Annotated in this window: 53 protein-coding genes and 5 tRNA genes (1 of these 58 running past the window's edge); 20 read left to right on the top strand and 38 right to left on the bottom strand. The window is 52.1% G+C overall.

Annotated features, from left to right (window positions below; genetic code table 11):
* The 6 genes from IT527_RS09665 to IT527_RS09640 all read left to right on the top strand — a co-directional run.
* Positions 1 to 845: the 3' portion of a hypothetical protein gene (locus tag IT527_RS09665; RefSeq protein WP_292968430.1), read on the top strand. It extends 526 nt beyond the left edge of the window; only the last 845 of its 1,371 coding nucleotides appear in the window; its start codon lies off the left edge, out of view; it ends in the stop codon at positions 843 to 845.
* Positions 842 to 1,951 (top strand): hypothetical protein, encoded by a 1,110-nt coding sequence (locus tag IT527_RS09660; protein ID WP_292968428.1) that lies wholly within the window; start codon positions 842 to 844, stop codon positions 1,949 to 1,951. The genes IT527_RS09665 and IT527_RS09660 overlap by 4 nt, the downstream gene beginning before the upstream one ends.
* A gap of 69 nt (positions 1,952 to 2,020) precedes the next feature.
* Positions 2,021 to 2,173, top strand: a complete 153-nt coding sequence (locus IT527_RS09655) for a hypothetical protein (protein ID WP_292968425.1) — start codon at positions 2,021 to 2,023, stop codon at positions 2,171 to 2,173.
* 39 nt (positions 2,174 to 2,212) lie between these two features.
* Positions 2,213 to 3,043: a hypothetical protein gene (locus IT527_RS09650; protein ID WP_292968423.1), complete on the top strand. Its 831-nt coding sequence runs from the start codon at positions 2,213 to 2,215 to the stop codon at positions 3,041 to 3,043.
* Entirely contained in the window at positions 3,040 to 4,005 is a 966-nt protein-coding gene (locus IT527_RS09645; RefSeq protein WP_292968421.1) for a hypothetical protein, read from the top strand. The genes IT527_RS09650 and IT527_RS09645 overlap by 4 nt, the downstream gene beginning before the upstream one ends.
* A 71-nt stretch (positions 4,006 to 4,076) precedes the next feature.
* Positions 4,077 to 4,307 carry a DUF2188 domain-containing protein gene (locus tag IT527_RS09640; protein WP_363278186.1) on the top strand — a complete coding sequence of 77 codons (231 nt, stop codon included), beginning with the start codon at positions 4,077 to 4,079 and terminating at the stop codon, positions 4,305 to 4,307.
* 294 nt (positions 4,308 to 4,601) lie between these two features.
* On the opposite strand, the gene IT527_RS09635 is transcribed toward IT527_RS09640, so the two are convergent.
* From IT527_RS09635 to IT527_RS09610, 6 genes are all read right to left on the bottom strand, one after another.
* A tRNA-Phe gene (locus IT527_RS09635) sits at positions 4,602 to 4,677 on the bottom strand.
* A 65-nt stretch (positions 4,678 to 4,742) separates the two neighbouring features.
* Positions 4,743 to 4,819: transfer RNA gene (locus IT527_RS09630), tRNA-Arg, on the bottom strand.
* Positions 4,820 to 5,039: 220 nt separating this feature from the next.
* Positions 5,040 to 5,591, bottom strand: coding sequence for a response regulator transcription factor (locus tag IT527_RS09625; protein ID WP_292968416.1), 552 nt, complete (start codon positions 5,589 to 5,591; stop codon positions 5,040 to 5,042).
* A gap of 10 nt (positions 5,592 to 5,601) precedes the next feature.
* Positions 5,602 to 6,897 (bottom strand): ATP-binding protein, encoded by a 1,296-nt coding sequence (locus tag IT527_RS09620; protein WP_292968414.1) that lies wholly within the window; start codon positions 6,895 to 6,897, stop codon positions 5,602 to 5,604.
* Between the two features lie 507 nt (positions 6,898 to 7,404).
* Complete coding sequence (locus IT527_RS09615) at positions 7,405 to 8,409, bottom strand: cytochrome-c peroxidase (RefSeq protein WP_292968412.1); 1,005 nt, start codon at positions 8,407 to 8,409, stop codon at positions 7,405 to 7,407.
* Positions 8,410 to 8,511: 102 nt separating this feature from the next.
* Positions 8,512 to 9,075: an RNA pyrophosphohydrolase gene (locus tag IT527_RS09610; RefSeq protein WP_292968410.1), complete on the bottom strand. Its 564-nt coding sequence runs from the start codon at positions 9,073 to 9,075 to the stop codon at positions 8,512 to 8,514.
* A gap of 231 nt (positions 9,076 to 9,306) precedes the next feature.
* Here IT527_RS09610 and IT527_RS09605 point away from each other — a divergent pair, with 231 nt between their 5' ends.
* Both IT527_RS09605 and IT527_RS09600 read left to right on the top strand, forming a co-directional pair.
* Complete coding sequence (locus IT527_RS09605; RefSeq protein ID WP_292968408.1) at positions 9,307 to 11,013, top strand: proline--tRNA ligase; 1,707 nt, start codon at positions 9,307 to 9,309, stop codon at positions 11,011 to 11,013.
* The gene (locus tag IT527_RS09600; RefSeq protein ID WP_292968406.1) at positions 11,001 to 11,597 is read left to right on the top strand and encodes a lytic transglycosylase domain-containing protein; all 597 of its coding nucleotides are present in this window, start codon (positions 11,001 to 11,003) and stop codon (positions 11,595 to 11,597) included. The genes IT527_RS09605 and IT527_RS09600 overlap by 13 nt, the downstream gene beginning before the upstream one ends.
* Positions 11,598 to 11,659: 62 nt before the next feature.
* Here IT527_RS09600 and IT527_RS09595 read toward each other — a convergent pair whose 3' ends face one another.
* The 10 genes from IT527_RS09595 to IT527_RS09550 all read right to left on the bottom strand — a co-directional run bounded on the left by IT527_RS09595 (position 11,660) and on the right by IT527_RS09550 (position 25,656).
* On the bottom strand, positions 11,660 to 12,256 hold the full coding sequence (locus IT527_RS09595; protein ID WP_292968404.1) for a TlpA disulfide reductase family protein: 597 nt from the start codon (positions 12,254 to 12,256) through the stop codon (positions 11,660 to 11,662).
* 6 nt (positions 12,257 to 12,262) lie between these two features.
* Complete coding sequence (locus tag IT527_RS09590; protein WP_292968401.1) at positions 12,263 to 13,795, bottom strand: 2-isopropylmalate synthase; 1,533 nt, start codon at positions 13,793 to 13,795, stop codon at positions 12,263 to 12,265.
* A gap of 236 nt (positions 13,796 to 14,031) precedes the next feature.
* On the bottom strand, positions 14,032 to 14,811 hold the full coding sequence (gene pssA, locus IT527_RS09585; protein ID WP_292968399.1) for a CDP-diacylglycerol--serine O-phosphatidyltransferase: 780 nt from the start codon (positions 14,809 to 14,811) through the stop codon (positions 14,032 to 14,034).
* 29 nt (positions 14,812 to 14,840) lie between these two features.
* The gene (locus IT527_RS09580; protein ID WP_292968397.1) at positions 14,841 to 15,491 is read right to left on the bottom strand and encodes a phosphatidylserine decarboxylase; all 651 of its coding nucleotides are present in this window, start codon (positions 15,489 to 15,491) and stop codon (positions 14,841 to 14,843) included.
* A 4-nt stretch (positions 15,492 to 15,495) separates the two neighbouring features.
* On the bottom strand, positions 15,496 to 16,512 hold the full coding sequence (gene ilvC, locus IT527_RS09575) for a ketol-acid reductoisomerase (RefSeq protein WP_292968395.1): 1,017 nt from the start codon (positions 16,510 to 16,512) through the stop codon (positions 15,496 to 15,498).
* Positions 16,513 to 16,602: 90 nt separating this feature from the next.
* Positions 16,603 to 17,094: an acetolactate synthase small subunit gene (gene ilvN, locus IT527_RS09570; protein WP_292968392.1), complete on the bottom strand. Its 492-nt coding sequence runs from the start codon at positions 17,092 to 17,094 to the stop codon at positions 16,603 to 16,605.
* Positions 17,095 to 17,098: 4 nt separating this feature from the next.
* Entirely contained in the window at positions 17,099 to 18,802 is a 1,704-nt protein-coding gene (locus tag IT527_RS09565) for an acetolactate synthase 3 catalytic subunit (RefSeq protein ID WP_292968390.1), read from the bottom strand.
* Positions 18,803 to 19,125: 323 nt separating this feature from the next.
* The gene (tldD, locus tag IT527_RS09560) at positions 19,126 to 20,577 is read right to left on the bottom strand and encodes a metalloprotease TldD (protein ID WP_292968388.1); all 1,452 of its coding nucleotides are present in this window, start codon (positions 20,575 to 20,577) and stop codon (positions 19,126 to 19,128) included.
* Positions 20,578 to 20,688: 111 nt separating this feature from the next.
* Positions 20,689 to 21,552 (bottom strand): carbon-nitrogen hydrolase family protein, encoded by an 864-nt coding sequence (locus IT527_RS09555; protein WP_292968385.1) that lies wholly within the window; start codon positions 21,550 to 21,552, stop codon positions 20,689 to 20,691.
* A gap of 186 nt (positions 21,553 to 21,738) precedes the next feature.
* Positions 21,739 to 25,656 carry a YhdP family protein gene (locus IT527_RS09550; protein WP_292968382.1) on the bottom strand — a complete coding sequence of 1,306 codons (3,918 nt, stop codon included), beginning with the start codon at positions 25,654 to 25,656 and terminating at the stop codon, positions 21,739 to 21,741.
* A gap of 263 nt (positions 25,657 to 25,919) precedes the next feature.
* On the opposite strand from IT527_RS09550, the gene glnE reads away from it, so the two are divergent.
* Both glnE and IT527_RS09540 read left to right on the top strand, forming a co-directional pair.
* The gene (gene glnE / locus IT527_RS09545; RefSeq protein WP_292968379.1) at positions 25,920 to 28,709 is read left to right on the top strand and encodes a bifunctional [glutamate--ammonia ligase]-adenylyl-L-tyrosine phosphorylase/[glutamate--ammonia-ligase] adenylyltransferase; all 2,790 of its coding nucleotides are present in this window, start codon (positions 25,920 to 25,922) and stop codon (positions 28,707 to 28,709) included.
* Positions 28,710 to 28,814: 105 nt separating this feature from the next.
* Complete coding sequence (locus IT527_RS09540) at positions 28,815 to 31,190, top strand: fatty acid cis/trans isomerase (RefSeq protein ID WP_292968376.1); 2,376 nt, start codon at positions 28,815 to 28,817, stop codon at positions 31,188 to 31,190.
* A gap of 289 nt (positions 31,191 to 31,479) precedes the next feature.
* Here IT527_RS09540 and IT527_RS09535 read toward each other — a convergent pair.
* The 3 genes from IT527_RS09535 to IT527_RS09525 form a co-directional block, all read right to left on the bottom strand.
* Positions 31,480 to 31,555: transfer RNA gene (locus IT527_RS09535), tRNA-His, on the bottom strand.
* A gap of 47 nt (positions 31,556 to 31,602) precedes the next feature.
* Positions 31,603 to 31,679: transfer RNA gene (locus IT527_RS09530), tRNA-Arg, on the bottom strand.
* Between the two features lie 44 nt (positions 31,680 to 31,723).
* A tRNA-Pro gene (locus IT527_RS09525) sits at positions 31,724 to 31,800 on the bottom strand.
* Positions 31,801 to 31,964: 164 nt separating this feature from the next.
* Between IT527_RS09525 and IT527_RS09520 the strand changes: the two genes are divergently transcribed.
* Complete coding sequence (locus tag IT527_RS09520; RefSeq protein WP_292968374.1) at positions 31,965 to 33,206, top strand: exonuclease SbcCD subunit D C-terminal domain-containing protein; 1,242 nt, start codon at positions 31,965 to 31,967, stop codon at positions 33,204 to 33,206.
* A 118-nt stretch (positions 33,207 to 33,324) separates the two neighbouring features.
* Here IT527_RS09520 and crcB read toward each other — a convergent pair whose 3' ends face one another.
* Entirely contained in the window at positions 33,325 to 33,705 is a 381-nt protein-coding gene (gene crcB, locus IT527_RS09515) for a fluoride efflux transporter CrcB (protein WP_292968371.1), read from the bottom strand.
* 230 nt (positions 33,706 to 33,935) lie between these two features.
* Here crcB and IT527_RS09510 point away from each other — a divergent pair, with 230 nt between their 5' ends.
* A complete protein-coding gene (locus tag IT527_RS09510) occupies positions 33,936 to 34,277 on the top strand; it encodes an excalibur calcium-binding domain-containing protein (RefSeq protein ID WP_292968369.1) in 342 nt (113 codons plus the stop codon).
* Between the two features lie 144 nt (positions 34,278 to 34,421).
* Here the strand turns inward: IT527_RS09510 and amrS are convergent, their stop codons facing one another.
* From amrS to IT527_RS09490, 4 genes are all read right to left on the bottom strand, one after another.
* Positions 34,422 to 35,519, bottom strand: coding sequence for an AmmeMemoRadiSam system radical SAM enzyme (gene amrS, locus IT527_RS09505; RefSeq protein ID WP_292968367.1), 1,098 nt, complete (start codon positions 35,517 to 35,519; stop codon positions 34,422 to 34,424).
* Positions 35,512 to 36,111, bottom strand: a complete 600-nt coding sequence (amrA, locus tag IT527_RS09500; RefSeq protein ID WP_292968365.1) for an AmmeMemoRadiSam system protein A — start codon at positions 36,109 to 36,111, stop codon at positions 35,512 to 35,514. The genes amrS and amrA overlap by 8 nt, the downstream gene beginning before the upstream one ends.
* On the bottom strand, positions 36,095 to 36,910 hold the full coding sequence (gene amrB, locus IT527_RS09495; protein WP_292968363.1) for an AmmeMemoRadiSam system protein B: 816 nt from the start codon (positions 36,908 to 36,910) through the stop codon (positions 36,095 to 36,097). Before amrB ends, amrA begins: the two co-directional genes overlap by 17 nt.
* Positions 36,911 to 37,161: 251 nt before the next feature.
* Positions 37,162 to 37,314, bottom strand: coding sequence for a hypothetical protein (locus tag IT527_RS09490; RefSeq protein ID WP_292968361.1), 153 nt, complete (start codon positions 37,312 to 37,314; stop codon positions 37,162 to 37,164).
* 232 nt (positions 37,315 to 37,546) lie between these two features.
* On the opposite strand from IT527_RS09490, the gene IT527_RS09485 reads away from it, so the two are divergent.
* The gene (locus IT527_RS09485) at positions 37,547 to 40,810 is read left to right on the top strand and encodes an AAA family ATPase (protein WP_292968358.1); all 3,264 of its coding nucleotides are present in this window, start codon (positions 37,547 to 37,549) and stop codon (positions 40,808 to 40,810) included.
* 41 nt (positions 40,811 to 40,851) lie between these two features.
* Here IT527_RS09485 and IT527_RS09480 read toward each other — a convergent pair whose 3' ends face one another.
* The gene (locus tag IT527_RS09480) at positions 40,852 to 42,165 is read right to left on the bottom strand and encodes an outer membrane protein transport protein (protein ID WP_292968355.1); all 1,314 of its coding nucleotides are present in this window, start codon (positions 42,163 to 42,165) and stop codon (positions 40,852 to 40,854) included.
* A 251-nt stretch (positions 42,166 to 42,416) separates the two neighbouring features.
* Between IT527_RS09480 and IT527_RS09475 the strand changes: the two genes are divergently transcribed.
* Together IT527_RS09475 and IT527_RS09470 are read left to right on the top strand one after the other, a co-directional pair.
* Positions 42,417 to 42,602 (top strand): hypothetical protein, encoded by a 186-nt coding sequence (locus tag IT527_RS09475; protein WP_292968352.1) that lies wholly within the window; start codon positions 42,417 to 42,419, stop codon positions 42,600 to 42,602.
* On the top strand, positions 42,592 to 42,831 hold the full coding sequence (locus tag IT527_RS09470) for a hypothetical protein (protein ID WP_292968350.1): 240 nt from the start codon (positions 42,592 to 42,594) through the stop codon (positions 42,829 to 42,831). Before IT527_RS09475 ends, IT527_RS09470 begins: the two co-directional genes overlap by 11 nt.
* Before the next feature lie 13 nt (positions 42,832 to 42,844).
* Here IT527_RS09470 and IT527_RS09465 read toward each other — a convergent pair whose 3' ends face one another.
* The 9 genes from IT527_RS09465 to IT527_RS09425 all read right to left on the bottom strand — a co-directional run bounded on the left by IT527_RS09465 (position 42,845) and on the right by IT527_RS09425 (position 49,126).
* Complete coding sequence (locus IT527_RS09465) at positions 42,845 to 43,591, bottom strand: uracil-DNA glycosylase (protein WP_292968348.1); 747 nt, start codon at positions 43,589 to 43,591, stop codon at positions 42,845 to 42,847.
* Positions 43,592 to 43,648: 57 nt separating this feature from the next.
* The gene (gene rimI, locus IT527_RS09460) at positions 43,649 to 44,173 is read right to left on the bottom strand and encodes a ribosomal protein S18-alanine N-acetyltransferase (protein WP_292968346.1); all 525 of its coding nucleotides are present in this window, start codon (positions 44,171 to 44,173) and stop codon (positions 43,649 to 43,651) included.
* A gap of 2 nt (positions 44,174 to 44,175) precedes the next feature.
* Positions 44,176 to 44,853, bottom strand: a complete 678-nt coding sequence (tsaB, locus tag IT527_RS09455; protein WP_292968344.1) for a tRNA (adenosine(37)-N6)-threonylcarbamoyltransferase complex dimerization subunit type 1 TsaB — start codon at positions 44,851 to 44,853, stop codon at positions 44,176 to 44,178.
* The gene (gene thpR / locus IT527_RS09450; protein ID WP_292968342.1) at positions 44,853 to 45,398 is read right to left on the bottom strand and encodes an RNA 2',3'-cyclic phosphodiesterase; all 546 of its coding nucleotides are present in this window, start codon (positions 45,396 to 45,398) and stop codon (positions 44,853 to 44,855) included. Before thpR ends, tsaB begins: the two co-directional genes overlap by 1 nt.
* A 5-nt stretch (positions 45,399 to 45,403) precedes the next feature.
* On the bottom strand, positions 45,404 to 45,895 hold the full coding sequence (gene ispF, locus IT527_RS09445; protein ID WP_292968339.1) for a 2-C-methyl-D-erythritol 2,4-cyclodiphosphate synthase: 492 nt from the start codon (positions 45,893 to 45,895) through the stop codon (positions 45,404 to 45,406).
* A 42-nt stretch (positions 45,896 to 45,937) separates the two neighbouring features.
* Positions 45,938 to 47,506, bottom strand: a complete 1,569-nt coding sequence (locus IT527_RS09440; protein WP_292968337.1) for an FAD-binding oxidoreductase — start codon at positions 47,504 to 47,506, stop codon at positions 45,938 to 45,940.
* 11 nt (positions 47,507 to 47,517) lie between these two features.
* The gene (locus IT527_RS09435) at positions 47,518 to 48,228 is read right to left on the bottom strand and encodes a hypothetical protein (protein WP_292968335.1); all 711 of its coding nucleotides are present in this window, start codon (positions 48,226 to 48,228) and stop codon (positions 47,518 to 47,520) included.
* A gap of 10 nt (positions 48,229 to 48,238) precedes the next feature.
* Positions 48,239 to 48,595 carry a cytochrome c gene (locus IT527_RS09430; RefSeq protein ID WP_292968333.1) on the bottom strand — a complete coding sequence of 119 codons (357 nt, stop codon included), beginning with the start codon at positions 48,593 to 48,595 and terminating at the stop codon, positions 48,239 to 48,241.
* A 183-nt stretch (positions 48,596 to 48,778) separates the two neighbouring features.
* On the bottom strand, positions 48,779 to 49,126 hold the full coding sequence (locus IT527_RS09425) for a DUF488 domain-containing protein (RefSeq protein WP_292968331.1): 348 nt from the start codon (positions 49,124 to 49,126) through the stop codon (positions 48,779 to 48,781).
* Between the two features lie 54 nt (positions 49,127 to 49,180).
* Here IT527_RS09425 and IT527_RS09420 point away from each other — a divergent pair, with 54 nt between their 5' ends.
* From IT527_RS09420 to IT527_RS09405, 4 genes are all read left to right on the top strand, one after another.
* A complete protein-coding gene (locus tag IT527_RS09420; protein WP_292968329.1) occupies positions 49,181 to 49,864 on the top strand; it encodes an ABC transporter ATP-binding protein in 684 nt (227 codons plus the stop codon).
* The gene (locus IT527_RS09415; RefSeq protein WP_292968327.1) at positions 49,861 to 52,410 is read left to right on the top strand and encodes an ABC transporter permease; all 2,550 of its coding nucleotides are present in this window, start codon (positions 49,861 to 49,863) and stop codon (positions 52,408 to 52,410) included. The genes IT527_RS09420 and IT527_RS09415 overlap by 4 nt, the downstream gene beginning before the upstream one ends.
* A complete protein-coding gene (locus IT527_RS09410) occupies positions 52,410 to 53,489 on the top strand; it encodes a carotenoid 1,2-hydratase (protein WP_292968325.1) in 1,080 nt (359 codons plus the stop codon). Before IT527_RS09415 ends, IT527_RS09410 begins: the two co-directional genes overlap by 1 nt.
* 224 nt (positions 53,490 to 53,713) lie before the next feature.
* On the top strand, positions 53,714 to 53,956 hold the full coding sequence (locus IT527_RS09405) for a sulfurtransferase TusA family protein (protein ID WP_292968441.1): 243 nt from the start codon (positions 53,714 to 53,716) through the stop codon (positions 53,954 to 53,956).
* A 152-nt stretch (positions 53,957 to 54,108) separates the two neighbouring features.
* Here IT527_RS09405 and IT527_RS09400 read toward each other — a convergent pair whose 3' ends face one another.
* The 4 genes from IT527_RS09400 to IT527_RS09385 form a co-directional block, all read right to left on the bottom strand.
* A complete protein-coding gene (locus tag IT527_RS09400; protein WP_292968322.1) occupies positions 54,109 to 55,449 on the bottom strand; it encodes an ATP-binding protein in 1,341 nt (446 codons plus the stop codon).
* Positions 55,446 to 56,132, bottom strand: coding sequence for a response regulator transcription factor (locus IT527_RS09395; protein WP_292968320.1), 687 nt, complete (start codon positions 56,130 to 56,132; stop codon positions 55,446 to 55,448). Before IT527_RS09395 ends, IT527_RS09400 begins: the two co-directional genes overlap by 4 nt.
* Positions 56,133 to 56,212: 80 nt before the next feature.
* Positions 56,213 to 56,503 carry a PepSY domain-containing protein gene (locus IT527_RS09390; protein ID WP_292968318.1) on the bottom strand — a complete coding sequence of 97 codons (291 nt, stop codon included), beginning with the start codon at positions 56,501 to 56,503 and terminating at the stop codon, positions 56,213 to 56,215.
* Positions 56,504 to 56,587: 84 nt separating this feature from the next.
* The gene (locus tag IT527_RS09385) at positions 56,588 to 56,929 is read right to left on the bottom strand and encodes a hypothetical protein (protein ID WP_292968316.1); all 342 of its coding nucleotides are present in this window, start codon (positions 56,927 to 56,929) and stop codon (positions 56,588 to 56,590) included.
* A 529-nt stretch (positions 56,930 to 57,458) separates the two neighbouring features.
* On the opposite strand from IT527_RS09385, the gene IT527_RS09380 reads away from it, so the two are divergent.
* Positions 57,459 to 57,671: methane monooxygenase/ammonia monooxygenase subunit C (locus tag IT527_RS09380; RefSeq protein WP_292968314.1), on the top strand; the 213-nt coding region annotated here is incomplete at its 3' end.

The raw sequence follows: 57,671 nt of genomic DNA, 5'->3' as shown, positions 1-57,671 counted from the left end.
GATGGGGCGGCATCTTACGCAGCGGCCCGGCCTGGCACTTGCCGATTTCGACCGATGTGCAAGTCCAGTCACGCTGGTTGCAGGGCGTCAATCCCGACATCCTGCTCACCTATCCGGCCAACCTGGATGCTTTGCTGACGCACATGCGCCATGAGGCCGTCACCCTGCCGCGCCTGCGCGAGGTGCGCACCATCAGCGGCGCGGTCACCCCGGCACTGCGCGAACAGTGCCAGCAAGTCTTGGGCATGCCACTGACCGATCTCTACAGCGCCCAAGAGATCGGCGTTATCGCCCTGCAATGTCCGGACAGCGGCCTGTTGCACGTGCAATCCGAACATTTACTGGTCGAGATGCTCAATAAGATGGGGCAACCCTGCCGGGAAGGCGAAATCGGCCAAGTGGTGGTGACCGATCTGCACAACTTCGCCATGCCGTTGATTCGCTATGCGCTACATGACTGGGCCGAGGTCGGCCCCGCCTGTTCCTGCGGCCGGGGGTTGCCTACCCTGCGCCGGGTCATGGGACGCACCCGCAACATGGCCATGAACCCCGAGGGCAAGCTGTTCTGGCCGGTATTAGACACCAAGCGAATGCTGAACGCCATCCCGCAAATACGCCAGTACCAGTTCGAGCAGACCGCTGCGGACGCCATCACGGCACGATTGGTGTGCGCACCCGCGCCAAGCTCCGAACAACTGCAGAAATTGCAGGCAACACTGGATCAGATGTTGGGCCATGCCTACCGCTGGGCTTGGGAGCTTCGTGAGATCCCCTTGCCCTTGTTGGCCAGCGGCAAGTTCGAGGAATTCACTTCCTCGATCCCAGACAGTGGGGAAAAAGCATGACGAACAAGAAACATCAGCGGCTGGCCGACCGGCTGCGCACCGCTTTGCAAAGACTCGACGATGGTGCGATTCTGCGCTGCTTCGATCTGACCTTGTGGTTCGGCTCGCGCTATGCCTCGGCCTACGAATTGCAGGGGCCCATCTACCTCGTGCTCGACAACAGCCTGATCCAGGCCTTCAAGCATCGGCAGACGAACACCAAACGGGCCGTCGATGCGCTCGCCTTCAAGATCTTCTGCGCCTTCGTGCGCGACTGGAGCGACCGCGAAAGCCATCTGGCGCTCTCACCGATGGCCATCTTTGAACATACCGGGCGGCGCCCGCCCGCGTCGGTCGTCGAGATCGAACATGCCCTCGCGGAGTTGCAGCAGTTGTTGGGTTCCACCGGGTTGCGTATCGCATCACTGGGCTTCGAGACGCCTGCCCACCTATTCGAATGCCTGCAGGCCATCGTTGCCGACGAGGTCTTCTTGACGCAATTTGTCGACGAGATTGACACGGCAAACTGGCGCATTGATCTGCGCGCACCGATGGGCGTCAAAATCCCCATGAGCGAAGCCTGGCGAGCATTACCAGAGAAATTACCCCTGCACTACTTTGATCCGTGGTACGTGCGCTTCGTGCTCTCGGCGCGCATCGAGCAGCACATCATCGAACAATGCCAGGGCCACGGCCCGGCACCCATCGGCAGCGGCAAGCTCTCGGAGACCCTGGCCGATCTCAATACCTTTGGCCGCAACGGCCTGCTCAAGGGCCTGGGCGACATCGATCTGCTACAGATCTGCGATATCAGTCGACAGTACCAGCATAAACTTGGCTACGTTCTGGCAGGCCAGACCCTGGATCGGGATCTGGCAGAAACCTTGAACCAGCGGCACGCCTATCACGTTCATGCCGGAGTCGAAGGGGGTGATCCGCAACGAGAGGAGCGCATCAAGGAAATGGTTGGGCTGATGTTCAGCAAGCCGTTTGCGGGCGAGGAAGCGCGGGGTCGGCGAATTCGGGAACAGTTGGCCGAATTTGCAGGGCAGCTTGCACAGAGTTGCAAGCAAGCCAGTGCGTCGAACGCGAAGACAGCCTCCACAGGCGAACCTCAAGGGCACTGAGTTTCGCCAACGGGTAGCGTATCGAGCGCAAGGCCATCCTGCATCAAGCGCTCGATGGCGAGCGCGTACATGCGATCAAACGCGGGCCGCCGGGACGCGATCGTGGCCGATGGTGCTGCGCTGGCGGGTTTGGCGCTGTGTGCAAGCGACATCCACCGTTCCTTCTGGCTCTACGTCCACCACCCGGCGCTGTTCGAACGCGCCTATGACTTCAGCTTTTAGGAGCAGCATGGGCAGCAGACGCAGCAATACGATCTTGGCTTGAAGCGCCAACCAAACGGCTCGGATGCCAATCTGACCGCGTTGCGTCACGCCATCTCGGCCTTCTACAAGCGCGAACCGCAATGCGGAGACGGCAGCGTGGCGCACTTAGTCGAGCGCAGCCCGGAGGTGTTCCTGCTGTCAGTCCATGTCAAGGGCATGGCGACGCTGTGCCTGGAGTTCGAGGGCGCGACCCTGAAGCGCCGGGTCGGCAACCCCAACATTCGCATGGTGCTGGAGTACGCCAAGTCCACCGGTGTGGTGCGCACGCTGGTGCGCGGCGGCGCAAAGTACCAACAGATGTTGGTCGAGGCCTTCGCGGAGCATGTGCTGGGCGTGAAAGCAAGCGCTCACAAGATCAAGTCGCCGACTCCGGATCTGTCGATGCTGCGCACCGGGTTCGATGTGCCGGAGGTCTTTGAGGACGGTTTTTCGATGGTGCAGTTGAAGGCACTCACCCTGCTCAGCCCCGACACGGCGTTGAAGATCGAATGCACGGCGATGCAATCCAGCCAGCAACGCTCGGTGCACGATCTGCTGAAGGAGAAGCTGCCTGGCCCGCTGGAGGGTAAGTGGGCGGTGACAGCGGCACAGGTCAATCTCTATTACCCGCCCGAACCGGGCAGGACTCGCCCCAAGGTGGTCACCATCGAAGTGACCAGCAAAGGACGGCTGAACCTGCACAAGTTCGACGCCAAGATGCAGGCGCAGCTGGAAGGCTACCTGGTTGCGGTGGCATCTTGCAGAAGGGCCAGACCCTCAGTGCCCAAGAGTTGCCGCCGGAGACCGACCCAGTCAGTTCCTCATCCACCTTCGAGGACTGACCAATGACTACGCATGATGCCTGGGCCCTGGTTTGCCGCCTGTTCGCAGGCGGCACGCCGGTGCTGCGGGCCACGTTCTCGCCACACGAGGTATCAGCTTTATCTGTGCTCGGCAAAGCCGTCAGGCCAACAGTGGTGGATCAGTCTTTTGTACTCTGCCCCCACTGTCAGCAGCATCGGGCACAGGTCTGGGGCGATGGACGGGGCGGTCGGATCTGCCGGTGCCCGGAGTGTGGCCAGGTGCCTGTCGAGGCAAGCGACGGTGCGGCGTTGGCCCTGGACGAAGAGTGGCTGCGGCAGAAAATGCGCCTCGCGCTCGACATCGAGAGCCGCGACGACATCGATGACTTGGGCGACGGTGCTTGGCGGCTCGGTAATGCCCGCCGCTCTCCGGTCGTGCTGGCCCGAGATCTGACGAGAGTGCTGCATGAGCCGACCTTGCTGGATCGTATTCGGGTAGCGGGAAGCAACATCCGGGTCATCACTCCCAGGCCGCGCACGACGCGTGGATCGCCCTTCGGCTCCAGCGTGGAATGGCTGGCACTGGAGGAACGTTTCACGTTCTATGGCGGCGCAATCACCTTCATCCCCTCGGTGCCGTTTGCAGTGCCAGCAGTGGCCGATCCGGCCGCGCCAGTGAACGGGCCGTTCTCGGCCGACTTCAAGTGGGCAACGCTGCAGGATGTGCAGTCCACACCAATCCGATTCACCCAAGGTCAGGCCAAGGTGTTCGAAGCGCTCTGGTCGTTCAAGGGGGCCGAGGTGGACGGCGAAAGGATCATGCAGCGCGCTGGCCAGAAGAGCGACAAGCCGATTGACCTGTTCAAGATCAAGTCGAAGGACAAGGGCAAGCCGGAGCACGAGGCTCGACTGGCTGCCTACGGGGCACTCGTCGTCACACAGCAACGCGCTGGACTATATGCGATGCCGTGTTCGGCAACTGGAAAGGGGGCGAACGTCATGACATGAATTCAGCACCGAAGCGCCTGGCTCGCGCCGACTTCAAGAGCCTGACTTTTTCATTTTTAGGAGAGATTGAAATGAGCGGAAAGAACCAATGGGTCGTACCCATCAACGGCGGTGATCAGTGGGGTGTGCGGGGAGAAGGCAACGACCGTCTCACCTCCATCCATGACACGCAGCAACAGGCGATTGACCGTGCGCGGGACATCGCCATCAACCAGCAGAGCGAGATGCTCATCCAAGGGCGGAACGGCCAGATCCGTGAGCGCAACAGCTACGATGACGATCCGTTCCCGCCCAAGGGTTGACGTGGAGGCTGGCCTCGCGGGTTTGCCGTTCTGCTTTGCTCGTGCAAACCCGCGAGCCAACCATTCCCGTCGGCGCACGCATAAGTGATTGACGAAAAACGCCGTCCGCGTGTGCCACGGCGAAGAAGTTAGCGCCGATTTCGAGAGAAGAGAGGGCGGAACGGAGGGCAACCGGGGATGTTCCTGCCAGGCCATAGGACCTCGGTCGCACACGCAGAATGTGCGGGAACCCCGCGTGTCATGCGGGAAGCACAAATGAAAACGCCCAACTGAGAACAGTTGGGCGCTGAATTTTGGTGGCCAAGGGCGGAATCGAACCACCGACACAAGGATTTTCAGTCCTCTGCTCTACCGACTGAGCTACTTGGCCTCGAGATAACTGGAATTACTTTTTATAAATATCGCCGGCTACGTGGGCAGCAATACCTTTTTTATTGGCGCGCCCGGCAGGATTCGAACCCACGACCCCTTGGTTCGTAGCCAAGTACTCTATCCAACTGAGCTACGGGCGCATTTTTTACGCGAGAGATCGTTTGTCTCCCTGCTCTTTATTTTGCAACTCTTTACGGCTTCCGGCACACCCGGAAAGCTGTGCATGATGTTACATTCAGGTGTTTTTGTCAAGAATCCGGCGGCTTCCAGCCGCTTTCTCTGCGACAGCAAAATGGCCGTAAACCACCTGGCTACAGTCGCAACCCATTCTGTCTTTTGTAAAACTGCCGGCTGTAACCACTACAGCTGTACCGGTTTCTTTGAAAGTTTGCGCTGCAATGTCCTGCGATGCATATTCAGAGCCTTGGCTGTAACGGAGATGTTGTTATCGTTTTCCATGAGGATACGGTGAATGTATTCCCATTCCAGTCGTTCTACTGATAGAGGGTACGGGCTGATCGGTGTTTCTATATCTCCACTGGTTCGCTCGAATGCGGCCATAATGTCGTCTGCATCTACCGGCTTGGCCAGGTAATGAGTGGCCCCCAGTTTGATAGCTTCAACCGCCGTCGCGATACTGGCGTATCCGGTCAATACAATGATACGGGTACCAGGATCCAGTTCCCTGATTTTCTCGACCAGCAGCAGACCGGATTCATTCCCCAGCTTGAGATCAATGATGGCATATTCCGGTACCAGTAATTCCGCCTGTTCGATCGCCGTTTTGATATTGTGCGTGCAGGTGGTGTCAAACCCGCGCTTTACCATCGCCCTTGCCAGTACACCACAGAAAACCTCATCATCATCAACGATCAGCAGACTGGGACGATCGATGGAATCATTCATAAGCATTCTCCTTTTGTTATGAAGTACTGGTTGTCCCGTGCAAGACCGGCAGGGTAACATGCGTGCATGCTCCGCCTTCCGGCCGGTTGAATAAACGCACGCTTCCGCCGAAACGTTCGATATTGGTGTTGGCAAGAAACAGCCCGATGCCAAACCCCTGCCCCGGCCCTTTACTGGTAAAAAACGGTTCACCTGCATGTTCAACTGCTTCTGCGTCCAATCCCGGCCCGTCATCAAGAATTTCGAGGTGCAGCTGTGTTTCATCCCAGCAACTGGTAATGGTAACCTGCCGGGTTGATGCATCCGCTGCGTTATTCAGCAGATTCAAAACAGACTGGCTCAGTAAACGGGTATTCATGATAATTGGCGCGGGGCGCACACCATTACACTGATAGGTAAACCGGATTGAAGGACGTATCAGCTGCCATTTATCAATGACTTGCTGCAGAAAATTATCAACCGGCTGGCCACTCCCCTCTTCTACCCGGGACTGCCCGGCATCAGCCAGCAAATGGGTCAATGTCTGTTTACACAGGATAATCTGATCCCGCAGGATACGGATATTGTTCTGAAATTCACTATTTCCGGGAGATTCCTGCTGCAGCTCACCGGTGATAATAGCCATGGTCGATAATGGGGTTCCCAGTTCATGCGCTGCTCCGGCTGCGAGCGTACCCAGTGCAATGATCTGCTCATTCTGCAATGCCTGTTCACGCGATTTGGATAATTCCTTGTCACGATCACGGATGGAAGCATTCATTTTGACGACGAACAGGGTGATCAGTAAGGTGCTCAGCACAAATGTCAGCCACATCCCCGAGACATGCAGGTTAAATTCAAACATGTGACGGCTGTGATCGTCGAGGTGATCATGCGGGAGCGGTATGAACTTGAACAGCAGCGAGGTGTAACAGGAAATGGTGATCGCCGCCATGATCCAGGTGTAGTGCCAGGGCAGTACCGTGGCAGCAATCGTGAGTGGCAGCAAATAAAGCGAGATAAACGGGTTGGTTGAACCGCCACTGAAATACAGCAATGCAGTCAGCCCGGCAACATCTATCAGCAGCTGCGCAAAGAATTCCGGATAGGTCACCGGCCAGGAATAACGTAAACGGATCCAGGTCAGTAAATTCAGAACCGCAAGTACGGTAATTGTCAGAATAATTGCCGTCCATGGCAATTCAAGCTCGATGATGCTGTAAACAACCCAGAAAATAATAATCTGGGAAATGATGGCAATAATCCTGAGCAGAAACAGGCGCTGCAGATTTTTACCGGAAGGAGATTGATTCAGGATGCTGAAAATACCCATTAATCCGCTCTTTTATCCTAAAAACCTCAGTTGAACAGGCAGGAGTGTGCCTTCTTCCTGATGCAGGGCAAGGCGCAACAACGCGAAATGGTCGTTCCCTTCCAAGGAGTTGCAACGCAGCCATGCGCACGGAAAAAGGCACACTCCTGCTCGTAGCAAACTCACCAGAGAGGTGAATACGAAAATGGGAATAAAGTTGAAAATTGTCATGATGTTAAGACAACAAACAAGCGATCAACCGGGGTTTTTAGGTTTATTTTATGCTGTGCTGTAATCCCCGGAATCAGTCACAGCAAATCCATCACTACGATACAGGCACATACGCCATCCCATAATCATGTGCGAGCGCAGTCACAGCAGCGCTTCCCGGAAATCAGGCAGGTGATCTGTACAGAATTTTGGATACCGGAACGAAACAGCCTGGCTGCTTATCTGTCACGAAGGCAGCCAGGCGTACATGCAAGTTACTGCTTAATACTACTCAAGACGGGAATACCTTTCTCAGTATTACTCAAATGGCTGAGGGCGCGGGGTATCGTTGTTGGAAGGTGGCAAAACAGGCAGCTTGAAGTCAGGCTGGTTGCCGGTCAGGGTTTTCAGGAAGGCGACGATCCTGGAAATTTCATCCTTATTGAACTCGCGATTCAACTGTATCCTTCCCATTGTTTCCACAGCCTGCTCCAGTGTTGCTGCCCCACCATCATGGAAGTAGGGGTAGGTCAATTCGATATTTCTCAACACTGGTACTTTGAATACGTTGCGGTCTGCTTCATTACCGGTCACGCCCATCCGGCCCGTAGCCGGATTTTTAGTTTCATAAGGCTTATAGACACCGAATTTCTGGTAAGAATTCCCACCGACAGCCGGCCCGTTATGGCACTGGACACAGCCGCTGCTTTTGAACAGATCATAGCCTTCCAGCTCATTCTGATTTAGTGCATTTTTATCCCCATCCAGCCAGCGATCAAATTTTGAGCCTGGTGTAACCAGGGTTTCCTCAAACTGGGCAATTGCGGTTGTAATGCGATCAATCGTTACCTCATCCGAACCAAATGCCTTTTTGAAATGCGCACGATACTGTGGAATGGAAGCAATCACTTTTTCTGCCATTTCATGGGTGAAGGCCATTTCTTTCGGATTGGCAATCGGACCGGCAGCCTGAGCTTTCAGGTCCTTAGCTCTGCCATCCCAGAATTGCGCCAGATTCATACCGGAATTCAGTACGGTTGGTGCATTGATCGGGCCCTGCTGCCATTTATGACCAATCGAGGTTTTGATATTATCGGTACCTCCCATACTCAGGTTATGGCAGGAGTTGCAGGAAATAAACCCTGATTTGGAAAGCCGGGGATCAAAAAACAGCATTTTTCCCAGCTCTGCCACCTCGGCATTTTCCGGAGTTACCGCTTTAATCGGTTGTATCGGTTCATTGGCAGCCATCGCACCGGCAGATGCAAACATTGCTCCCAGACTTAGTGACAGCAGCGAAACAGTCAATGTACGCTTGATCATTGCACTCTCCTTTTAATTTGAATAATTGTAACGGCTAATATGGCGCAGCCGCCTACGCCTGATAAGAAAGCAGAACAACTTGCAGCCGAACAGGAATGGTGCTCAGCTTTGTCCGGAGCCCGATCGTTTTTCTTCCGGTACTTCAACCGGCTCCGATAACTCTTTGTAAGCCTGATCACTACCCAGTCCGGCCTCGTAATCCAGCAATCGGGAAAGCTCTGTCAATGCCTGGCGATAAACCTGCCGTTTAAATTCAACTACAGACTCCAGCTCAACCCAGTACTGGTTCCAGCGCCAGGCATCAAATTCAGGATGGGCGCAGGTTTTGAGTGATACATCACAATCTCTTCCCAACATGCGCAGCAGAAACCAGATCTGTTTCTGCCCCCGGTAATTTTTACGCCAGTCACGACGGGTCCAGCAGGCTGGTACATCGTAACGCAGCCATTCTCTGGTCCTCCCCAGAATTTCCACATGTGCCGATTGCAGCCCTGTTTCCTCAGCCAGCTCCCGGTACATGGCCTGGGTGGGCGTTTCCCCCGATTTGATCCCGCCTTGTGGAAACTGCCATGAATTTTGTCTGGCACGCTTCCCCCAAAAAACCTGGTTCTTTGAATTCAGGAGGATAATACCGACGTTTGCTCTGTATCCATTACGGTCGATCATCCGATTCACCTGTCAATTTAACTTAATCTATATTGAATTGCCGACAATTTTTCCATATTTTGGTAACGATTTACAGCCACAAAAATTTACAGCAATCAAGATCGTCAGGTTTCCTGCCATTCGCCTCTCTGACCTTTCCGCACAGCGGTCAGATCCCGCCAAAGCACGCCGGATAAAGGTGGTTTCAAGGTAAAATTACCTAATCACCTACTATGATAATGGAATCCCATCATGCGCGTTTCTCAATTCTTCCTTTCTACACTCAAAGAAGCCCCGGCTGAAGCGGAGTTAATCAGTCATCGCCTCATGCTGCGCGCCGGGCTGATCAAGCGCCTGGGCAGCGGATTGTATACCTGGATGCCGCTTGGTCTGAGAATTCTACACAAGATCGAACATATCATCCGCGAGGAAATGAACAACAGTGGCGCTTTAGAACTTTTGATGCCAGCCGTTCATCCGGCCGAACTCTGGCAGGAAACAGGCCGATGGGACGTATTTGGTCCGCAGATGCTGAAAATCCAGGATCGCCACAAGCATGATTTTTGCTTTGGTCCGACACATGAAGAAGTGATTGTTGATATTGCACGCCGTGAAATCAAAAGCTACCGGCAGCTGCCCATCAATTTCTACCAGATTCAAACCAAGTTTCGTGATGAAATCCGTCCACGATTTGGCGTGATGCGTGCGCGGGAATTCATCATGAAAGATGCGTATTCCTTTCATGCCAATGTGGATTGTCTGGAGCAGACCTACCGCCTCATGCAGGAGACATACAGCCGGATTTTTACCCGCATCGGGTTGAAATTCCGTGCAGTCGCTGCTGATACCGGGGCAATAGGCGGCAGCGGATCGCATGAATTTCATGTTCTGGCTGATTCCGGTGAAGATGCCATTGCCTTCTGCCCCGATTCTGACTACGCCGCCAATATTGAACTGGCTGAAGCCGTGGCACATGGTATTCCACGCGAAGAACCGGCAGGAATCATGGAAAAGATTGCCACACCTGATCGTAAATCCTGCCAGGATGTGGCTGAATTCCTGGGTATCCCGGTTGAGCAGACGCTTAAAACACTGGCCGTAACTGCTGGTGAAAAATTCTACCTGTTGCTGTTGCGTGGTGATCATCAACTCAATGAGACTAAAGTCAGAAAAATTCCATCCCTCAGCAATTTTGAATTTGCCGAGGAAAGCAGAATCACTGCTGAAATGGGTTGTCCGCCAGGGTACCTCGGGCCTGTGGGTATAAAAGCAGAAATCATCGCTGATCGGGCCGTGCTGGAAATGAGCAATTTTGCCTGTGGTGCAAATGAAGCAGGCTTTCATCTGCACCAGGTCAATTTCGAGCGTGACCTGCCATTGCCGGATCAGGTTTTTGATATCCGCAACGTGGCAGCAGGTGACCCTTCACCTGACGGGAAAGGCATACTTGAAATTTGCCGGGGCATTGAAGTGGGCCATGTTTTTCAGTTACGCACCAAGTATTCAGAAAAAATGAAGGCAACCTGTCTGGATGAATCCGGGCAAACCCGAATTCTGGAAATGGGCTGTTATGGTATTGGTGTTTCACGCATTGTTGCCGCCGCTATTGAGCAAAACTACGATGAGCGAGGCATTCTGTTTCCACAGGCAATCGCTCCGTTTCAGCTGTCAATCATCCCGGTCGGCTACCATAAGAGCGAACAGGTCCGGACTGAAACCGAGAAACTTTATCAGGCCTGTCGTGCAGCGAATATCGAAGTATTACTGGATGATCGCGAAGAAAGGCCGGGTGTAATGTTTGCTGATCAGGAACTGGTCGGGATTCCACATCGTATTGTAATTGGCGAACGGAATCTGCGAGACGGAGTGGTGGAATACCAGGGGCGTATGGATAAAACGCCCCGTATGCTCTCATTACAGGAAATTATTCCCGTCATCAAGGAAATATGTGGCGACTGATATATTCATTATTATTTTTAATCATTCCAGGCACAGTTACAGCTGGCGCACAGGTTTATGAGCCACTATCGGCCAGCACCCGCACTGTGCTGCAACGTTCTGTCAGCGACCGGGCCGTACCCATGCTTGTCACCCTTCCGGGACCTGAAGCCAGAGACTGGCTGGACAGTATGGCAGAACGTCTGGAAAAACGGATCCCGAATATGGAAGAGCGCAGGGCGTTCCTGATTACTGTTCACTACGAAGCCACCCGCGCCGGGCTTGACCCTGAACTGGTACTGAGCATCATTCAGGTGGAAAGCAACTTTAGAAAATATGCTGTTTCTTCTGCGGGCGCGCGCGGGTTTATGCAGGTGATGCCGTTCTGGGTGGATATGATCGGCAATCCGGAACACAATCTGTTTCATCTGCGTGTCAATTTGCGTTATGGCTGTACGATTCTGCGCCACTACCTTGATCTGGAGCAAGGTGATTATTTCAGAGCACTGGGCAGATACAACGGCAGCCTGGGGAAAGCCGAGTATCCCAACCTGATATTCAATGCCTGGCGACGCAACTGGGTTTACCAGGTTGCTGCAAAGTAACTGTAAGATTTACGGGTGATACTGACTGGTAATCCAGGCTGATAACACTGACTGATATTATTTCAGCGGGCCTTTCCAATAAAATTCTCAATTTCGGTACGCGTAATCAGACCGATTTTTCTGGCAGCCGGCCTACCTTGAGGGTCATATAGGTACGTACTTGGCAGCAGTGAGATCTCATCGCCGAGCTGAGCAACCGAGGCTCTGTCACCCAGTACAACCGGATAAGGAATTGTCATCTTATCCACAAACTTCAGAACATCCCGTGCATCATCGTATTCCATGGCAATACCGATGATAACAATATCGTTTCTTTCCCTGGACAGTTCAGACAGGTCCGGAATTTCCCTCAAACAGGGCGGGCACCATGTCGCCCAGAAATTGATCAGTACCCACTTTCCTTTATAGCCGGATAAAGTGTGAGTTTTACCTGTGCTATCTTCGAAACTGAAATCGTAGGCTTCAGCCCCCTGAGCAAACAGGCATAAAACAGCAAATACCAGAGAAAAAACAACACACTTCTGCTGAATTATGCCAATGATTGTGCGGGTACCTCTAACAGCGGGTTCTGCAGATAAATCATGGTGTTGTGTTGCATGATATTCACTGCTGCATTTATCTGCCACACTCTGCACGGCCGGATTCTTAAAAGTACCCATTTATTCTTAAACCTGTGGATGCGTCCGTTCCAGGCTGGAGTGCAGTTTATTGCAGGCACTCAGATAAGCCTTGGCCGAAGCTGTAATGATATCCGTATCGGCCCCATGCCCATTGACGATACGCCCGGCTTTCTGCAGGCGGACTGTCACTTCACCCTGGGCATCTGTCCCGCTGGTGATATTGTTAACAGAGTACAGCTGCAGTTCTGCCCTGCTGTCCAATATTTTCTCGATAGCACGAAATGCTGCATCCACCGGGCCACTCCCCTCTGATTCAGCCTGCTGTTCGCTGTTGCCTATAGCAATCACCACCCGGGCAAATGGCATTTCTCCTGTTTCGCTGCGTGCAGCCAGTGATAACAGGCGATAATATTCCTCGGGAACCTGAGCCTCATCTGAAACAAGCGCATGCAGATCTTCATCAAAGATCTCGTGCTTTTTATCCGCGAGATCCTTGAAGCGCATAAACATGGCATTCAGTTTCTCTTCTGATTCCAATTCGATTCCCAGATCTTTCAAGCGACTGCGAAACGCATTCCGGCCGGAATGTTTACCCAGCAGCAGCTTATTTGCCCCCCAGCCCACATCTTCAGCACGCATAATTTCATAGGTTTCACGATGCTTAAGTACGCCATCCTGATGAATACCTGATTCATGTGCAAACGCATTGGCACCGACAATCGCCTTGTTAGGCTGTACCGGAAACCCGGTAATCCCCGACACCAGCTTGCTGGAGGGTACGATCTGCGTGGTATCAATACGTGTATCACACGGGAAATAATCCTGCCGGGTACGTACTGCCATTACAATTTCTTCCAGTGCAGCATTACCGGCGCGTTCGCCCAAACCATTAATCGTACATTCCACCTGACGCGCACCATTCATAACGGCAGACAGTGAGTTGGCCACTGCCAGACCAAGATCATTATGACAATGAACTGAGAAAACGGCTTTGTCAGAGTTGGGAATACGTTCACGCAGTGTGCGGATCAGCGCACCAAACTGGTCCGGCATGGTGTATCCCACTGTATCCGGAATATTCAGCGTCCGCGCACCTGCATCGATCACAGCTTCCAGTACCTGGCAAAGAAAATCAATCTCTGACCGGCCGGCATCTTCAGGAGAAAATTCAACGTTATCTGTATATTGCTGCGCCCACTTCACTGCCTTTACCGCCTGCTCAATCACCTGCTCAGGTGACATGCGCAACTTATTTTTCATATGAATCGGGGAAGTGGCGATAAAGGTATGGATACGCACATTCTGATTCACCTGCAAAGCCTCGCCGGCACGATTGATATCGGCCTCGATGGCACGGGCAAGTCCACATACCGTGCTGTTGCTCACCACCTCTGCCACTGCCCTGACTGCTTCAAAATCTCCCTTTGATGCCGCCGGGAAACCAGCCTCGATCACATCCACTCCCATGCGCTCCAGCTGCCTGGCAATACGCACTTTTTCCTCCATAGTCATGGAGGCACCAGGGCTTTGCTCCCCGTCACGCAACGTTGTATCAAAAATAACCAGACGCTCTTTCATTGTTCCACTCCACTATTATTTTGACTGAATCAGGACGGTCGGCTGTTATGTCAGCCTTTATACTTCAAGACAGATTGAGAAATAATTGAAATATTAGCGCGCAAGGCGCAGCAGTCGAACAGTCAAAAACAACAGGGCTGCCGAGTAGAAAGAATGGAAGGAGAAGACAGTTTCAGTAAATTGCATCATGCCGGCAAATATAAAGTGTTTACCTTCATTGCGCAACCGGCAGATATTCAAGATTCTTTACGGATTTCACTGCGTTTTCTATTCTTGTAGAACCGCCAGATTTTCATACCGTACCCGGATAAGGCATAGGATAAAAAAATTCCGAACAATACCAGCGGGGGGTGGCTTGGAATCAGTACAAAAATAAACAAAAGCAGTAACACAACCACAAAAAAAGAAGCTTTCTTTTGCAGGTTGATTTCCTTGCCGCTGTAATACGGAATATTGGTTACCATAGTCAATCCGGCAAATAACGTCATTAACCAGGCCAGCCAGGCTATATTGGCAGCGGCCACCTGAAAATCCAGCGCTACCCAGATCACCCCGGCAATCAAAGCAGCCGCAGCCGGGCTGGGTAACCCCTGAAAAAATCGCTTATCAATCACTTCAACAGTGACATTGAAACGAGCCAGTCGCAATGCAGCACAAGCACAATAAATGAATGCGGCAATCCAGCCCAGTTTTCCCAGATCTTTCAGCGCCCATTCATATACGATCAGCGCGGGCGCTGTCCCGAATGAAACCATATCGGACAAACTGTCGTACTCTGCACCAAATTCACTTTGCGTATGTGTCAGACGGGCTACCCGGCCATCCAGGCCATCAAATACCATAGCCACAAAAACAGCAATAGTGGAATGCTCGTAATGGCCGTTCATAGCCTGCACAATCGCATAAAAACCGGAGAACAACGCTGCGGTGGTAAAAAGATTGGGTAGCAGATATATCCCCCGTCTTTTCCATCGCAGCTTTACAACCGATATTCGTTCTGAATCAGATTCCCGCATAAATGAAAATGGATTCCAGTCTAAAAATGTCAGTGAAATTCCGCCAGTACTGTTTCGGTAGCACGAACCTTATCTCCAATTCTGACATTAACCTTTGTTCCCAGCGGAAGATAGACATCCACCCGTGAACCAAAACGAATGAAGCCGAAACGCTGCCCACGGGCAAGGTGCTCTCCGGACCGGGCATGACAGACAATCCGTTTTGCAACCAGGCCTGCTATTTGCACACAAATCACATCCTGTCCGCCATCAGCCCTGATCCACAAGGCATTTCGTTCATTCTCCAGCGAAGCTTTGGGCAGGCTTGCATTAAGAAAACTCCCGGGAAAGTACCATTTATTACGTATTTCACCATCCACCGGGCTTCGGTTTGAGTGTACGTTAAAGATATTCATGAAAACACTGATTTTCAGTGCTTCACGTGAAAGAAACGGGTCCCGGACCTGATCTACGGCAACAATTCGCCCATCAGCCGGAGCAAGTACAGCCCCGGCAAGATCGGGAATCACCCGTGAAGGATCACGAAAAAACTGCAGAATAAACAGTGCAATCAACCAGAATGGCAGTGCCCATTGCCAGTCTGCCAGATACTGCACCAGTAATGCCGTAACAAACGCGCCAGTAATAAAGGGCCAACCTTCACGCGCAATAACCGGATGCGGATAGTAGGAAGTCGACATACGCTCAGTTCTTCGCCTGATCGACCAGCTTGTTCTTTTTGATCCATGGCATCATGTCACGTAACTTGGCGCCCACTGTTTCAATCGGGTGCTCTGAGGCAATACGGCGGCTTGATTTGAGTACGGGCGCACCTGCGCGATTTTCCAGAATAAACTCACGCGCATACTCGCCTGTCTGAATTTCACGCAAGATTTTACGCATTTCATTACGGGTAGCATCCGTGATAATGCGAGGCCCTCTGGATACGTCACCATATTCCGCATTGTTGGATACGGAATAACGCATATTGGCAATACCACCTTCATAAATCAGATCCACAATCAGCTTGACCTCGTGCAGGCACTCAAAATAAGCCATTTCCGGAGCGTAGCCGGCTTCAACCAATGTTTCAAAACCAGCCTGGATCAGTGATGTTAAACCGCCACATAATACAACCTGCTCTCCAAACAGATCTGTTTCTGTCTCTTCCTTGAAAGTAGTTTCAATTACACCTCCGCGCGTGCCGCCATTTGCAGCTGCATAGGACAGTGCCAGGTCACGCGCTTTACCGGACTTATCCTGATGAACGGCAATCAGAGAGGGAACACCGCCACCCTGGGTATACGTAGAACGTACCAAATGACCTGGTCCCTTGGGAGCAATCATAATTACATCCAGATCTTCGCGCGGAATAACCTGGCCATAATGAATGTTAAAACCATGTGCAAAGGCCAGTGTGGCATTTTTTTTCAGAGCAGGCTCAATTTCCGTCTGGTAAACCGACGCTATTTGTTCATCAGGCAGCAGCAGCATAACGATGTCGGCATCTTTGACAGCAGTACTCACTTCCTTTACGGTCAGGCCGGCTTTTTTCGCTTTATCCCAGGAAGCACCATCCTTGCGCAGGCCGATGGTAACCTTGACTCCCGAATCATTCAGGTTGTTAGCGTGTGCATGTCCTTGCGAACCATAGCCAATAATGGCAACTTTCTTCTTTTTGATGAGGGACAGGTCCGCATCCTTATCGTAATAAACTTTCATTATTTTCCTTCCAGAGTATTGAATGCAGCCACATCTGGCGATGTGGCCCATCGATGAAATCAGAATCCGCCGTCAGATTCCGGTAAAAATTTACAACTTTAAAATCCGCTCTCCGCGGCTGAGACCCGAAACCCCCGTTCTGGCTATTTCCAGAATCAGGTTATGATCTATTGCCTGCAAAAATCCATCCAGTTTTGACCGGGTTCCGGTAAGCTCGATAGTGTAGATTTTATCGGTAACATCAATGATATTGCCTCGAAATATATCAGTAAGCCGCTTCAATTCTTCGCGATCTTCACCCACTGCTCTTACCTTTACCAGCATAAGCTCACGTTCAACGTAACCCTCATCAACCAAATCAACCAGTTTGACAACTTCAATCAGCTTGTTGAGCTGTTTGGTAATCTGTTCAACGATTTCATCCGGCCCGTTAGTAACCAGCGTCATACGGGATAGTGTCGGATCTTCTGTCGGAGCAACGGACAGGGACTCAATATTGTAACCACGAGCAGAAAACAGGCCCGCCACTCGCGACAAAGCACCTGCCTCGTTTTCCATTAACAAAGAAATTATGTGTCGCATACCGTTATACCAGGATCATCTCGGATAAACCCTTACCACCAGGCACCATTGGAAAAACATTTTCGGTTTGGTCCGTAATGAAATCCATAAATACCAGCTGTTTATCCAGTTTAAAAGCTTCTCTTAAAGCGCCATCAATATCTTCCGGCTTATCAATCCGCATCCCGACATGTCCATAGCTTTCGGCCAGTTTGACAAAATCAGGCAGCGCATCCATGTAGGATTCAGCGTAACGGTTGCCATGAAAAAATTCCTGCCATTGCCGTACCATCCCCATGTAGCGGTTATTCAAATTAATAATCTTGATGGGCAAATGATACTGCCTGCAGGTGGACAGCTCCTGGATACACATCTGGATACTCGCTTCTCCGGTAATGCAGGCAACCGTGCTGCCTGGATTGGCTATCTGCACCCCCATGGCAGATGGCAGACCAAACCCCATCGTACCCAGGCCACCAGAATTGATCCAGCGGCGCGGCTTATCAAATTTATAAAACTGTGCCGCCCACATTTGGTGCTGACCGACATCGGATGTGATAAATGCATCCCCGCCAGTTATTTCATATAGTTTCTCCACTACCAGCTGCGGTTTGATAACGCTGGCTGCACGATCGTATCTCAGACAATCCCGCGCTCGCCATAACTCAATCTGTTCCCACCATTTACACATGGCATGCGCATCAGCTGCTTCTCTTCCAGCCTTCAACTGAGCAATCAGTTCCTTTAATACGGCAGACACACTGCCAACAATCGGCACATCCACTTTGACACGTTTGGAAATCGACGATGGATCTATATCAATATGGATAATCTTCCGTTCTTCGCTGTAAAAATGTTTAGGGTTGCCAATGACACGATCATCAAAACGGGCACCCACTGCGATCAGCACATCGCAGTACTGCATCGCCATATTAGCTTCATAGGTGCCATGCATACCTAACATACCGACAAACTGCCGATCTGTTGCCGGATAGCCTCCCAGCCCCATAAGCGTACTGGTACAGGGAAAATCCAGCATCCGCACAAACTCTGTCAATTCCGGCGCAGCATTATCCAGAATCACCCCGCCACCAGAATAAACCATGGGCCGCTTGGCTTCCAGGATCATCTGGGCAGCTTTCTTGATCTGCTGAAAATCGCCGCTGGTTACTGGCGAATAGGAACGCAAAGAAACACTGTTAGGGTAGTGAAATTCCGTTTTTTGCTGAGTCACATCTTTAGGAATATCCACCAGCACAGGCCCCGGGCGACCAGTTGATGCAATATAAAAAGCCTTTTTGATGGTTGTCGCCAGCTCCGATATATCTTTTACCAGAAAATTATGTTTAACGCAGGGGCGTGTAATTCCTACTGTATCCACTTCCTGGAAAGCATCCTGTCCGATGGCAGCAGTAGGTACCTGCCCGCTGATGATTACCATGGGAATTGAATCCATGTAGGCGGTAGCAATGCCTGTTATCGCATTGGTTACCCCCGGGCCGGATGTTACCAGTGCCACGCCAACTTTATTGCTGGAGCGCGCGTAACCATCTGCCGCATGGAGAGCAGCCTGTTCATGACGAACCAGAATATGCTTGACTTTATCCTGTTTGAACAATTCGTCGTACAGAAACAATACGGCACCACCGGGATAACCAAAGATGTGGGTTACGCCTTCTTCCTGCAGACAGCGTATCGTAATTTCAGCACCTGTCAGTTCAGTACTCATGCCAGGGAATCCTCAGATGCAAAATAATCTTTCTTCATCTTGTCGTTAGAATCAGTATTTGCCTTGTATTGATTGTCAATTACAAAGCCGGAAAATAGAAAACACCCCGCACCCGGAACTTCCAGCTTCCTGAAAGAAAAAATGAGCAGCCATCATTCGATTAACCGAAGAGGGAACCCATCTTATATCTTCTTTATCAGCCGCGAAAAATACAGGGCACGAGCTGGCCAACACCCGCTATATGTTACTAGGATTACAGATTTACTTCCCGTAAATATCTCAGCACACCCAGAGTGGTTCTGACCAGGCCCGGTATACGGGGACTACCCGTTCGTTCCTCCAACCGTCAAACCATCAATCCGCAAAGTCGGCTGCCCAACCCCTACCGGTACACTCTGCCCTTCCTTGCCACAGGTACCGACACCGGGATCCAGCGCCAGATCGTTACCAATCATGGAAACACGAGTCAGTACGTCCGGCCCGTTACCAATCAGGGTAGCCCCTTTTACCGGATAGGTGATTTTACCATTTTCAATCATATAGGCTTCCGCAGCAGAGAATACGAATTTGCCACTGGTGATATCAACCTGCCCGCCACCAAAATTGACCGCGTACAAACCCTGTTTGACGGAAGCGATGATTTCCTCCGGATCTCTGTCACCATTTAACATACAGGTATTGGTCATGCGCGGCATGGGGATATGTGCAAATGATTCACGCCTGCCGTTACCGGTAACCGGCTGGTTCATCAGCCTGGCATTCAGACTGTCCTGCAGATAGCCTCTGAGTATGCCATCCTCAATCAGCATAGTGCATTGCGTCGGGTTACCTTCATCATCCATATTCAGTGATCCGCGGCGATCACGTATCGTACCGTCGTCAACCACTGTCACGCCTGGCGCCGCCACCCGTTCACCGATCCGGCCGGAAAAAGCCGAGCTTCCTTTCCGGTTGAAATCGGCTTCAAGGCCATGCCCAATTGCCTCGTGCAGCAAAATACCCGGCCAGCCACTACCCAGCACAACTGTCATACTTCCCGCAGGTGCCGGTTTTGCAGCCAGATTCGCCAGTGCCTGGCGAACTGCTTTCTGAGCATAATCCTGCAATACAGCATCAGTGAAATAGGCGTAACCGAAACGCCCGCCCCCGCCAGAGACTCCCTGCTCCCGCAGGCCATTTTCTTCAACAATCACTTGGAGCGATACCCGTACCAGTGGCCGTACATCGGAGGCAAGCAGCCCGTCACTGCGCACCACCATCACAACCTCGTACTCCCCTGACAGCGAAGCCATAACCTGAATAACCCGTTTATCCAGTGCACGTGCAAACCCCTCCAGCCGTTCGAGCATGCTGATCTTGTCAGCATCCCCGCAAAGTGCAACGGGATCCAGAGAGGGATAATATAAAGCCTGTCTGGCAGTATTTCCCGATAACTTCGTGATATGTGCCTGTGCTCCACCGCCTTGAGCAGCAATCGCACGCGTTGCACGGGCAGCAGAAATCAGCGCCTGATTACTGATATCGTCCGAGTAGGCAAAAGCGGTTTTTTCACCACTGACTGCACGCACCCCAACTCCCTGATCGATATTAAAGCTGCCTGATTTAACGATACCTTCTTCCAGCACCCAGCCCTCCGACCGGCTGTACTGAAAATAAATATCCGCATAATCAATCTGATGAGAGTGAATATGCCCGAACACATCCTGCAGCCTGTCCGTGTTCAGCTCATAAGGGGCCAGTAAATACTGATCGGCAATCGCAAATGAATCCATCATTCCGGAGATACACTTAATAAAAAATCAATAAACAGGCCGCTGCTGAGTTGAACAACAGCGGCCTGTCTGCAGAAAAATCAAAATAGCATCAAAATTAGATGCAGGGTTCACTTAACAGGCGAGCAGGCAACGATGTTCCAGAGCCGGCAAACTCGCCCGTACACTTAGCTGATAACTGCGGTCAATTTCAGCAACGACCACACCGGATCCGCGTGGCAGACGATCGATAACAACACCCCACGGGTCAACAATCATACTGTCGCCATTGGTCTCCCGTCCGTTCACATGAAACCCTCCCTGTGCAGGCGCAACCAGATAAGCCTGATTCTCAATAGCACGCGCCCGAATCAGCGTCTCCCAATGTGCTTTACCGGTAATCGCAGTGAATGCAGCGGGTGCCAGAATGATATCAACTTTACCCATCATACGGTAAAGCTCCGGGAAACGCAGATCGTAACAGATCGAAAGTCCCATCCGCCCGAAAGGCGAATCAAGTGCAACCACCCGGTTACCTGCATCGATGGTCTTTTCTTCCGCAAAATTCTCGTTACCCATCGATAACCCAAACAGGTGGATCTTATCGTAGCGTGCCACCTGCTGGCCGTGCTCATCGTAAACCAGGCAGCTGTTATAAACCTTGTTTGATACCGGCGAAACCAGCGGTACTGATCCGCCCACCAGCCAGATACCGAATCGCCTGGCTGTTTCACTCAAGAAATTCTGAACTTCCCCTTCACCGGGATTTTCACGTACCGCCAGCTTGTCCGTATCCTTCATTCCCATAATACAGAAATATTCCGGCAGCACCACCAGCCTGGCCTGCCTGGCAGCCGCCTCCTCAATCAGACGAAAAGCCTCTTCAAGATTGGCTGAAACACTCGGACCAGAAGCCATCTGAACAGCTGCCACCTTTATTTTGGCATGCTCACCTGCCCCGGAACGGGTTGCCTGATCAGTACGAACCTCAGCTGACATGATTTTTACCCTCCCCGTATCTATTGTCCGCCAACAAAAATACTGCTCTTAATCCTATCTTCAAACCGCTCATATTGGGCTTCCTCTTCCCCAGGTTATATTCCAAAGTGGAGAAACTGCACTTCACCACCATTATTTTGTATTCTGACCCGATTCCAGAACGGATTCAGGATCCTCTGAAAAACGCTAGTGAGGCAGGCCTTGCGGCCGCCCGGCCCCGCCACTCTCCTCATTCAGCCTGGCGACTACCGGATCACTCCAGCTCCCGGTGATCTCATATTCATTGAGCAACACCCGGTCAAAAGGATCCCGCAAGGTTCTGCTGGCAATCATGGCGGCAATTCCGGCAATCGGTGTTGCCAATCCCAACGAAGGAAACACTTTCAGATTCAAGGCCTGTGTTTCATTCACCAGATCCAGTTTCCCGCTTAAAGCAAGCTCTGCCGCACTCCCTGATATGTACAGATTATCAACCGAAGCAATACCATTCCGGATGTTGATAAGGCCACTCAACTCATCAAATCCAAAACCCTTACCGAATACATCATAAAAATCCAGCATCAGTCTGCGAGGCAGGGATTTCAGATCAAAAATCCCCAGTAATCTGGCAATGCCGGGTTTCAATTCTGTAAACTGCCCGTGCTGCGCATCCAGCTGCAGGCTGCCGGACAATGTCGGAAGATCAGGTGATGATGGTTTCCCCGCCCAATTCAGATCACCTTCCAGCACCCCTTCGCCGCGAGCAATACGCCCCGGATAACCGTGACGCTTAAGTAACTTTCCAATATTGCCGGATTGCAGCCGGATATGACTGTACATCCGATAAGGTGGTACATGATTTTCCCACAACCCATTTGCCAGCAACCTGCTGTCCGGATGCCGGATATCCAGATTTTCCACCAGCCAGCCATCCTTTCTTTGTACAGCGCTGAGTTTGAGCTGGCCCAGCCGCCCCTCTTTTGCAAACAGTTCATCAGCTTCAATATCCAGAGCCGGCCAATCCCCGGGAGATTCCTGCGTTTGTGATATAAAAGTATTTATCGGAGCATTTTCGGGAATTTTTAACCGGTTTAAACGTGCCACAACTTTCTGCGGTTCTGCCGTGTGCCAGATTATTTTGCCATCGGCTTCCTGACCGGAAACATGTACCCGCCAGGTTTCACCCGCCCTTTCACCTGACAGTGCAACATCATTAAAAATACTGGACAGAAACTCAGCCTGGTCAATTTTCAGGTCAAATTGCAGCGATCTCGTCAAAATATTATCCAGTCCACGAGCATCATGATCGAGCGAAACATCCATCCCGGCATGCCATTTGAACAATGTCCGCAACTGATCCCACTGCAGGCGAGGAATGGAGCCTTCGATCCGGGTTATCTTATCCTGCGGCAATGTACCATGCCCGCCAAAGCGGATAATTCCGCGTACAGGATGATAAAAATGTGTCTTCTCGTGAATACGCTGAAACTCCGCCGTCAGGGAATCGCCATAATGAAAGCGCAAAAAATCATCGTGCGGCGAGGTAAAAATCTTCTCCAGCCGCATGGGAACTGCCCGGGCTGCCGGTTTGGAAAACGGTGCCGGAAACGTCAACTCCACACCCTCCAGTGAAGATTCGATCACGATGCCAACCTTATTCCGCTCAACATCAACCGCAACCTGCCAGTCCGAAGCGCCATGTGCAAACTGCGTCCACAGTTGCGACAACTGAATTGATTTAACCGGCGAATCTTCTGACCGGAAACGCTCAAAATCTGCCCGACCCCTGGCAGAAATTCGTATCCCTCCCTCGGGTAATGGCGAGGAAAAAATATCAACCGGACCTCCCAGCAGCCGGGCATGCATATCTTCCAGCACGACACCTGATTCGCTGAAAATCAGCGAGCCATTGACCTTGTCAAAATCAGGCACATAACGATCAAAGTCAATCCGGTTATCTTTAAACTGGTAGCGCCCCTGCAGCCTGGTAACAGAAAATTTTTCCCGGGCTGCTGACAACACCACATCTGCCTGCAACTGCCCTTTTCCGGAAAACCCGGTTCGCTTCAGCAGTTCATTCACATGCTGATCGACGGCCATCCTGCTTAACAGGGCAGCCATCTCCGCGCTTTCTCCTTCCGCCACACCCCGTATTCTGATTTCCGGGCGATCAGCATGCCAGTCATCCGTCTGCAGGGTAAATTTCTGCAAACCAATACCAGCGACACTGGCAGCAGAAAATGACAAATTAACCTCCCCTTCCTGTTTTGAAACCCGTCCGGTTACCCCGGATATTTCCGGCCAGTCACCCGGTATTCTGATCTCGGCATTATGGATGGCAGCCTCTGCATTTATAGAGAAATCATGATTTTTGCCGGTAAATTCACCATGCAGCGGTCCCCTGATATGAAATTTCGCATCACTTACCTGACCTGATACAGCCGCTCCGCTCAGCCTGCTTTTCCAGGCATTACCGGCCACCCAGGTGATATTTCTCTCCAGCAGCTGCAGATCGCCTTGTGACACACTTCCCGCCAGATCAACCTGTGCGGGCACATCCTTGCCAAAGATATAACTCCCCTGCAAAGAACCACTGCCGGCGTCATTTTTGAAAGCAATATTACTAAACTTGATTCGGGTCGCCTCATGATCAGCGGCAGTTTTCCAGTCCAGCCGCCCGGTTAGCGTATCAAAACGGAGTTTTTCTTCCTGTTGTCGAGGTTTGCTGATTGCTGCATTCTTTGAAGACAGGAACAGTGATCCTCCTGTTTCGCTTGCATCAATTACCCCGCTGAGCCCACTGAATGCAGGGTAGTCATCCAATGACCGTACCGCAATATCACTGAAACCGGCATTGATCCGGAAAGGTGATTTTTGTGTCCAGTCACCTTGCCACTTGAGGTTGACGTGCTTCACCGTTCCGCGTGCAGACAACCCTGACAACAGCTTATGCAAGCCGTCTTTTACCGGCAAACTGGCCGCCAGCCGGGTCAGCACGCTCATATCCAACCCTTCCGCCTGCAGACTGTATTCAGACAGGGTCGGATCTTTACGGTCCAGTACGTGTAAAGAAATATTTGTCAGCGCAGTCAGCGGCAAGCCGTTAAAACCGATTTTCAAATCCCGGGAAAACCACTGCTGATCTATTCCCTTTACCTTCCCTTTCACCACCTCCTTTACCTCATCGCCCCTCTGCCATCCTCCCCGGCCGGACAGCCAGCTGAGCTCCATCGCCGGCAAATGCCGGGCAAACTGAATAGTTGCATTTTGCAAACTGATATCCGACACCCACCTTGTAAAGCTGCCAGCATGAATATCTGTCCAGGCCCGCATGCTGCCTTTACCTTTTTTCAGAGACAGCTCTGCCGGCAATATCATCCATTTTTGCCAGCTTTCCAGGTCAAAATCCCGTAACTCAACAAACAGTCGTCCCTGCCAGCCTGATAACGCACGGATAGCATCAGTAACAAAATCACCCCGTATCTCTGCCCGTGAAAACAAAGGACTGGATGATCCGGCCTGTAACCCGAACTGATGGCGCTTTCCCCAGCGTGTATTCTGCAAATACAGGCTGACCGACTCAAAATAATGCACCGGCCGCTGGTGCAACTCATCCTGCCAGTAAACAGTGGCCTGTTTGACGATCAAACGCCGCTGACGCAGCAGCCAGTCTAAAAACCCGCTCTCCTGCCGGTTTTCACTCAGGGCGACCCCCGCAATATGCCAGATCCCTTCCGTATCCCGGCGCGTTACCAGCGCAGGCCGATCAATTACAATTTCATGAAAATTGAGCTCACCGCGCAGCAGTGACCGCCACGAAACTGTGCCCTCTATTTCCGGGAATACCAGTACCGGATTACCCAGCCGATCTGACACACTCACTCCCTGCATCGACAGATGCGGGCGCAGTCCATCCCAGTCAGCCTTAATCGCATCAATCTGTACCGGCTGCCCGGCAACATCAGTAACAGCGGCAGCAATATCAGAACGATACCTTCCAATATCAGGCAAAATCCAGTAACGCATTGCAAGCAACAGCAGGCCGGCCAGCATTAACCCCAGCAGCAGCCCTCTGCCTGCCCGGCTCAACCCAATGGCACAAAGACGCAAAAAAGAATGCGGCATAACTTCAAAATAACCTGGCCAATACAAATCCACCCATGACAAATCTGCTCATGACAAACCTGCCCGCGAAACTGCCGCCAGGTATAGTCCATACACCACCTGGAATTCTGCTTTCGTATACGAAAAGACAGCTTCCGCATCTTCCGGCAGGATATGATTACCGCAATAACTGCTCACCATGGTAATAATGTAACCGATTCCTATTTTATTCAGCCCCTTGCATCACACGGTAACGTAACCGGGTACAACGCCATTTATCCTGCATGCCCACATCCATCCACACACACCAGGCCACTTCCATTGTCAACAGTATCCTGCCTTACAGCCGGTACCTGAAACGCACACTGGAAAGCGAGCCCGATCTCCGGCAAAGCCTGCTGGATCAATTACAAAATCCTTTTTCATGGGAGGAGATGTCAGATTTTCTGCAATCGCCCCCTGTTCCGCTTCTGGAGGAAGCGGATCTGCACCGGATACTGCGCCAGCTGCGTAAATGCGTCATCCTCCGGCTGGCTGCACGTGATCTGGCCGGACTGGCTGATCTGAACGAGGTCATGACAACCATGACTGCACTGGCAGATGTAACGATCCGCTTCTCACTGGAATTTCTCCATATGGCAATGACGCAACCCGACCATTTTGGTAAACCGGCAGGAGAAAAAACCGGCACAGAGCAGCAGCTGCTGATCGTGGCAATGGGAAAGCTGGGAGGAGGCGAACTCAATGTATCCTCTGATGTGGATCTGATTTTTATTTATCCCGAAGATGGTGAAACAGATGGCAGAAAATCCATCAGCAATCATGAATTTTTTGTCAGGCTGGGGCGGAAGCTGATTGCAAGCCTGAATGATTATACCGTGGACGGCTATGTATTTCGTGTCGATATGCGGCTGCGCCCGCACGGTGAAAACAGCCCGCTTGCCATCAGCCTGCCCATGCTTGAAGACTATTTCATTACCCAGGGGCGCGAATGGGAGCGGCATGCCTGGATCAAAAGCCGCGTTATTACCGGTTCATCGGTGGCCGAAGCAGCGCTGATGGAGCTGATCGTGCGCCCTTTTGTATTCCGCAAATACCTGGATTTTGAAGCCTATGAAGCCATGCGCAGTCTGCATGCGCAGTTACGGAAGGAAGTCGATCGGCGCGAGCTGCACGACAATATCAAACTTGGCCCTGGCGGTATTCGTGAAATTGAATTCATTACTCAGGTATTCCAGCTGATCCGGGGCGGACGTGATGCCGATTTATGCATACGCCCCACGCTTGGTGTGCTGTGGCGGCTGCGGCAGAAACAGCCACTTCCCGAGCAGACCGTCGCAGAACTGACCGATGCCTACTGCTTTCTGCGTAAACTTGAACACCGCCTGCAGTATCTCGACGATCAGCAAACCCAGAATTTGCCGCAACAGCCTGATGACCAGGTACTGATTGCAAAAAGCATGGGGTTTAATGATTATGCGGATTTCCTTGATCATCTCGATCTGCACCGCCAGAATGTCACCCGTCATTTCGAGCAGATTTTTGCTGCTCGCCGCAAGGTTGTCCAGCACGACATATTTACCCGGGTCAACCCGGAACAGCCTGAAGATAACGAAACAACCGAAGCCTTCAGCAGAGAGCTGCAAACACTTGGTTACATCAACCCCGATAAAATTACCGCACGTATCCGGCAGTTTTACAACAGCACTTTTTTCCGGCAGCTCTCCCAGCCCAACCAGGAACGTATATTTGAGCTGATACCCGCACTGATGGAGGTAATTACCCGCTTTTCTTCCGTAGAAATCACGCTGGAACGCATGTTGCAGTTACTTGAAAAAATCGGCAGATATTCAGCCTACCTCGCCCTGCTGCAGGAACACCCGCAAACACTGCCGCGCGTGGCAAAACTGGTCAGCGCCAGCCAGTGGGCAAGCGATTATCTTGGCCGGCACCCGATTCTCATGGACGAATTACTCGCGCCATCCGGGCTGCACACCCTGCCGGACTGGCCGGCACTCAAAACAGAACTCGTTCATCAGCTGCATCATGTCAACATCCCCAAAGCACAGATGGTGGAATGGCAAATGGATGTATTGCGCCATTTTCAGCATGCACAGACATTTCGCCTGCTCGCCATTGACCTGGAGGGGGATCTGCTGCTGGAAAAACTCAGCGATCATTTAACCGAGCTGGCTGATCTCATCCTCGACAATGTGCTGCAACTCGCCTGGCAGGGCCTGAAAAAGAAGCACCTGGAGTCCCCGGTTTTTGCCATTATCGGCTACGGCAAACTGGGAGGGAAAGAACTGGGCTATGTCTCCGATCTCGATATTGTATTTCTCTACCAGGATAACCACCCCGATGCCGCAGAAATCTATACCAAGCTGGCGCAAAGCATCAATCTGTGGCTGACCAGCCAGACATCCGCCGGCATATTGTATGAAACCGATCTGCGATTACGTCCGAATGGCACCAGCGGATTACTGGTGAACGCTATCGAAGCATTTAGCCAGTATCAGCATGAGCAGGCCTGGGTGTGGGAACATCAGGCACTGACGCGGGCGCGTTTTGTCGTTGGCGATCATAATGTGGGCGAAATGTTTGAACGGATGCGTAAAAACATACTTTGCCAGCCACGTGATCCGGCAAAACTAAAACAGGAAATTCTGGTGATGCGCAGAAAAATGCTGGAAGCACACCCGAACCCCACACCGCTATTCGATATCAAGCACGACCACGGCGGCATCATTGATGTGGAATTCATCGTGCAATATCTGGTGCTGGGTTATGCCCACCGCTATCCGCAGCTGACCGGCAATATCGGCAATATCGCCCTGCTCAAACTTGCAGGTGAGCTGGGACTGACATCCGCCGACAAAGCCAGCGCAGCATTAGTAGCTTATCGCGAACTCCGGCGAACGCAGCACCAGCTCAGGCTAAGCGGTAATCCGGAAGCCGGCAGCACAACCCTGCCCAGAGATACCTCCCAGAAATTTGCACGTGTGGCAAGTGATCATTTAAGTGATGCCAGACAGGCGGTATTTCAGCTGTGGGAAGATGTTTTTGGCAGATGAAGAGAACACTGATGCTGAAAACACGAGTTTATTCTGCTGCTATTCTGTTTCTATAAGGCCCCCCGGGATAAAATCCTCACCATTCGTTCCCTTCCGGAGTTATTTGTGCGCACCTATTGCCTGTTGCCGTGTTTACTGAGCCTTATCCTGATATTGTCCGCATGCGGAGATAACGAGCATTCATTTCCCGGTAAACAGCCGGTTCCCGCTCCGGCCGATTTACCGGCACCCGCCAGACACCAGGTTTCTTTCATCAAAGAAATCCAGCCAATTATCGAAACCAAGTGCCTTTCCTGCCACAGCTGCTTTGATGCACCATGCCAGCTCAAACTAGAAAATGCCGAGGGACTGGAGCGTGGCGCCTCTCACCAGCAGGTTTACAGCAATATCCGCACCAAAGCGATGAAGCCCACCCGTCTGGGTATAGATGAGCTTACTGTTGAAGGCTGGCGAGAACGCGGCTTTTATTCTGTTTTGCAGGCTAAAAAAGAACAGACTCAATCCCTGCTGAAAAACATGATCATGCTGGGAAAGCAATTTCCACCCCGGCCCGGCAGCAAATTGCCGGATTCGATCAAAACCGGTTTTAGTCGTGACAATCAATGTATTTCAGAAGATGAATTTCCCGATTATGCACATGATCACCCCCTGGAAGGTATGCCGCTTGGCACCAGCGGCCTGACTGACCGAGAGTATTCCCTCCTGGCCGGGTGGCTGGATCAGGGTGCAGCAATACCAGATGAACCCGTTACACTGACGCAGGCTGAAGAACAGGCAATCCGGACATGGGAAGCGTTATTTAACCGGGAAGACAAACGCGGCGGGCTGGTGGCACGCTGGCTGTATGAACACCTGTTTCTGGCCTACCTGTATTTTCCGGAATCCGGGAATGAACCCCGTTTTTTCGAGCTGTTGCGTTCATCCGCCCCGCCAGGTGAAGCGGTCATCCCCATTGCCACAGTCAGCCCGAATGACGACCCGGGCGGGCCATTCTTCTACCGTCTGCGCCCGGTAGCAGGCACGATCACACACAAGCGGCGCATTCTCTATCCGCTCGACCGGAAAAAGCTGCAGCGCATTGATGAACTGTTTTTCAGCGACGCCTGGTCTGTGGGCGATTTACCAGGTTATGGCTATACCGAGCGCTCCAATCCATTTGTCACTTTTGCCGCTATCCCGGCACGTGCACGCTACCAGTTCATGCTGGATGAGGCAGAATATTTTGTACGCACTTTTATCCACGGGCCAGTTTGTCGCGGCCAGATTGCAACCGATGTGATACGCGATCATTTCTGGACAGTATTTCAGTCACCGGAATCCGATCTTTTCGTTACAGACAGTGCCTACCAGCAACAGGCTATCCCCTTGCTGGGCATGCCAGGGCAGGATGATCGCCTGCTGGATGCCGGTGAAAACTGGCTGCATTATCTCAAACGTCATAATGACTATCTGACATTGCGCCAGCAGCATTATGTTTCACAGCAACCGCAGGGAGCATCGCTGGAAGACATCTGGAATGGCGCCGGCCAGAATAAAAACGCACTGCTGACTGTTTTCCGCCATCACAACAGTGCCTCTGTCGTAAGCGGGCTGACTGGTGCGGTTCCGCAAACCCTGTGGTTAATGGATTACCCGTTACTGGAGCAAACTTACTACCAGCTGGTCGTTAATTTTGATGTTTTTGGCAACGTCGCCCATCAGATCCTGACACGGCTTTACTTTGATCTGATCCGTAATGGTTCGGAACAGAATTTTGTACGTCTGCTTCCTGCCGGGCAGCGTAAAACCGTATTGAACGACTGGTATCAGGATCTGGGTAAACTGAAGTTTGGTATCGTTTACGAGGATATTGACGATCGATCTCCCTCAGCGGAGCGTTTCGTCACGGAAAACCCGAAACTGGAACTGGCATCACACATGCTTGAACGTTTCCAGTCCATCAACACCATGGCGCATGACCCGCTGAATCGTTGTGAACAGGAAAACTGCAGCCGCACCGGCCAGCCGCACTGGATACAACAGGCTGATCAGGCACTATCCCGTATTGCAGCACAGCCGGCTTCCAGTTTTTCAGGTATTACACAACTGTCAGAAGTCACATTTATCCGTGTCAGGCATGGACATAACGAGCGTACTGTTTATACCCTGCTGAGAGATCGCGCTCACAGCAATGTCGCCTTCATGCTGGGTGAAGAACTGCGTTACCAGCCTGAAAAAGACCGTGTTACCGTTTATCCCGGCATTACCGGCAGCTATCCCAATTTTATGTTCGATGTTCCTGCTGCAGAAATCGGAAAATTTGTATCACAACTGGGGAAAGCGAAAAAAACCAGAGATTTCGAACAGATCGTGGAAACCTGGGGAATACGGCGCACGCACCCGCAATTCTGGGAAATACTGCACGACATCACCGCCTGGCAAAAACAGCAACAGCCATTACAGGCGGGAATTTTTGACGTTAACCGCTACGAAAATTTTTAGAAATCCTCTGGAAAACTGTCTGTGTTGCCATCACTACGTTAGAAACAGACTCAAAATGCGCATTGACTCTCTGTAAACTGCGCTTTTTCACCTGTTTTTGTCCGTTCTTTCTTTGTGCTGAAATGGCCCCGCTAACGTTTTTCAGAGCATTTTTCAGAAAATCCTCAGAAAATCATGGCTGGAATCAGAAAAACCCGTTAAGCAGTTCTTCAGGCCAGTCAGTAAATGATTCGGGCTGCCTGGCGGACAGGAACAGGGAGGATCAGGAAAAATATGGATGATTAATTGGTGGGGTGGCTGATGGGACTCGAACCCACGACAACCGGAATCACAATCCGGGACTCTACCAACTGAGCTACAGCCACCATGGATCTGAAAAAACCAACATAACCAGGGAAATTCCGGTCTGTTTTGGCGTGCCCGACAGGAATCGAACCTGTAACCCCCAGCTTAGAAGGCTGGTGCTCTATCCGGTTGAGCTACGGGCACTACGACTCAAACCGGGCTCTGGCCCGTATCAGCGACACGTAAATTGGTCGGGGTGGAGAGATTTGAACTCCCGACATCCTGGTCCCAAACCAGGCGCGCTACCAGACTACGCTACACCCCGGAAAAGTCGGTCACTATACCGATTAACCTGATCAGCGTCAATCAGACCCTGCATTTATGCGGAATAAAACAGAGCATCACTTCGAATACGGAAAATGTATTAACCTCATATTGTTTTCACAGACAAAACCAATTCCGACAATCTGTTCCACACCCTGATGCCCTATGAAAATTCTTCACACTTCTGACTGGCATATCGGCAAGACCTTGTATGGCCGCAAACGGTATGATGAATTTGAAGCCTTTTTCACGTGGCTGGTGGAAACGATCGAGCAGGAGCAGGTTGATGTATTGCTGATTGCGGGTGATATTTTTGATACCAGCACCCCGGGCAACCGGTCACAGCAGCTTTATTACCGTTTTCTGCACCGCATTGCCGCCTCTGCCTGCCGGCATGTCGTCATCATCGCGGGGAATCATGACTTTCCTTCCTTTCTCAGCGCTCCCCGGGAATTACTCAGCGCACTGGATGTGCACGTCACAGGCAGTCTGTCCGGCAACCCGGCAGATGAAATACTGGTTCTCCATGATCCGGAGGGGAATGCGGAACTGATCGTCTGCGCCGTTCCACATTTGCGGGATCGGGATATCCGCACGGCAGAGGCAGGAGAAAGTATGGAAGACAAATCGCGCAAACTGGTCGGGGGAATACGTGACCACTATGCCGAGGTAATCAGCCTGGCCAGGCTGCAGCGTGACACACTTTCACCTTCTGTCCCGATTATCGCGATGGGGCATGTGTTCGTTGCCGGCGGACAGACTGTTGAAGGTGATGGCGTACGGGAACTGTATGTCGGATCACTGGCGCATGTTCCGGCCTCGATTTTCCCATCCGACATTGATTACCTGGCACTGGGCCACCTGCATGTGCCGCAGCAGGTGAATAACTCACCCGTCATGCGCTACAGCGGCTCTCCCCTGCCAATCGGTTTCGGTGAAGCCAATCAGGAGAAGAGTGTTTGTCTGATTGAATTCAACCGGCAGATTTCTGCAACCTGCCCTGCTGTCAGCCTGATCAATATCCCGGTTTTCCAGCCGCTCGAACGCATCAGGGGAAACTGGCAGGTAATCTCAGACAGGATCTCCATGCTTTCTGCAGCGAACTCCTGCGCCTGGCTGGAAATTATTTATGAAGGCGACGAAATGATCACCGATCTGCAGGAACGTCTGCAACTGGCCGTTGAGGGGTCACAACTGGAAATTTTGCGCATCAGAAATAACCGGATCATGAACCAGATACTCGATCAGATCGATAATGGCGGAACGCTGGAGGAACTCAGTGTCCACGAGGTATTCGAGCACTGTCTGTCAGCCGCTGCCATCCCGGAAGAACAACGTGCCGAATTGTGGCAGGCGTATCAGGAAATTCTTGTTTCACTGGCGGAAGAAGACATCAGAATCGACTGATGGTGATAGAAAACCTGCTGCCAACCCAAAGCAATAACGTCGCATCTTCCCGATTCAATACAGATTGACCGGCAGCACACTTCCCTTCGCACCCTGGCTGTTCAGTCCCATGCGAGCCTCAGAACCGGTCAGAAATCATACTGAATCCCAGCCACAGTGCCAGCAAACCAGCAACCACGCTGGCCAGTACATACCCTGCGGCAATCGGTATTTCCCCCTGGCGCAGCAGATAAAAAGTTTCCAGACTAAAGGCTGAGAAGGTGGTAAACCCGCCAGCAATTCCGGTAAACAGGAACAGGCGGGTTTCTGCCGAAAAAAAACCGTGTTTGACAACCAGCGCCCCCAGCATTCCAACGATCAGGCAGCCGGTCAGATTAATCGTAAAGGTGGCAAGCGGAAATCGCCACCCTGCCGCATGATGAAGTACCCAGCCGGACAGCAGATAGCGAGCGACCGAACCTGCGGCCCCCCCGGAAGCAATTAGAAGCAGCTGTTTCATACTGTATTTTCCTGAACCTTAAAACCGGCACAGTTTATACCCTGAAACCCGGACCGGGATGATACAGCAGGTGCTATCCGGCTAAAAATACCGGTTTTCTCTGGGATCTCTCATTCAATCCAATCAGAAAGCAGCCGTTTAGCTTAAACAGAGAATTTTCTGGACAATTTCTATCAGATGCAAAACCAGCCATTTCTCTGCAGCAGTATTTTTACATTAAAGGAAAATAAATGAAGTATCTGGTTCTTATTGCCGTCATTGTAGCCGCTGGCTGGTACGGAAACCACAAGTACAAACTGCATCAAAACTATCAAACGACTGCACCAGAAATTACCATGCCCAAGATCATTTCAACGATATACCAGGAAGTGTCATCGCCGGATTCATTCCATTGTGATGGCCGGACTTACTGTTCTCAGATGACTTCATGTACAGAAGCCACTTTCTTTCTCAAGAATTGCCCGGGTGCAAAAATGGATGGCGACGGAGATGGTATACCGTGTGAAAGTCAATGGTGCGGCTCTGAACAAAGCGGCAGCGAAAACAGCCGATTTACCCGCCGCCGGCACTGATACAGCCTGGCATATCCCACAGAGATCCTGGAATCCGGTATGCAGGGAAATTTTATATCCGGCTGGTATCTGCGCCGTTAACCACCTGCTGTTAACCATCTTTTAACAGCCACATAATACAAAGTACCCCGAAATTTCCTGCAATCAGGCCATAGCGCTGATTTTGACCGGAATTCGCTGACGGCCAAACTGGCCGGTAAAGGGCTCAAAACAGCCGGCAATCCGGGTATGGCAGTGCTCACAATGGCCATCTGCTGTCAAATGGTATTGCTCGATTTCATACCAGTCACGCACGATGACAGCGCTCCCGCACCCCGGGCAGAACGTGGTATCACCTTCGGCATAATGCACATTACCGGTATAAACGTAGTTCAACCCGGCACCCAGTGCGATCTCTCGTGCCCGAACCAGGATTTCTGACGGGGTGGGAGGAATATCTGTCAGTTTGTAATCCGGATGAAAAGCGCTAAAGTGCAGCGGGACGTCCGGCCCCAGTTCTTGCATGATCCAGTTGCTCATCGCGGTAATTTCTTCGCTGGAATCGTTCAATCCCGGAATCAGTAATGTGGTCAGCTCAAGCCAGACATTGGTTTCATGCTTCAGATAACACAATGTATCCAGTACCGGCTGCAAGTGTGCACCCGTTTGCTTAACGTAAAATTCATCCGTGAATGCTTTCAGATCAACATTTGCCGCATCCATCCCGGCGAACAGATCCCGCCGCGGCTCAGCGCGGATATAGCCTGCTGTAACTGCAACTGTTTTGATTCCCCGGGCGTGGCAGGCATCCGCCACATCCATTGCATACTCGGCAAAAATTACCGGGTCGTTGTAAGTAAATGCCACGCTTTTGCAGTGATACATTTCCGCGCTGCGGGCGATGGCTTCCGGGCTGGCCTGATCCTGCAGCCTGTCGAAACTGCGCGATTTTGAAATATCCCAGTTCTGGCAAAATTTACAGGCCAGATTACAGCCGGCAGTACCAAACGACAGCACACTGCTGCCGGGATAAAACTGGTTCAGCGGTTTTTTCTCAATGGGATCAATGCAAAAACCGGATGAGCGTCCGTAAGTCGTCAGCACCATTGCCCCACCTGCCCGACCGCGCACAAAGCAGGCGCCGCGCTGTCCATCATGCAATTTACAGTCGCGCGGACACAAATCGCACTGAATACGTCCATCGTCGAGTCGATGCCAGTATCTGGCCGGAAATTGTTCAGCAGCACTGATTGGTTCATCCATTGGTCCCCTCCCCCTTCGTATCATCCATCTCATGCCATTTACTGACGGTATAACGTGACAGCCTGATACCTTCATCCCAGAAATCCTCCGGCAAATAGGCTTTGGCTTTCAGCTTGGCCAGAAATTGCCCCGGTTCAGGCAGCATTTCCCAGACTTGCGGCAGGAACGTGCTGCGGTGCTGTCCGTATTCCAGCACGACACCGTCGATTCCCGGGCGTAATTGCGTCAGCACATCTGTTTCACTGGTAAAACTGACCGGCTGCTGCCGGGACAGCAGAGAAACTTCCACATGAACAGAATCCAGTTCATCTGCACTCAGCGGAGAAAAGCGCGGATCGCGCAACGCAGCAGCCACCGCATTGTTACGCACATTTTCAATCAGTGGATTACTTGCTTCCAGGGAGCCGATGCAACCGCGCAGCTGGCCGTATCGTGTCAATGTAACGAAAGTTGCTCCCGGCTGCTGCAACCAGTCCATACCGGCATCCGTTTTTACCGGGTCACAGGGCACATGCAGCGCCCGACAAATCGCATCCCGCGCAATCTTCAGCAACACCTTGCCCTGCTCATCCTGATCAGTTGACCGGATCATCGCCAGCACTCCCCTCAGTAAAGGCAATCGCTGCATAGCCCACTACCTGATCGCGTGGCCCCGCCGTATCTCCGGAATTTCGCAAATCCAGCAGAAGCGGTGTTAAATGATGCTTTTGCGCTGCAATAATCAGACCATTGACAGATACACTGCCACACGCCCGGTTATGTGCAATTGGCTGGTGCATATGCAATATCGCCTGCACGGTTTCATGGTCAGTCCGTTGTGCGACGGAATAAGGCAAATAATGTGAAAGATCTGAACTGACCACGATCAGCGTTTCTTCTCCACCCCACAGCTGTTCCAGCACCTGCGCCACGGCCTCTGCTGTCGCCGTCCCCACCGCCAGGGGCAATAACGTGAAATCGTCCAGTACACTTTGTAAAAATGGCAGTTGTACTTCCAGAGCATGTTCCAGGGTGTGCGCTTCCGTACTGACAGCCACTTGCGGAAAATTCGCAATCGCAGCCACGAGCTGCTGATCCACTTTCACCTCACCCAGCGGAGTCTCAAACACATCCATCCCGGGCAGGGCCAGCCCACGCACCGCCACACGATGTGCCGGTCCCAGCAACACCACCCGCCTGATTACATGGGCAAAAGGAACCAGACCGGCATAAGCGGACGCGGCAACCGCACCCGAGTATATATAGCCTGCATGTGGCACGATCAATGCCTTGGGCCTGACATGACATGACGTTGCCGATGCAAGCAAATGACTCACATTCTGTTTCAGCTGATAGCCGTCAGCAGGATAAAACAACCCCGCCACTGCAGGTGAACGGACAGCTGTCATCATGTTTTACCCCCCTCCATTCTTTTCAATAAAATCAGCAGTACTGACCCGCGCCAGAAAGGCCCTAAAGCACAGGGATCTGAAGCGCCCGGATCCTGAAGCACTGTACTTTCCGGAAAATGGGTATGGAAATGAACATTGCAAGCGCACCACAACCGGTATCTCAGAAACAAGAATCCCAGTAAACGGGAGCCCAAAAAAGAAAACCGCCCGTGAAGGGCGGTTATATTTGTTTTTTTGTCATATCCTGTTTCTCATTTTTTGCCTTGCTCGGCTTTATCCAGGTTATCCGGCATGCTGTCGCGTTCCATCATCATGCTTGGCGGATAGTTGGCAGGCTTATCAGTATCAATACACCCACCCAGCGTGGTAGCTGCAACCATTGCGGCAAGAAGTACACGTAACATTTTCATTTTTCCAGTCTCCTATAAGAAAAAGTACACTAACAACAATATAGTTCTTCCAACAGTCCTGACCTGCTGCCCCTCTTTTTAAGAAAGACATTTATTTAATACTGCATTTTTAGTTTTATGTCAAGGATTTTCTATATATGTATAAATGATTGATTATAAATACAATAAAAATAAGTTTATCTATTCTGTTCATTACATATTAAAAGTTAAATCATAAAAACGACGCATGCAGATACTGCAGGTACGCCTCAAAAATCTGAATTCGCTGGCTGGCGAATGGGAGATTGATTTCACTGATCCCACCTTTGTATCAGATGGTATTTTTTCAATTACCGGCCCGACCGGAGCGGGTAAAACAACCCTGCTCGATGCAATCTGCCTGGCACTGTATGGACGCACCCCCCGCCTGAGCAAGATCACCAAAAGTGAAAATGAGATCATGTCGCGGCAAACGGGCGAATGTTTTACTGAAGTGACTTTCTCCACACCTTCCGGCCGCTACCGTTGCCACTGGGGCCAGCATCGGGCGCGCAAAAGGCCGGATGGGGAATTGCAGAATCCCCGGCATGAGCTGGCTGACGCTGATTCCGGAAAGATACTGGAAACCCGGCTGGCGGAAGTCAGCAGGCAGATTGAAAAAATCACCGGAATGGATTTTGCCCGCTTCACCCGCTCCATGCTGCTGGCACAGGGAGAATTTGCCGCATTCCTGCAGGCGGCACCGGATGAACGCGCCCCGATTCTGGAACAGATCACCGGTACTGAAATATACAGTCGCATTTCCATCCATGTGCACGAAACCCGGGCATCTGCGCGCCGGGAGCTGGATCGGCTGTCGGCCGGGCTCAATAGCATACAACCGCTGACCAGGGCTGATGAGCAGCAGCTTCACACCGAGCTTGCACAAAAAATTCAGCAAAATGCCGGGTTGAGTGAGCAGATTGCGCACGAGCAGCAAATCCTTGCCTGGCTGGAACATATCACTCGCCTCAAATCGGAATTGCACCTGATCGCCGGGCAACAGCAGGCATGGTTAAACCGGAAAGAAGTGCTGGCTCCTGACATCTGCAAACTCGACAGTGCCAGCCGTGCACTTGAACTGCTTGGTGAATACAGCAGACTCACTTCGATCCGCAACGAGCAGGAAACTGACCGGAACAATCTGGCCATCTGCGCTGCCTCCCTGCCCGGGCTTGAACAGGCCGTCAAACAGGCCGAACAATCCCTGAAATTCCTCAATGAACAATGTGATCGCCAGCGGACAAAACAGCAGGAAACCATCCCGCTGCTCCGCAAAGTACGGGAACTGGATATTCAGATCCGGGAAAAAGAATCTCCCATCAGCGCGGCAAGCAACGGAATTGCAGCCCAGAAAAAGACACTCACTGCTCTGCACAATCAATACCAGCAAAATGAAATCCGGCTTGCTGGACTGCAAGCGGCACTGACTGGTTTTTTACAGCAGCGCCACGTCATTCAGCCGGATGGCACACAAACAGATTTTACGCATTACCAAGGCCTGTTGAACCAGAGACAGGCTGAACAAAAGCAGCTGCTCGAAAACCGAAGCCTGGCAGACTGGCGGCAGGAAATCACCATATTGTCCGGACAAAAAACGCTTGCGGCCCGAGCGATTGAAGCCACGCAATCGCTGGCTGCATTGAAGCAGACTTCTGCCGAACTGGAAAAACACACCCATTCCCTGCTGGCTGGAAAAGCACAGCTTGTGGAACAGCTTGCAGCAGAGGAAAAAATGCTGGGGGCGCTTGAGCGGGAAATCAGCCTGCTCGAAACACAGGCACTGCTGCTCAAAAAAATCAGCCACCTTGAAGAGGCCAGACAACAGCTGAAAGAAGATGAGCCCTGCCCGTTGTGCGGCGCACTGCAACATCCTTATGCAGCAGGAAATATCCCTCAGCCGGATGACAATATCACGGCGCTGAATCAGGCAAGAACGATGCTGAAAGCCCGGATCGATACCATTTCAACATTAAAAATCAGACAGGCGGAAACAAACAGGGACATCGAGCAGGTCACCAGCAGACAGCAGGAAATCCACAGACAGGTTCAGGCGGATGAAACCCTGCTGCAGCAATGCACTGCATCGCTGTTCCCCGGTCTGCCATCCACCACCGTGTTTCCGGAACTACCCCGGTTACTGCAGGAAACAGATGACAAATTGGCCCGAATGACCTGTATCCTGCAAATGGCAGAGATACTGGAAAACGAAATCAGTGTGCAGCGTGAATCACTGGATAAAACCAGAGAACTTGAGCAGAAAATCGGGATACTGAGGGTGCAGCGCCAGTATCAGTCCGCTCAGATCCGGCAACACGAAGCAGAACTGCAATCACGACAGGAGCAGTTCGATCAGCTCCGGCAGGAACTTGGCAAGCTGCATACAACACGCCTTCAGTTGTTTGCTGACAAACAGCCTGATCAGGAAGAACGGTTACTAACCACTGCAATAGAGGCCGCACAAAAATCAGCAGATCATGCCCGTCAGCAGCTGGAAACAGAAATACAACAGTACAACCGACTGAAAAACCGGGCAGAAGATCTGGCAAAAACCATCACCACCCGTGCCGTGCAGCTGGAAAAACTGCAGGCAGCCTTTGCTGCACGGCTCACTCAATCCGGATTTGCCGATGAAGCGGGCTTTACCGCCGCCTGTCTGCCGGAAACAGAACGCAAACGCCTTGCACAATGTGCCCAACAGCTTGCAGATGAGAAAACCATGCTGGACACCCGGCAAAAAGATAAAACGATTGCGTTACAGGCCGAACAACTGAAGTCCATGACCGACCAGCCCCGGGATTTTCACGATCAGGTGCTGGCACAACAGATCGCCCGTCAGCAGGCACTGCAACAGGAAATCGGCGGATTGCGGCAAAAACTTGCAGATAACGAAAACAGCAGACAAAAACAGCAGGAACAGTTGCAGGTAATCGAGGCGCAGAAACGGGAATGTGCCCGCTGGGATCTGCTGCATGGGCTGATCGGCTCGGCGGATGGTAAAAAATATCGCAACTTTGCACAGGGACTGACTTTCGAAGTCATGATCCGCCACGCCAACCGGCAACTGCAGAAACTTTCCGATCGTTATCTCCTGATTCGCGACCCGGCTCGCCCGCTGGAGCTTAACATTATCGACAGCTACCAGACCGGCGAAATCCGCTCCACCAAAAACCTCTCCGGGGGAGAGAGCTTTATCATCAGCCTGGCACTGGCACTCGGCCTTTCCCGCATGGTCAGCCGCAATATCCGGATAGATTCCCTGTTTCTGGATGAAGGCTTCGGCACGCTGGATGAAGAAACGCTTGATACCGCGCTGGAAACACTCGCCGGCCTGCAGCAGGAAGGCAAACTGATCGGGATCATCTCTCATGTTGCCGCGCTGCAGGAACGCATCAGCACCCGTATTCAGGTCATTCCTCAATCAGGTGGAAGAAGTATATTAGTCGGGCCGGGGTGCAGATACAGCCGGTAAAATGATATAAAAATTAACTGTCAAAGTGCACCCGGGAAAAATCAGAATTTGTAAGTGACTTGCATCGCGATCGAATTCTCATGCAACCGGTTGGTTACCTGCGTTCCGGGAATCGGCTGGTTAATCGGAACCATGCCCGTACCGTCACTGATGAAAGTACCGGACTGTTCCGCCGAGAAAGCGTGATAGTAGGAAACATTCAGCCCCAGACGGCGGGTCAGCTCGTAGCCGGCACCTGCAGTCAGGTGATGGCGGACAATGGCCGGAGCAAAGACATTGAAGAACTGCTGTCCGGAAGAAATGGGACTTCCCCCGTAGTTATAGCCCGCACGCACGGCAAAAGCAGGCGTAACCTTATACTGCGCACCAAGTGATACCGTCCAGATATCCCGCCATCCAAACCCCTGAACAAACGGCCCCGAAGCGGTCATCGCCCAGTTCTTCTGTTCGAAACCTTTTGTACCGCTGTAATTGATCCATTTGACATCAAGCGCCAGCAGCAGGGGTTCAACAGGCTGATAACTCAGTCCGCCACCGATGATCATGGGATAGTCCAGCCGGAAACGAAAGTTCGCTGGCGTACCATCGGGATACTGGGAATTCCAGGAAAAGCTGCCAAACCACTGCGGACTTTTGAATACCAGGCCGAGTTTCAGCTGATCAAGCAATCTGTAAGTTGCACCGACAGTAACCCCCCACCCCCAGGTGGAAGCAGCATGTGTGCCGGTGGGAAAACCAGATGCGTTGGGAGTAGTACCAGGCCAGGGATCGACTACCATCGCAGCCCAATCAACATTCACTCCCACACCCAGCGATAAATCTGGTGTCAACTGGTACGCCACTGAAGGGGTCAACTGCATCATCTGGCAATTCGAGTAAACAGCACCAAACCCACCCATTGACTGGGGTAACGCCAGAGGATTGAAATTGCCGCCAGGATTCGGATTGTTGGCCGGGTAATCCACGCCGAATCCTGATATTCCCATTGCTGAAAATCCGAATGCCCAGGGGCCTTGTGTCTTGTACACGAGGCCAAAAGAGGGCAGGATCGCTTCGCGGGTCTTACTGTCCACGGTACCGGAAGGACCGCCATTGACGGTCCCGGAAAAACTCCGGTTTGGGATAAACAGCTCCAGAGCAAACTCAATGGAACTTGTGTCAAGAAAGGAAATCGACGACACATTGTTATGGTTGGACCCGATCGCATCGATCGATGTCGCTATTCCAGCCCCGCCCATGGATTGATTAATGGGCCCGACCCCGTGGAGAATATGGCCGTTTGTTGCCAGTACCGGCATGGTGTGCAAGGCTAATGTAACCGGGATCAGCCTCCACCCGTTTCTGTGATTCTGCATGGCATTTTCCTGTTATAAGTATGGTTTGCCAATGTTAATTCCCTGATCTGGCAGGCAAACCGGGTAAAAAGGCAAGTATTTCCGCCTTTATCCATGCCAGGCCCTCTCCTCCATTTTCAGGCGGTACGTTTTATCGCGTGGCCGAATGAACCGGCAGAATACGCTCTGCAACCTGTCATTGATGCCAGCGGTGTACACAAATCAGGTAATTGATGCTGTACGCATCTGTTCCGGCGAAGTGACGATGTGCCTTGCCACACCCGGAATTGTTCAGCGGTGTCATTCCCGGAACGTCTTTTCCGGCTTCGGTATCACAGCGGTTTCTGGTATTGAGTAATGCAGGGTTGAAATCCAATGGTGAAATCGTAGTGCTGGCGGATGTCGGCAGCCCGGAACAGAACTTCATCCGCCACGACTATTCCGGCAGTGGAAATTGACGATAAAGCGACAGGGTTTGCCATCCCCACCCTGAAATCGATTGAACTCGTCGAATGGGAACCGGCATTACTGCAGTTTGGCGGATCGGCGGGCGATGATCTGAAATGTGTGATCCATTCCGGCAAACTGGCACGGATTGGCAGCGGCAGTACCATACGCATGCTGCCCGTGCTGGACCCCGAAAAAGCAGGCCGTGCCTTCCGCGCCCGGCGGCTGACAGCAGCCTGAACAATAAAACCGCTTACAGCCGGGGGACAGCCGGCAGATTCTGCATGGCCTGCATGGTTGCGCGGGCAAAGCACAGGTCTTCCCATGCTTTGGCTTTGTCAGCCAGTGATCGCAGCAGATAGGCCGGGTGATAGGTAACGATCAGGGGAATACCGGAGAATTCATGCAACCTGCCGCGCAGGCTGGCAATGCTGGCATCGGTGGCAAGCAGGTTCTGGGCAGCCACCTTGCCCAGTGCCACGATCAGCCTGGGCTGAATCAATGCAATCTGGCGCAGCAGATAGGGGCGACACTGTTCCGCTTCTGCATCCAGCGGATTACGATTTCCCGGCGGGCGACATTTCACGATATTGGCAATATAGACATTCTTGCCACGCTCAAGATGAATCGTCTGCAGCATGTTATCGAGCAGTTTCCCGGCCTGGCCGACAAACGGTTCACCCAGCTCATCCTCGCGCGCGCCCGGCCCTTCTCCAATAAACAGCCAGTCAGCCTGTTCATCACCGACACCGAACACGGTTTGCTTGCGCGTCTGACTGAGCGGACAGGCGGTGCAACTGCTGACCCTCTGCCGCAACTGATCCCAGCCGGCACGAGCGATAACGGCTGTACGATCCTCTGCTGACAAAGCATCCTCCACAGCGGGTGCGCCTGCAGATGATGCGGCAGGTAACTGAACGGAAGGTTGTCCGGGAATGGCACCCGGCCTGATGCGCCACGCCGGTAACAACCCGAGTTCCTTGAGCCTATTTGGATCCATGGTTGTACACCGTTTAATCAGACAAACCGGAAAATCCGGGAATCTGTATCTTCGGATTCACAGTTCCAGTCTCATGACCAGCGCATCTTCGCGCCCGCACATTGCCGGGTAATAGCCCTTGCGCACGGCAATCTGCTGAAATCCAAGGCGGCGGTACAGGTTTGCCGCCCCGGTATTGGATTCGCGCACATCCAGCAACACATAGTCCGCCTGATGCTCTCTGGAAAGCTCAATCAGGTGGTGCAGCATCTTGCCACCCAGCCCCTGATTCTGCCAGGCAAACCCCACCCCCAGTGTCAGTACATGCGCTTCACCCGGTCCGACCATGAGAATGCCGTAACCCGCCACCACATCCGCACCCGATATCTCTGTATCAGGTTTGGCGCCCGGTTCAGTCCCGGATCCGGCGCCTGGCTGTATCAGCACGCGACAATGGTAGCCGGCCCTGATTGAATCACTGAAGTTGATGATCGACCAAGGGAAGAGAAAAATCTCATGCTCGATGCGGATAACCTGTTCCAGATCTTCCTCACGCATTTCACGAATGCTGATCCGGGAGTTGCCGGTCGCTGCCGTTTCCATTGCTATCGCCCCCGCTCGCTTTCTTTCAGCGCGACTTTGTTGCGGATATACACCGGCAGTGCTTCTTCTGCTGCTTTGCCCTCTCCATTGTCAAATTGGATCACTGCCATTTGCACCATTTCCCTGGCATGCGGATAACAGCCGGAAATGATCTGCTGCAGGTTGCCATTGTAATGTTCAGACAGGCCAGGCTGATACAGATCAAAACCGCTGCCGCAGCCTGTCCACCCGCCCCCGGATACTGCCGGAGCCGTTTCCGGCCGGCACAGCAGGGGTTCATGGACAGCAGACCAGCCGGTTGCTGCTTTTTCATATGCAGCGAAATAGAGTTCACCCATGCGTGCATCCAGCACGGCCAGTACTTTAGGCGTATCTACCCGTTGTGCCAGTGCCTCCAGCGTACTGATTCCGACAACCGGTATATCCTGAGAAAATGCCAGCCCCTGCGCGACGCTACAGGCAATGCGCAACCCGGTGAATGAACCCGGGCCTGCTCCAAAAGCAATACCGTCAATCCGGTTGAGCGTAACCCCGGCCTCATTCAGCATGGTTTGCAGCATCGGCAACAGCAATTCGGAATGACGCTGTCCCGCCAGCACATCCCGGCTGATAAGCCTGCCATCCAGCCACAGCGCAAGGGAGCAATATTCGGTTGAGGTATCAAATGCGACGATGTTCATTAATTATCCGGTGGCGCGAGTGTCCAGTCTGCAAGCGATTGATAGACTGATCCGTATTGGGATAGCCGGGACTGCACCAGCGACCAGTGTGTGGCTGTCCAGGTAACAGGGCGGATTATTTCAGATATGTGATTACATTTTGCATTGCGCACCAGCGTAACATGCGGCACGAATTTCACCATGTCATAACGCACTCCGGCAGCAGTCAGCTGATTGCGCAACTCCTGTGCCAGTGCCGCCAGTTCATGACTGTTTTGCGAAATTCCGGCAGCGATGATATTGCCTTTACCCCAGCAGTACAGCTTGTCCAGCAGCAGATCAAACGATACATTTTGAATGACTGAACCCGCCTGACGCAATGCCGGAATCATATTGCGGTCTGTTTCTCCCAGAAACGCCAGCGTCAGATGCAGATTTTCCGGTCGTACAGGACGGCCGGGGCAGTGATCTGCAATCTTTCTAGCCAATCGCGCCAGTTGCTCGCGTACGGCTTCCGGCGGCCACAATGCAAAAAACAGCCTGACCGGAGACGACGTGTCAGACATGGTGCTCAGACCTCGTTTCTGCCCGCGATCAGACAAACCACTTCCGCAACGATGCCCTCCCCGCGCCCGACCACACCGAGTTTTTCAGCCGTTTTTGCTTTAACGTTGATATCACCCGGCGGGATAGCAAGATCCTGCGCGATGTTGGCGATCATCCCCGGAATATGCGGTGCCATTTTGGGCGCCTGTGCGATGATGGTCGCATCAACATTCACCACCTGATAGCCTGCTTCAGTCAGCAGCCGGTGAACTTCACGCACCAGCCTGCGACTGTCGATACCTTTGTAGCGCGCATCCGTATCAGAAAAATGCCGGCCAATGTCACCCAGTGCAGCCGCACCCAGCAGTGCATCACACAAGGCATGCAGCAGTACATCCGCATCCGAATGACCCAGTAACCCCTTTTCATACGGAATGACCACCCCGCCGATGATGAGATCACGCCCGACCACCAGCGGGTGAATATCAAACCCCTGCCCGATTCTGATTTTTTTCATAATAAATATTGGGTATCTCGAAAAACCATATCTCAGGAACCATTATTCCTTAAAAGTATCAAGATCAATTCCGGATTTTCCCGGTGCCAGAATATTGTTGGGGTCAAGTGCCCGTTTAATTGCATGTTCGACCCGGCGCTTTACCGGGCCATAACTCTGTGCAACACGCTCCATAAAGGCAGTGTTAACGCGGTAAACAGCATAACCTTCCTTTTCGAACTCATTGATCAGCTCATGAAAACACCGGTAGGCAGACTCGGTTTCTTCTTTGCTGGTACGGTCGTACAGCACATCGATGACGTGATGCATATCACGCCAGCCGACAATAAATTCACCCACGTAATCCAGGCCGTATTTGTTGAGAATTTTTTTTGCCAGCGTCTTCTGTCTATCACATTCGCTGCCACGAGCCTGACTGACTGGCGCAAACCACATGGAGCCGCCACCACCACGCCAGTTATACAATCCAAATTCCTGCAGGTTGGGTATCCCGGACATCAGCTCGGCACGATACTTGAATGGCTGAGTATTGCCCGCTTCTTCCTGAGTAATGATCTTACCCTTACCTGATTTTTTGATCGTTTCAGTAACAATCTTCCAGTTAACGTCAACCTGTTCCTGAGTACCGTACAGTGCGGCATAAACATTCCAGGCACCCAGATTTTTATCACGCTGGATTTGCCTGAGTACTGAATCCGGTGTTGCGCCACCTCCAGTTACATATTCAGAACGGCGCACATTGGCGCTCCCTGCTTCCCAAAGTATATTGGCAATCACGACTGAATTTGGAATGATCTGGGCAATTCGCAGCGGGCGCAGCAGCTCGACAATATCCGTTATATCAGATTCATTTTCGTACCGGATCTCAAATGGTTTGATTACCGGAGGTCTGGGCATCAGCCAGAAACCCATCTTGGTACAGATACCGTAATTGGACTGGGTAAACATGCCATCCAAAGTTGGACCATATCCCCACTTGAAAACCTGCCAGCTGTTTTCATTTTTAACACTTCCCATTCCGGTTCTCAGTATTTCACCATTGGCCAATACCAATTCCATACCGCATTGCATCATAAAATGCTCGCCATACGGGGTATAGCCGACGCCACGGTCCATGGTATTGCCAACCGGCCCGGCAATGACAGATGGCGCGGAAAATGACAGCATTAATGGCAGATTGTTTTTCTGCAGGTAGTCATATAGCTGCCCATAAGTTACCCCGGGCTCAACCAGTGCTGTACACAGATCCGGATCAACATGAATGATTTTGTTCATTCTTTTGAGATCCAGTATCACCTGTCCACGATGCTGCGGGGCAGCAGAGCCATAGCCAAAATTGCGACCGGTAGAAATAGTCCAGATGGGAATCTTGTATTTGTTACAGATCCTGACAATTCCCTGAACCTGTTCCACAGTCGTTGCGACCAGAGCAGCCGACGGAGCATGTTCGGAATCAGCAACCGGCATCATGATTTTTGTGTAGGGGACCAGCTGTTCTGGTTTGGTCAATACATTTTCATCACCAAGCAGCTTTTGAAATTCTTCGATGGCTTTCTGAAATTCCTGCTGGGAAATTCCCCGGGGCAACACAGCATACTTTTGTTCGCTCATAGTGAATCTCCTCAAATCTCAAAGGTAAAGGAAATAAAATGTCCGTTCAGTGGCACGATCGAGTTACTGTCAATCTGTGAAATATTCGAAAAATCGGCCGGGTCATTGCCGACCAGCGCAAATCCAAGGTCCATACTCCATTGCAAATCTTCCGTACCTCCTTCACGAGTGTACAAAACGGGCTCATATAATGGCTGTCCTTCTCTCATCCGGCCTCCTTCAGAGATACAGCTAAAGCCATGCGATGCAAGCCGGCGACCAAACAACCCACCGCGATCACCAGCAATCTCGCTGCTATACAACAAATGACGGGATTGTCCCGACTCCACTGTATGTTGTCCCAGCCAGCGCATACAGGCACCCAGAGAACGCGCCTGATCGATAATAAGCGTACCGTGAGCATCATCCGCCAGACCTGTAACGATAAGCCCTTCTGTTGACATCCCGCTAATATGGCGCTGTAGTGATGACAGAAAATCCCGCTCGGAGTCGAGGTCATATATTTTTATATTGGTATTCCCGGTAACTCTTGCTCCTTGCAGAAAAGCTGAATATTCAGCCTTCCGATTTACCAGCAGCAGAGTTGTGACAGGATTGATCAGCCCGGCAGATTGAGTTTGCCTGGCAGCAGCCAGGGCAGTACCTGAACCCACCCATCCGAGACAACCTGAAATTCCACCCAGAGCGATACTTTTGAGTAACAGGCGACGTTGCGTATCCATAGAATCACCCTCACTTTTTTTCAGAAGTGGTTTGCTGAATATACTGTCCAAGCGATTTCAAATCTTCATTGCTGATATATGGCTCGGGAAAGGCCGGCATGGCTCGAAATCCGTGCCGTACGACATGAGTAATATACTCAACCGGCAGTTGCCGGCCTTTGATAACAGGACCTACCCCGGTTTCGTGACAATGCTGGCATATCGTGTCGTAAACGTTTCTTCCACCTGACCACTGATCGCTATTTCCAATATCTTTCCCGACAGCTTCTTCAATCATATAAACGAACAGAACAAGCCATATCGTGGATAGCGTAATACTGGTCATGAAGATTCGTTTTCCAGCCCAATTTTCTTTAAGAAAAAACATTTTGATACCTCCGTTTATTGCTGACGAAACAAGTCACTCAACAAAAAAGATATAACAGCTATTTATACAATAGCTTATGCGCATTATGCGTTCTGTTTATATTCCCGGATGCAAATTTGAAGTGCAACGCTCGATTTGAAAAATCCTCAATCAGCCACCGTATCCATGTAAAACAGAACCTTCTCAGCACAGCTCCAGCAGATAATCCCGTAGTACCACCGCCTGATTGCATTCCTGATCATGCGCGCCGTATACCAGTGTCAGCCGTCCTCGGGCTGCTCTGTCCAGCAGTTCTTTCACATCAGCACTGGCAGACAGTTCATCCCGATAGCGCCGCTGGAATTCCGGCCATTTTTCATGCTCGTGGTTAAACCATTTGCGTAAATCCGTACTTGGTGCAATTTCTTTCAGCCACAGATCACACGCCACCTGTTCTTTTTTCAATCCGCGCGGCCAGAGTCGATCCACCAGAATACGGCAGCCATCTGCCGGATCAGCCGGTTCGTAAGCTCTTTTGATTTGAATGTCCATTTCAGTCAAAACCTCGTATGCTTTGATCACGTTCTCAACTATACAATATCCGGTATGAGCCTTACACCCGTTCTGGAACTGCACAAAATCAGCAAAACCTACGCCGGCCGTCAGGTGTTGTCCGGGCTGTCGTACCGCTTTACAGCCGGTGAATACATCGCAATCATGGGAGAATCCGGTGCAGGCAAATCAACACTGCTGAATCTAATTGCCGGCCTGGACAGCCCTGATAGCGGTGAAATCCGGATTGAAGGCGAAGTTTTACCGGTGGAAGATGAAGCCGCCACCCTGCTGCGACGCAGGCATCTGGGATTTATTTTTCAGGCGTTTCACGTTTTGCCGCATCTGACGCTGCTGCAGAATGTTTCACTGCCATTACTGCTCAACCGACTGCCACTTGATCGTGCACCTGCCATGCTGGCCGCAGTGGGGCTGCAGGGAAGGGAGCAGGATTTCCCGCATCAGCTGTCCGGGGGAGAGCTGCAGCGTGTGGCTGTTGCCCGCGCACTGGTACATCACCCGCGCCTGATCCTGGCGGACGAACCCACCGGAAATCTTGATCAGGATACTGCCGGAGAGATACTGCGGCTGATCCGCACCGAGATCAAAACCAGTGGCGCTTCTGCAATTATCGTCACTCATTCACACACCGCAGCGGAAACTGCGGACAAAATCCTGAAGCTGGACAGTTATGGCCTTGCTCCGTTTCACTCAGCCCAACCGGAAAACCGGCAATGACCCCGGCATTACTTACCCGTTGGCTGCTGCTGGGCGAGTGGCACTCACACCGCCTGCAATCCATTGTCGCCGTGCTGGCCATCATGCTGGGTGTGGCGCTGGGCTTCACCATCCACCTCATCAATACCGCTGCAGTTACTGAATTTTCTACAGCCACCCGCAGTCTCTCCGGCACATCCGATCTGACAGTGCGCGCCGTACGAACCACATTTGATGAATCCCTTTACCCCGCACTCATGCATCATACCGGTGTGGCACAAGCCAGCCCGGTATTGGAGATTACCGCTGGCGTACCCGCCAAAACAAAAACCATGCACAACCCCGTCCTCACGATTCTTGGGCTGGATGTGTTTCGTGCTGCTGCTGTCACGCCCGATCTGATTGGGGTTCCCGCCGAAGATAAGCGCATGGATACTCTGGCTGACGACGCTGTCTTTCTGTCTCCGGCTGCAATGGAATGGTTCGCTGTCAAACAGGGTGATTCAATTGAGGTCAGTACGGGAGCCAAACAGGTGAAATTGCGTGTCGCTGGCGGATTAACCCGGGTACATGCCGGCCAGCGTATTGCCGTCATGGATATTGGCGCGGCACAGTGGCGCTTCGACCAGATCGGCCGCCTTTCCCGCATTGAACTGAAACTGCAGCAAGGCGTGGATCACCATGCTTTCCGGGCAACACTGGATAAAGAGCTGGGCCCGTCTTTTCTGCTGACAGAAAGTGAGGATGACGATATACGGGCACGCAATATGTCACGCGCCTATCGCGTTAATCTCAATATCCTGGCGCTGGTTGCCCTGTTTACCGGTGCATTCCTGATTTTTTCCGGCCAGGTGCTGTCCACCATCCGGCGACGGTCACAGCTGGCTCTGCTGCGTGTGCTGGGCATGACACGCCGCCAGCTGTTGCGCCAGTTACTGCTGGAAAGCGGATCGCTGGGTATATTGGGATCGCTGCTGGGGCTGGCGTTGGGTTATCTGCTGGCGGCCACAGCCCTTCACCATCTCGGGGCAGATCTGGGAGCCGGTTTTTTCCCGGGGCTGGAGCCCCGCCTGCACCCCGATCCCCTCGCTGCACTGTTTTATTTTCTGCTGGGTACCGGCGTCACGATTGCAGGCAGCCTGCTGCCTGCATGGGAAGCGGCTCACACACACCCGGCGCCCGCGCTTAAATCCGGCAGTGAGTACACCGTGCTGGCTGCATTACGCGCTCCCCGACTGGCTGCTGTCTGTTTGCTGGCAGGCATCCTTTTTTCCGGTTTACCGCCAGTGAATGATCTGCCCGTATTCGGCTACCTTGCAGTTGTCCTGCTGCTGGTCGGCAGCATGGCTGCACTGCCATATTTGTGCGGCCTGTTTTTTTCCGCATTGTCACATGCGCTCAATCCGGGCAGATCCGGTGTACTGACTGTACTGGCCGTCACCCGGCTTTCCAACGCCTCCGGTCTGGCTGCGGTTGCGCTGGGCGGAATACTGGTCAGCTTCAGCCTGATGGTTGCCATGGCGATCATGGTGGCCAGTTTCCGTATATCGGTCGATGACTGGCTGACACGTGTGCTGCCGGCCGATCTTTATCTGCACTCCACTATTCATCAGGATATGCGTGGATTCATACGGGACGAGCAACAGGCAATCGCCGGCATTCCGGCTGTCGAACGCACTGATTTCATCCGCTCGATCCCGCTGACGCTGGATCCCGCCAGGCCAAACATTACACTGCTGGCACGGCCGATTGACGAAAACAACCCCGGATTGATTCTGCCGCTGACCGGAGTCGCACTTTCACCCGGCGATATTCCACCGGATACCATACCGATCTGGGCATCAGAAGCCATGGTTGATCTGTACGGCTATCAGACCGGCATGCGGGTCACACTGCCTTTTGCCGATCCCGCACAATCTTTTATTGTTGCCGGAATCTGGCGCGATTACGGCCGCATGTTTGGCGCTGTTCAGATGCAGCTGTCTGATTATCGCAATCTGACGGGAGACGATCATATCAGTGATGCTGCACTGTGGCTGAAAAAAGGGGCTGTAACCGACACGGTAATTGCTTCGCTGAAGGCACTGCCGTTTGGCAACACACTGGAAATCATGGAAACCGGCCGGGTTCGCGCCGTTGCCCTGAAGCAGTTTGATCGCAGTTTTGCCGTCACCTATCTGCTGGAGCTGGTAGCAATTGGCGTCGGCCTGATGGGTGTGGCAGCCAGCTTTTCAGCTCAAACGCTGACCCGGGTCAGGGAATTTGGCATGTTGCGTCACATTGGCTTCAGCAAACGGCAAATTTATCGCATGCTGACGCTGGAAGGCGGGCTACTCTCCGGATTTGGTATTGCTGCCGGATTTCTGCTGGGCACCGGCATCAGCCTGATCCTGATTTTTATCATCAATCCACAATCTTTCCACTGGAGCATGCAACTGCACATGCCTTGGACATGGCTGCTGCTGATGGCACTGGCAGTATTGGGGGCGGCGGCAACAACCGCATTTTCCGCCAGCCGCCGTGCAGCGTCCGGTAATGTCATTCGTGCCGTCAGGGAGGACTGGTAATGCGTAACCTTTTTATATTCTGGATAGTATCTGGCTGGCTGGCTGTTCAGGGTATGGCAACTTCCGCTCCACCCGCACTGGCACCGGTTGTTCCCGGAAAGATCCTTGAATTCCCGGATGATTTTGGCGCACATAACGATTTCAGAATTGAATGGTGGTATGTAACCGGCTGGCTGGAAACCCCGGCAGGGAAACCGCTCGGCTTTCAGATCACTTTCTTCCGCACAGCCACCCGGGCCGACAGAGACAACCCCAGCCACTTCTCTCCGCAACAGCTGATCATTGCCCATGTTGCACTGTCTGATCCGGCAATCGGCCGATTGCAGCATGATCAGAAAATTGCCCGTGCAGGCTTCGATCTGGCATATGCCAGAACCGGCAATACCGATGTCAAACTGGATGACTGGTCTTTTGTGCGCGAAGCTGATGGCCATTACCGCACCCATATCAGGGCAGAAAATTTCACCCTGGATTTCACGCTGACACCTGCACAACCCTTGATGCAGCAGGGTGAAAACGGCTTCTCCCGCAAAGGGCCTGAACCGGAACAGGCCAGTTACTATTACAGTGAACCGCATTTACAGATAACCGGCACCATCCGCCGCCAGGGAGAAGATATGCCGGTAACCGGCACCGCCTGGCTCGATCACGAATGGTCAAGCGCACTGCTGGATGCCAATGCACAAGGCTGGGACTGGATTGGCGCGAGCCTCGCTGATGGCGCTGCTCTGATGGCTTTCCAGATACGCGGAAAAGACGGCAGTAAAATCCGGGCACATGCCGCGTTACGCGATGCTGCCGGCCATATTCAGACATTCACGCCCGATCAGGTCAGTTTTCACCCGATTCGCACCTGGCATTCTGCCCGCACCCAGGCAGATTATCCGGTTGCCACCCGCGTCCGGACCGGAAAAATCGAATGGCTGATTACACCGTTAATGGATGATCAGGAACTGGATGCACGCACCTCTGCCGGCGCAGTTTATTGGGAAGGCGCTGTCACCCTCACGCGCGATGGTGAACCTGCCGGGCATGGCTACATGGAGCTGACCGGCTATGTGCAACCCTTGTCGATGTAAAAAACGCTCCCGGCAATCAGTATTAGATCTTCACTATCCCAAACAGGTAAAATTCACCGATCTGCTAATCGGGATAATCCTGAAAACCTCAGTTGGGCGGGCAGGAGTGAACTCGCCAGAGAGGTGAACACGAAAATGGAAATAAAGTTGAAAACTGTCATGATGTTAAGACAACAAACAAGCGGTCAACCGGGGTTTTCAGGATGATTCAAGACAATCACAAAATGAATCCGGATAACGAATTGTTTGACAGAGAGCTGGATGTACGCGGGCTCATCTGCCCGCTGCCTATTCTGCGGACAAAAAAATCCCTGTCTGAAATGGCGCGTGGACAGGTGCTCAAGATCATGGCGACTGATCCGGGGGCGATGATTGACTTTCAGGTGTTCGCCGATCAGACCGGACATGAACTGTTGTCCTCATCCGAAAATACGGGCGAATATTTGTTTTATCTGAAGAAAAAATAGAGCTGCCATTCCAGACAATCCCCCGGTATTAAACCCGGGTAATTCATTAAAGCGCGGGATGTGGCAACACGATTGTTTCGCCGCTGGAAGCGTGAAGCACGCGGGGCAAAAAAGGATATTCGCCCTGATAATGCAGCTGCTCTGATACTGTGTTATTTGCTTTTCTCAAAACACAAAATTACGCTGAGACCGCCACCAGGGCTGTTTTCAATCAGCAACCCGCCATCATAGACCTGCATAATGTCGCGCACGATGGCAAGACCAATACCGTGGCCGGGAGTCGACTGATCCGCACGTGCACCACGTTCCAGAATGCGGGTAATTTCCTGTGGTGGAATACCGGGGCCGTCATCACTGATCTGAATCACGACCTGATCTTCCTGATAACCGGCAGATAAACGGATGCTGTGGCGGCACCATTTGAAGGCATTGTCGATCAGATTGCCAAGCAGCTCCATCAGATCGCCCTCGTCGATACGCAAACCGATGCTGTCATCCACTTCCACTGTAATGTCCGGCTGTTTATTACGATAAGCCCTGGTAACCAGGCTGATGATTCTGTCTGCCACCGGGCGCAACAGAACCACCCCCATTCCGGGCGAACTGCCGGCCGTTGCAGCGCGGCGCAGCTGGTACTGGATAGTATTATCCATGCGCTCAATCTGCTCTTGCATTATTTTGTACCGGGCAGCCTCATCACCTTCGCCTTGAACTGCACCTTGCAGTACGGCCAGTGGCGTCTTAAGACTGTGAGCAAGATCAGCCAGCCCGTTGCGATAACGCCTTTGCTGTTTACGTTCATGCGCTATCAGGGAATTGATGCTGTCAGTCAGCAGTTTGAGTTCTTTGGGGTAGGTCCCTTTCAGATTGTCCTGATGACCGGATTCAATCGCTGCCAGCTCGGTGGAAACTGTACGTAATGGCAGTAACCCCCAGCGTAAAACCAGCATTTGCGTAGCCAGCAGGAAAACTACCATCAGCCCCAGCCAGCTCCACATATCTTCACGATAGCGTTCAATTTGCGCATCCAGCAGCACCGTATCGGTAATCACGTTAAAAACCAGCGGCACATCACCAGACGCGATTTCCCAGGCAACGCTGTAACGGTAGATAAAATAAGGCTCCCCCTCCAGAGTAATCTGCTCAAACTCCTTGCTGCCTTTCTCCAGCGGGGTGATGGCTGGCATTGGTTTATTCAGGGAGGAGGTGGAGCGCCAGAGGATGGTATTGGCAGGGCCCGTCACAAAGGCGTAGATATCGGAATTGACATGGCTGAATTCCGCATCCAGCAGATTGGTGGCAACATCCAGATCACCGGATTCTTCCACTTCAGCATCACCCAGCAGCATCAGCAGTTTGGCGAACAGCCGATCCTTTACGCCGACACGTGCACTGTCATAGAACGCGCGATCCAGTGTCAGGGTGATTCCGGCAATAAAGACCAGTAGTACCAGTGTGGCACTAATCAGGACGCGCTGATTGAGCGACATCATGATGGTTTGTTACAGTCGAGCGTGAAACGGTAGCCGCGCCCGCGCATGGTTTCGATCGGTTTCAGCGTGCCTTCCGGATCGAGTTTGCGCCGTAATCTGCCGATCATGACTTCAAGCACGTTGCTGTCGCGATCTTCATCGTGCGGATAGAGGGAATCCGCCAGCGATTCTTTGGACAGCACTTCACCGCGGTGGCGTATCAGCTCTTCCAGCAGACGGTATTCAAACGTGGTCAGTTCAATGTTTGTATCATTAATGCTGACGGATTGCGCCGTTACATCCAGCGAAATAGGGCCGCATTTCAGCAAGGTTTGCGGAATGCCGGTAGCGCGGCGCAGCAATGCCCTGACTCTGGCCTGCAGCTCTTCCATCTGGAACGGTTTGGTCAGGTAATCATCTGCTCCCGCCTCCAGCCCCTGCACTTTATCCTGCCAGCTGCTGCGTGCAGTCAGTACCAGAACCGGCAGCAGACTGCCGCGTTCCCGCAGTGCACTGATGATTTCCAGGCCGGATTTACCAGGCAGGCCGATATCAATAATCGCAGCATCAAAACGATACTCTGTGGCAAGAAACAACCCTTCATCACCATCACCGCTGGTATCTACCATGTACCCGGCGGCTTCCAGCTGCTGGCGAATCTGGTTTTGCAAATGCGGTTCGTCCTCAATGACCAGAATACGCATTCAGCTCCCCTGCGGCACACTTGTGGTAACAGAATGAATTGACTTGAATCATGCATCTGATTTCAGGAGTCATCCAGGAATCAGCGAGCGGATACGACAGAGCCATCCACGGCATTGATCAGCACCATATGAACGGTACCTCGCTCGCTAAGAATTTTGATGCGATAGTGTTTATCAGACTGGCTGATTGCCAGCACATGCCCCTTGAAATGCTGCTGCGCAATGGCAATCGCATGTTGCTCTGAAATGCCGCCGGCAGGACTGGTCGCGCTGTTACGCCCACTGGCAGAATTATGCCGACCGGCCGTGGTGTCCGATATCGCAGCGACCACGCTCAGCACCACCAGTGCCGCTTGCCACCATTTCGTCATCACACCCCATCCCCGTATACCGAAAATAGAAATCAAGCGGGGAAAGGGTAAGCTCTGACCCGTATCTGACGCCCGCTTGTACCGTCAGTAACGTAACATGAAATCTACATTTGGGGTATTGACCCCCACCGATACCCGGGGAGGCGGAACGATATAAACCGGGGCCGGAGGATAATAGCTGTACTGCGGTTGCGGGTAATACTGCTGCTGATAATAGACTGGCGGCTGACTGTAGATACGTACCTGCCCGCCAGAACGCCAGTAATGGTCATAATGGTCATGGTGATGGTGGCGATCATGATGATCGTGGCGATCGTGATGACCACGATGTCCCCCACCCGCATATGCCATAGAGGGTGCAGCCAGACTGGCAGCCAGGAATGCGGTCAACGCCAGGCCAGTCAGATTTTTTATTTTGATATTCATATTTTCCTCCTCGGTGTTGTACTCATCAGGCTGATTCCTGATGATACCAATTTACGCCACCCAATCTGAATGAAAACTGAATGGGGGAAAGCCTGATCAGCCTGGCCGGATTTCATAATCAAAATACCCCGACTGAGGAAGCGGTACAGTTCACTGCTGTACGCTTTCACCCGGCGACATACCGGCACCACGACAGAAGGAGTGTAAACCGGAAATATACCCCTGCTTTTCAGCGTAATTGGCATGGAATAGGCCATATATTTCGATATTGAACTTTATCTGATTTAAGGCATCACATAAGTACCTGTAAAAAAACAGGTTTTTTATTCACAAAAACAGAGGAGATGTTCGCCATGAAAGTGTCTGAATCCGGCAGTTGTATGAGGGTGGTTCGGTTAACCGCAATTTTCTCAGCAACCCGGAACTGTCCTAAATCGGATTTCACTTTGAAACCCGACTGGTAACTTACTTTTTTCTAATTCAGGAATTTCTCCGGAAATTCTGACTGTTACAAGAAGGAGTGTTATTTATGGCTACAAGCATATTGAAGGATAAGGCTGTACAGCAAGTCGCTGGTAAACTGGCTTACGACAAATCGGAATGGTTTGACGCCAGGTACTACAAATACGGCCTGCTGCCCATTCTGGGCATAGCGGTATTCTGGGTATGGTATCAGCGTACGTTTGCCTATTCCCATGGCATGGATTCGATGGAGCCGGATTTTGACCGGATCTGGATGGGT

This window comes from Nitrosomonas sp. (assembly GCF_020852615.1).
In the GTDB taxonomy this organism is placed as follows: domain Bacteria; phylum Pseudomonadota; class Gammaproteobacteria; order Burkholderiales; family Nitrosomonadaceae; genus Nitrosomonas.
This window is presented reverse-complemented; position numbering and strand designations above follow the sequence as displayed.

What these genes read in the sequence shown, in the direction of transcription:
- IT527_RS09660 (WP_292968428.1), top strand. Translation starts at nt 842, where the DNA reads ATGACGAACAAGAAACATCAGCGGCTGGCCGACCGGCTGCGCACCGCT.
- IT527_RS09655 (WP_292968425.1), top strand. Translation starts at nt 2,021, where the DNA reads ATGCGATCAAACGCGGGCCGCCGGGACGCGATCGTGGCCGATGGTGCT.
- IT527_RS09645 (WP_292968421.1), top strand. Translation starts at nt 3,040, where the DNA reads ATGACTACGCATGATGCCTGGGCCCTGGTTTGCCGCCTGTTCGCAGGC.
- IT527_RS09640 (WP_363278186.1), top strand. Translation starts at nt 4,077, where the DNA reads ATGAGCGGAAAGAACCAATGGGTCGTACCCATCAACGGCGGTGATCAG.
- IT527_RS09625 (WP_292968416.1), bottom strand. Translation starts at nt 5,591, where the DNA reads ATGCTTATGAATGATTCCATCGATCGTCCCAGTCTGCTGATCGTTGAT.
- IT527_RS09620 (WP_292968414.1), bottom strand. Translation starts at nt 6,897, where the DNA reads ATGGGTATTTTCAGCATCCTGAATCAATCTCCTTCCGGTAAAAATCTG.
- IT527_RS09615 (WP_292968412.1), bottom strand. Translation starts at nt 8,409, where the DNA reads ATGATCAAGCGTACATTGACTGTTTCGCTGCTGTCACTAAGTCTGGGA.
- IT527_RS09610 (WP_292968410.1), bottom strand. Translation starts at nt 9,075, where the DNA reads ATGATCGACCGTAATGGATACAGAGCAAACGTCGGTATTATCCTCCTG.
- IT527_RS09605 (WP_292968408.1), top strand. Translation starts at nt 9,307, where the DNA reads ATGCGCGTTTCTCAATTCTTCCTTTCTACACTCAAAGAAGCCCCGGCT.
- IT527_RS09600 (WP_292968406.1), top strand. Translation starts at nt 11,001, where the DNA reads ATGTGGCGACTGATATATTCATTATTATTTTTAATCATTCCAGGCACA.
- IT527_RS09595 (WP_292968404.1), bottom strand. Translation starts at nt 12,256, where the DNA reads ATGGGTACTTTTAAGAATCCGGCCGTGCAGAGTGTGGCAGATAAATGC.
- IT527_RS09590 (WP_292968401.1), bottom strand. Translation starts at nt 13,795, where the DNA reads ATGAAAGAGCGTCTGGTTATTTTTGATACAACGTTGCGTGACGGGGAG.
- pssA (WP_292968399.1), bottom strand. Translation starts at nt 14,811, where the DNA reads ATGCGGGAATCTGATTCAGAACGAATATCGGTTGTAAAGCTGCGATGG.
- IT527_RS09580 (WP_292968397.1), bottom strand. Translation starts at nt 15,491, where the DNA reads ATGTCGACTTCCTACTATCCGCATCCGGTTATTGCGCGTGAAGGTTGG.
- ilvC (WP_292968395.1), bottom strand. Translation starts at nt 16,512, where the DNA reads ATGAAAGTTTATTACGATAAGGATGCGGACCTGTCCCTCATCAAAAAG.
- ilvN (WP_292968392.1), bottom strand. Translation starts at nt 17,094, where the DNA reads ATGCGACACATAATTTCTTTGTTAATGGAAAACGAGGCAGGTGCTTTG.
- IT527_RS09565 (WP_292968390.1), bottom strand. Translation starts at nt 18,802, where the DNA reads ATGAGTACTGAACTGACAGGTGCTGAAATTACGATACGCTGTCTGCAG.
- tldD (WP_292968388.1), bottom strand. Translation starts at nt 20,577, where the DNA reads ATGATGGATTCATTTGCGATTGCCGATCAGTATTTACTGGCCCCTTAT.
- IT527_RS09555 (WP_292968385.1), bottom strand. Translation starts at nt 21,552, where the DNA reads ATGTCAGCTGAGGTTCGTACTGATCAGGCAACCCGTTCCGGGGCAGGT.
- IT527_RS09550 (WP_292968382.1), bottom strand. Translation starts at nt 25,656, where the DNA reads ATGCCGCATTCTTTTTTGCGTCTTTGTGCCATTGGGTTGAGCCGGGCA.
- glnE (WP_292968379.1), top strand. Translation starts at nt 25,920, where the DNA reads ATGCCCACATCCATCCACACACACCAGGCCACTTCCATTGTCAACAGT.
- IT527_RS09520 (WP_292968374.1), top strand. Translation starts at nt 31,965, where the DNA reads ATGAAAATTCTTCACACTTCTGACTGGCATATCGGCAAGACCTTGTAT.
- crcB (WP_292968371.1), bottom strand. Translation starts at nt 33,705, where the DNA reads ATGAAACAGCTGCTTCTAATTGCTTCCGGGGGGGCCGCAGGTTCGGTC.
- IT527_RS09510 (WP_292968369.1), top strand. Translation starts at nt 33,936, where the DNA reads ATGAAGTATCTGGTTCTTATTGCCGTCATTGTAGCCGCTGGCTGGTAC.
- amrS (WP_292968367.1), bottom strand. Translation starts at nt 35,519, where the DNA reads ATGGATGAACCAATCAGTGCTGCTGAACAATTTCCGGCCAGATACTGG.
- amrA (WP_292968365.1), bottom strand. Translation starts at nt 36,111, where the DNA reads ATGATCCGGTCAACTGATCAGGATGAGCAGGGCAAGGTGTTGCTGAAG.
- amrB (WP_292968363.1), bottom strand. Translation starts at nt 36,910, where the DNA reads ATGATGACAGCTGTCCGTTCACCTGCAGTGGCGGGGTTGTTTTATCCT.
- IT527_RS09490 (WP_292968361.1), bottom strand. Translation starts at nt 37,314, where the DNA reads ATGTTACGTGTACTTCTTGCCGCAATGGTTGCAGCTACCACGCTGGGT.
- IT527_RS09485 (WP_292968358.1), top strand. Translation starts at nt 37,547, where the DNA reads ATGCAGATACTGCAGGTACGCCTCAAAAATCTGAATTCGCTGGCTGGC.
- IT527_RS09480 (WP_292968355.1), bottom strand. Translation starts at nt 42,165, where the DNA reads ATGCAGAATCACAGAAACGGGTGGAGGCTGATCCCGGTTACATTAGCC.
- IT527_RS09465 (WP_292968348.1), bottom strand. Translation starts at nt 43,591, where the DNA reads ATGGATCCAAATAGGCTCAAGGAACTCGGGTTGTTACCGGCGTGGCGC.
- rimI (WP_292968346.1), bottom strand. Translation starts at nt 44,173, where the DNA reads ATGGAAACGGCAGCGACCGGCAACTCCCGGATCAGCATTCGTGAAATG.
- tsaB (WP_292968344.1), bottom strand. Translation starts at nt 44,853, where the DNA reads ATGAACATCGTCGCATTTGATACCTCAACCGAATATTGCTCCCTTGCG.
- thpR (WP_292968342.1), bottom strand. Translation starts at nt 45,398, where the DNA reads ATGTCTGACACGTCGTCTCCGGTCAGGCTGTTTTTTGCATTGTGGCCG.
- ispF (WP_292968339.1), bottom strand. Translation starts at nt 45,895, where the DNA reads ATGAAAAAAATCAGAATCGGGCAGGGGTTTGATATTCACCCGCTGGTG.
- IT527_RS09440 (WP_292968337.1), bottom strand. Translation starts at nt 47,506, where the DNA reads ATGAGCGAACAAAAGTATGCTGTGTTGCCCCGGGGAATTTCCCAGCAG.
- IT527_RS09435 (WP_292968335.1), bottom strand. Translation starts at nt 48,228, where the DNA reads ATGGATACGCAACGTCGCCTGTTACTCAAAAGTATCGCTCTGGGTGGA.
- IT527_RS09430 (WP_292968333.1), bottom strand. Translation starts at nt 48,595, where the DNA reads ATGTTTTTTCTTAAAGAAAATTGGGCTGGAAAACGAATCTTCATGACC.
- IT527_RS09425 (WP_292968331.1), bottom strand. Translation starts at nt 49,126, where the DNA reads ATGGACATTCAAATCAAAAGAGCTTACGAACCGGCTGATCCGGCAGAT.
- IT527_RS09420 (WP_292968329.1), top strand. Translation starts at nt 49,181, where the DNA reads ATGAGCCTTACACCCGTTCTGGAACTGCACAAAATCAGCAAAACCTAC.
- IT527_RS09415 (WP_292968327.1), top strand. Translation starts at nt 49,861, where the DNA reads ATGACCCCGGCATTACTTACCCGTTGGCTGCTGCTGGGCGAGTGGCAC.
- IT527_RS09410 (WP_292968325.1), top strand. Translation starts at nt 52,410, where the DNA reads ATGCGTAACCTTTTTATATTCTGGATAGTATCTGGCTGGCTGGCTGTT.
- IT527_RS09405 (WP_292968441.1), top strand. Translation starts at nt 53,714, where the DNA reads ATGAATCCGGATAACGAATTGTTTGACAGAGAGCTGGATGTACGCGGG.
- IT527_RS09400 (WP_292968322.1), bottom strand. Translation starts at nt 55,449, where the DNA reads ATGATGTCGCTCAATCAGCGCGTCCTGATTAGTGCCACACTGGTACTA.
- IT527_RS09395 (WP_292968320.1), bottom strand. Translation starts at nt 56,132, where the DNA reads ATGCGTATTCTGGTCATTGAGGACGAACCGCATTTGCAAAACCAGATT.
- IT527_RS09390 (WP_292968318.1), bottom strand. Translation starts at nt 56,503, where the DNA reads ATGACGAAATGGTGGCAAGCGGCACTGGTGGTGCTGAGCGTGGTCGCT.
- IT527_RS09385 (WP_292968316.1), bottom strand. Translation starts at nt 56,929, where the DNA reads ATGAATATCAAAATAAAAAATCTGACTGGCCTGGCGTTGACCGCATTC.